Annotated in this window: 50 protein-coding genes, 2 pseudogenes and 1 riboswitch (2 of these 53 running past the window's edge); of the genes and pseudogenes, 9 read left to right on the forward strand and 43 right to left on the reverse strand. The window is 49.1% G+C overall.

Annotated features, from left to right (window positions below; all coding sequences use genetic code 11):
- The 3 genes from ACO9K6_RS00830 to ACO9K6_RS00840 all read right to left on the reverse strand — a co-directional run.
- A protein-coding gene (locus ACO9K6_RS00830; protein ID WP_424765633.1) for an SRPBCC family protein crosses the window boundary here: on the reverse strand, positions 1-375 show its 5' portion. The gene continues 60 nt to the left of window position 1, outside the view; the window shows 375 of its 435 coding nt (coding positions 1-375); it begins with the start codon at positions 373-375; its stop codon lies beyond the left edge, outside the window.
- A gap of 325 nt (positions 376-700) precedes the next feature.
- Positions 701-2422 (reverse strand): assimilatory sulfite reductase (NADPH) hemoprotein subunit, encoded by a 1722-nt coding sequence (gene cysI, locus ACO9K6_RS00835; protein ID WP_424765634.1) that lies wholly within the window; start codon positions 2420-2422, stop codon positions 701-703.
- 35 nt (positions 2423-2457) lie between these two features.
- Positions 2458-4269: an assimilatory sulfite reductase (NADPH) flavoprotein subunit gene (locus tag ACO9K6_RS00840; RefSeq protein ID WP_424765635.1), complete on the reverse strand. Its 1812-nt coding sequence runs from the start codon at positions 4267-4269 to the stop codon at positions 2458-2460.
- Between the two features lie 387 nt (positions 4270-4656).
- On the opposite strand from ACO9K6_RS00840, the gene ACO9K6_RS00845 reads away from it, so the two are divergent.
- Complete coding sequence (locus ACO9K6_RS00845) at positions 4657-5529, forward strand: YihY/virulence factor BrkB family protein (protein ID WP_424765636.1); 873 nt, start codon at positions 4657-4659, stop codon at positions 5527-5529.
- A gap of 197 nt (positions 5530-5726) precedes the next feature.
- Here ACO9K6_RS00845 and ACO9K6_RS00850 read toward each other — a convergent pair whose 3' ends face one another.
- Positions 5727-6026, reverse strand: a complete 300-nt coding sequence (locus tag ACO9K6_RS00850) for an iron-sulfur cluster assembly accessory protein (RefSeq protein ID WP_424765637.1) — start codon at positions 6024-6026, stop codon at positions 5727-5729.
- A 206-nt stretch (positions 6027-6232) separates the two neighbouring features.
- Complete coding sequence (locus tag ACO9K6_RS00855) at positions 6233-7774, reverse strand: SAM-dependent methyltransferase (RefSeq protein WP_424765638.1); 1542 nt, start codon at positions 7772-7774, stop codon at positions 6233-6235.
- Positions 7775-8443: 669 nt separating this feature from the next.
- Between ACO9K6_RS00855 and ACO9K6_RS00860 the strand changes: the two genes are divergently transcribed.
- A complete protein-coding gene (locus ACO9K6_RS00860) occupies positions 8444-9631 on the forward strand; it encodes an ROK family protein (protein WP_424765639.1) in 1188 nt (395 codons plus the stop codon).
- 54 nt (positions 9632-9685) lie between these two features.
- Here the strand turns inward: ACO9K6_RS00860 and ACO9K6_RS00865 are convergent.
- Positions 9686-9853: pseudogene (locus ACO9K6_RS00865) on the reverse strand (HAD hydrolase-like protein); the annotation flags it as partial.
- Between the two features lie 194 nt (positions 9854-10047).
- Here ACO9K6_RS00865 and ACO9K6_RS00870 point away from each other — a divergent pair.
- Positions 10048-10209 carry a hypothetical protein gene (locus ACO9K6_RS00870; RefSeq protein WP_424765640.1) on the forward strand — a complete coding sequence of 54 codons (162 nt, stop codon included), beginning with the start codon at positions 10048-10050 and terminating at the stop codon, positions 10207-10209.
- 376 nt (positions 10210-10585) lie between these two features.
- Here the strand turns inward: ACO9K6_RS00870 and ACO9K6_RS00875 are convergent, their stop codons facing one another.
- The 11 genes from ACO9K6_RS00875 to ACO9K6_RS00925 all read right to left on the reverse strand — a co-directional run bounded on the left by ACO9K6_RS00875 (position 10586) and on the right by ACO9K6_RS00925 (position 21802).
- The gene (locus ACO9K6_RS00875; RefSeq protein WP_424765641.1) at positions 10586-11800 is read right to left on the reverse strand and encodes an MFS transporter; all 1215 of its coding nucleotides are present in this window, start codon (positions 11798-11800) and stop codon (positions 10586-10588) included.
- 277 nt (positions 11801-12077) lie between these two features.
- Entirely contained in the window at positions 12078-12788 is a 711-nt protein-coding gene (locus ACO9K6_RS00880) for an adenosylcobinamide amidohydrolase (protein ID WP_424765642.1), read from the reverse strand.
- A complete protein-coding gene (locus ACO9K6_RS00885; RefSeq protein ID WP_424765643.1) occupies positions 12785-14395 on the reverse strand; it encodes a cobyric acid synthase in 1611 nt (536 codons plus the stop codon). The genes ACO9K6_RS00880 and ACO9K6_RS00885 overlap by 4 nt, the downstream gene beginning before the upstream one ends.
- Before the next feature lie 14 nt (positions 14396-14409).
- On the reverse strand, positions 14410-15498 hold the full coding sequence (cobD, locus tag ACO9K6_RS00890; RefSeq protein WP_424765644.1) for a threonine-phosphate decarboxylase CobD: 1089 nt from the start codon (positions 15496-15498) through the stop codon (positions 14410-14412).
- A 20-nt stretch (positions 15499-15518) separates the two neighbouring features.
- Complete coding sequence (gene cobS / locus ACO9K6_RS00895) at positions 15519-16331, reverse strand: adenosylcobinamide-GDP ribazoletransferase (protein ID WP_424765645.1); 813 nt, start codon at positions 16329-16331, stop codon at positions 15519-15521.
- Positions 16313-17293: an adenosylcobinamide-phosphate synthase CbiB gene (gene cbiB, locus ACO9K6_RS00900; RefSeq protein ID WP_424765646.1), complete on the reverse strand. Its 981-nt coding sequence runs from the start codon at positions 17291-17293 to the stop codon at positions 16313-16315. Before cbiB ends, cobS begins: the two co-directional genes overlap by 19 nt.
- The gene (gene cobU / locus ACO9K6_RS00905) at positions 17290-17880 is read right to left on the reverse strand and encodes a bifunctional adenosylcobinamide kinase/adenosylcobinamide-phosphate guanylyltransferase (protein WP_424765647.1); all 591 of its coding nucleotides are present in this window, start codon (positions 17878-17880) and stop codon (positions 17290-17292) included. The genes cbiB and cobU overlap by 4 nt, the downstream gene beginning before the upstream one ends.
- Positions 17881-17890: 10 nt before the next feature.
- Positions 17891-18955, reverse strand: a complete 1065-nt coding sequence (gene cobT / locus ACO9K6_RS00910; protein WP_424765648.1) for a nicotinate-nucleotide--dimethylbenzimidazole phosphoribosyltransferase — start codon at positions 18953-18955, stop codon at positions 17891-17893.
- Between the two features lie 33 nt (positions 18956-18988).
- Positions 18989-19771 (reverse strand): ABC transporter ATP-binding protein, encoded by a 783-nt coding sequence (locus tag ACO9K6_RS00915; RefSeq protein ID WP_424765649.1) that lies wholly within the window; start codon positions 19769-19771, stop codon positions 18989-18991.
- The gene (locus tag ACO9K6_RS00920; RefSeq protein ID WP_424765650.1) at positions 19768-20805 is read right to left on the reverse strand and encodes a FecCD family ABC transporter permease; all 1038 of its coding nucleotides are present in this window, start codon (positions 20803-20805) and stop codon (positions 19768-19770) included. The genes ACO9K6_RS00915 and ACO9K6_RS00920 overlap by 4 nt, the downstream gene beginning before the upstream one ends.
- Before the next feature lie 4 nt (positions 20806-20809).
- The gene (locus ACO9K6_RS00925; protein ID WP_424765651.1) at positions 20810-21802 is read right to left on the reverse strand and encodes an ABC transporter substrate-binding protein; all 993 of its coding nucleotides are present in this window, start codon (positions 21800-21802) and stop codon (positions 20810-20812) included.
- 143 nt (positions 21803-21945) lie between these two features.
- A riboswitch (cobalamin riboswitch) is annotated at positions 21946-22155 on the reverse strand.
- Positions 22156-22396: 241 nt separating this feature from the next.
- On the opposite strand from ACO9K6_RS00925, the gene ACO9K6_RS00930 reads away from it, so the two are divergent.
- Positions 22397-22840, forward strand: a complete 444-nt coding sequence (locus ACO9K6_RS00930) for a FixH family protein (protein WP_424765652.1) — start codon at positions 22397-22399, stop codon at positions 22838-22840.
- Between the two features lie 25 nt (positions 22841-22865).
- Here ACO9K6_RS00930 and ACO9K6_RS00935 read toward each other — a convergent pair whose 3' ends face one another.
- The 6 genes and pseudogenes from ACO9K6_RS00935 to ACO9K6_RS00960 all read right to left on the reverse strand — a co-directional run bounded on the left by ACO9K6_RS00935 (position 22866) and on the right by ACO9K6_RS00960 (position 27333).
- Positions 22866-23552 carry a sulfite exporter TauE/SafE family protein gene (locus ACO9K6_RS00935; RefSeq protein ID WP_424765653.1) on the reverse strand — a complete coding sequence of 229 codons (687 nt, stop codon included), beginning with the start codon at positions 23550-23552 and terminating at the stop codon, positions 22866-22868.
- Positions 23549-25819, reverse strand: coding sequence for a heavy metal translocating P-type ATPase (locus ACO9K6_RS00940; protein ID WP_424765654.1), 2271 nt, complete (start codon positions 25817-25819; stop codon positions 23549-23551). Before ACO9K6_RS00940 ends, ACO9K6_RS00935 begins: the two co-directional genes overlap by 4 nt.
- 120 nt (positions 25820-25939) lie before the next feature.
- Complete coding sequence (locus tag ACO9K6_RS00945; protein WP_424765942.1) at positions 25940-26320, reverse strand: VOC family protein; 381 nt, start codon at positions 26318-26320, stop codon at positions 25940-25942.
- Positions 26321-26441: 121 nt separating this feature from the next.
- Positions 26442-26753 carry a rhodanese-like domain-containing protein gene (locus ACO9K6_RS00950; RefSeq protein ID WP_424765655.1) on the reverse strand — a complete coding sequence of 104 codons (312 nt, stop codon included), beginning with the start codon at positions 26751-26753 and terminating at the stop codon, positions 26442-26444.
- Between the two features lie 93 nt (positions 26754-26846).
- Positions 26847-26972, reverse strand: a pseudogene (locus ACO9K6_RS00955) (heavy metal-binding domain-containing protein); the annotation flags it as partial.
- Between the two features lie 22 nt (positions 26973-26994).
- A complete protein-coding gene (locus ACO9K6_RS00960; protein WP_424765656.1) occupies positions 26995-27333 on the reverse strand; it encodes a DUF3889 domain-containing protein in 339 nt (112 codons plus the stop codon).
- Positions 27334-27526: 193 nt separating this feature from the next.
- Here ACO9K6_RS00960 and ACO9K6_RS00965 point away from each other — a divergent pair, with 193 nt between their 5' ends.
- Positions 27527-27934: a hypothetical protein gene (locus ACO9K6_RS00965; RefSeq protein WP_424765657.1), complete on the forward strand. Its 408-nt coding sequence runs from the start codon at positions 27527-27529 to the stop codon at positions 27932-27934.
- Between the two features lie 74 nt (positions 27935-28008).
- Here the strand turns inward: ACO9K6_RS00965 and ACO9K6_RS00970 are convergent, their stop codons facing one another.
- From ACO9K6_RS00970 to ACO9K6_RS01000, 7 genes are all read right to left on the reverse strand, one after another.
- A complete protein-coding gene (locus ACO9K6_RS00970; RefSeq protein WP_424765658.1) occupies positions 28009-29589 on the reverse strand; it encodes a SagB family peptide dehydrogenase in 1581 nt (526 codons plus the stop codon).
- 58 nt (positions 29590-29647) lie between these two features.
- Positions 29648-31588 (reverse strand): TOMM precursor leader peptide-binding protein, encoded by a 1941-nt coding sequence (locus ACO9K6_RS00975; RefSeq protein WP_424765659.1) that lies wholly within the window; start codon positions 31586-31588, stop codon positions 29648-29650.
- Entirely contained in the window at positions 31585-33528 is a 1944-nt protein-coding gene (locus ACO9K6_RS00980) for a putative thiazole-containing bacteriocin maturation protein (protein WP_424765943.1), read from the reverse strand. Before ACO9K6_RS00980 ends, ACO9K6_RS00975 begins: the two co-directional genes overlap by 4 nt.
- A 173-nt stretch (positions 33529-33701) precedes the next feature.
- Positions 33702-33911 carry a hypothetical protein gene (locus tag ACO9K6_RS00985; protein WP_424765660.1) on the reverse strand — a complete coding sequence of 70 codons (210 nt, stop codon included), beginning with the start codon at positions 33909-33911 and terminating at the stop codon, positions 33702-33704.
- 386 nt (positions 33912-34297) lie between these two features.
- Positions 34298-37333 (reverse strand): efflux RND transporter permease subunit, encoded by a 3036-nt coding sequence (locus ACO9K6_RS00990; protein ID WP_424765661.1) that lies wholly within the window; start codon positions 37331-37333, stop codon positions 34298-34300.
- Between the two features lie 24 nt (positions 37334-37357).
- Positions 37358-38047 carry a response regulator transcription factor gene (locus ACO9K6_RS00995; RefSeq protein ID WP_424765662.1) on the reverse strand — a complete coding sequence of 230 codons (690 nt, stop codon included), beginning with the start codon at positions 38045-38047 and terminating at the stop codon, positions 37358-37360.
- The gene (locus ACO9K6_RS01000; RefSeq protein WP_424765663.1) at positions 38025-39503 is read right to left on the reverse strand and encodes a sensor histidine kinase; all 1479 of its coding nucleotides are present in this window, start codon (positions 39501-39503) and stop codon (positions 38025-38027) included. Before ACO9K6_RS01000 ends, ACO9K6_RS00995 begins: the two co-directional genes overlap by 23 nt.
- Before the next feature lie 368 nt (positions 39504-39871).
- On the opposite strand from ACO9K6_RS01000, the gene ACO9K6_RS01005 reads away from it, so the two are divergent.
- Positions 39872-41068: an MFS transporter gene (locus ACO9K6_RS01005; RefSeq protein WP_424765664.1), complete on the forward strand. Its 1197-nt coding sequence runs from the start codon at positions 39872-39874 to the stop codon at positions 41066-41068.
- The gene (locus tag ACO9K6_RS01010; protein ID WP_424765665.1) at positions 41065-41697 is read left to right on the forward strand and encodes an HAD family hydrolase; all 633 of its coding nucleotides are present in this window, start codon (positions 41065-41067) and stop codon (positions 41695-41697) included. The genes ACO9K6_RS01005 and ACO9K6_RS01010 overlap by 4 nt, the downstream gene beginning before the upstream one ends.
- Here the strand turns inward: ACO9K6_RS01010 and ACO9K6_RS01015 are convergent.
- Together ACO9K6_RS01015 and ACO9K6_RS01020 are read right to left on the reverse strand one after the other, a co-directional pair.
- Positions 41638-43404, reverse strand: coding sequence for an ATP-binding cassette domain-containing protein (locus ACO9K6_RS01015; RefSeq protein ID WP_424765666.1), 1767 nt, complete (start codon positions 43402-43404; stop codon positions 41638-41640). The genes ACO9K6_RS01010 and ACO9K6_RS01015 overlap by 60 nt on opposite strands.
- Positions 43394-44251, reverse strand: a complete 858-nt coding sequence (locus ACO9K6_RS01020) for an ATP-binding cassette domain-containing protein (RefSeq protein ID WP_424765667.1) — start codon at positions 44249-44251, stop codon at positions 43394-43396. Before ACO9K6_RS01020 ends, ACO9K6_RS01015 begins: the two co-directional genes overlap by 11 nt.
- 122 nt (positions 44252-44373) lie before the next feature.
- Between ACO9K6_RS01020 and ACO9K6_RS01025 the strand changes: the two genes are divergently transcribed.
- The gene (locus tag ACO9K6_RS01025) at positions 44374-44988 is read left to right on the forward strand and encodes a biotin transporter BioY (protein WP_424765668.1); all 615 of its coding nucleotides are present in this window, start codon (positions 44374-44376) and stop codon (positions 44986-44988) included.
- A 218-nt stretch (positions 44989-45206) separates the two neighbouring features.
- Here ACO9K6_RS01025 and ACO9K6_RS01030 read toward each other — a convergent pair whose 3' ends face one another.
- The 4 genes from ACO9K6_RS01030 to ACO9K6_RS01045 form a co-directional block, all read right to left on the reverse strand.
- Positions 45207-46370, reverse strand: coding sequence for an iron-containing alcohol dehydrogenase (locus ACO9K6_RS01030; protein ID WP_424765669.1), 1164 nt, complete (start codon positions 46368-46370; stop codon positions 45207-45209).
- A 115-nt stretch (positions 46371-46485) separates the two neighbouring features.
- Entirely contained in the window at positions 46486-46974 is a 489-nt protein-coding gene (locus ACO9K6_RS01035) for a YlbF/YmcA family competence regulator (RefSeq protein WP_424765670.1), read from the reverse strand.
- 23 nt (positions 46975-46997) lie between these two features.
- Positions 46998-48587, reverse strand: coding sequence for a tRNA (N6-isopentenyl adenosine(37)-C2)-methylthiotransferase MiaB (miaB, locus tag ACO9K6_RS01040; protein ID WP_424765671.1), 1590 nt, complete (start codon positions 48585-48587; stop codon positions 46998-47000).
- A gap of 158 nt (positions 48588-48745) precedes the next feature.
- Entirely contained in the window at positions 48746-49348 is a 603-nt protein-coding gene (locus ACO9K6_RS01045) for a TetR/AcrR family transcriptional regulator (protein ID WP_424765672.1), read from the reverse strand.
- A gap of 188 nt (positions 49349-49536) precedes the next feature.
- Between ACO9K6_RS01045 and ACO9K6_RS01050 the strand changes: the two genes are divergently transcribed.
- Positions 49537-51027: an MDR family MFS transporter gene (locus ACO9K6_RS01050; RefSeq protein WP_424765673.1), complete on the forward strand. Its 1491-nt coding sequence runs from the start codon at positions 49537-49539 to the stop codon at positions 51025-51027.
- 86 nt (positions 51028-51113) lie between these two features.
- Here the strand turns inward: ACO9K6_RS01050 and pduL are convergent, their stop codons facing one another.
- The 7 genes from pduL to rny form a co-directional block, all read right to left on the reverse strand.
- The gene (pduL, locus tag ACO9K6_RS01055; RefSeq protein WP_424765674.1) at positions 51114-51689 is read right to left on the reverse strand and encodes a phosphate propanoyltransferase; all 576 of its coding nucleotides are present in this window, start codon (positions 51687-51689) and stop codon (positions 51114-51116) included.
- Between the two features lie 89 nt (positions 51690-51778).
- The gene (locus ACO9K6_RS01060; protein WP_424765675.1) at positions 51779-52645 is read right to left on the reverse strand and encodes a 2-oxoacid:ferredoxin oxidoreductase subunit beta; all 867 of its coding nucleotides are present in this window, start codon (positions 52643-52645) and stop codon (positions 51779-51781) included.
- On the reverse strand, positions 52623-54380 hold the full coding sequence (locus ACO9K6_RS01065) for a 2-oxoacid:acceptor oxidoreductase subunit alpha (RefSeq protein ID WP_424765676.1): 1758 nt from the start codon (positions 54378-54380) through the stop codon (positions 52623-52625). The genes ACO9K6_RS01060 and ACO9K6_RS01065 overlap by 23 nt, the downstream gene beginning before the upstream one ends.
- Before the next feature lie 184 nt (positions 54381-54564).
- A complete protein-coding gene (locus tag ACO9K6_RS01070) occupies positions 54565-55506 on the reverse strand; it encodes a dipeptidase (protein ID WP_424765677.1) in 942 nt (313 codons plus the stop codon).
- Between the two features lie 108 nt (positions 55507-55614).
- The gene (locus tag ACO9K6_RS01075) at positions 55615-55875 is read right to left on the reverse strand and encodes a stage V sporulation protein S (protein ID WP_006036664.1); all 261 of its coding nucleotides are present in this window, start codon (positions 55873-55875) and stop codon (positions 55615-55617) included.
- 138 nt (positions 55876-56013) lie between these two features.
- Positions 56014-56808 (reverse strand): TIGR00282 family metallophosphoesterase, encoded by a 795-nt coding sequence (locus ACO9K6_RS01080; protein WP_424765678.1) that lies wholly within the window; start codon positions 56806-56808, stop codon positions 56014-56016.
- Between the two features lie 86 nt (positions 56809-56894).
- Positions 56895-57671 carry the 3' portion of a ribonuclease Y gene (gene rny, locus ACO9K6_RS01085; RefSeq protein ID WP_424765679.1) on the reverse strand. The gene runs 768 nt beyond the window's last position, so the window shows 777 of its 1545 coding nt (coding positions 769-1545); its start codon lies off the right edge, out of view — the gene reads right to left on this strand; the stop codon is at positions 56895-56897.

Raw genomic sequence — 57671 nt, forward strand, 5'->3', positions numbered from 1 at the left:
GGCCTGCTGCATCTCGATGGCGTTGGTCTCTTCCGCTTCAAACGATTCGATAATTTGCGTGTCGTTATCTTGACGAATAAAAGCGATCTTCACTTTTCTACCATCGGTGATCGTATAGGAGATGCTCTCGTTAATGCTCACCTCGTCGTATACGCCGCCGAAATCAAATCCAAAGCTGCCGTCTTTGGCTTCCATTCTCGAGATGAATTTACCCCCGACCTTCAGATCATTTTCGGCGTATGGCGTGTGCCAGTCTTCGGAAGCCTTACTCCATTGCATGATATGCTTCGGATCCGTCCAATATTTCCACACGCTTTCGACGGGAGAGTGAACGATCGTTTCTACTGTTATCGTTACCGGATTACCTGTTCCCACTACATGACCTCCTTATATGAATATATTATTCTCAAATAATACCATGATCATTCACTGGAAGTCGATATGTCTGAAGTGCCATGACTCTAAAGGTTTCTTCGCAATTTATACTGGTATGTTGTTAGCCGCCAATCTTGTGGTTTTTAAAAAGCATTTTTCAACTGAACCACCTAAATCGTAAGAGATATACCTTGATTAGAAAAGGCATTAACGGGGCTATCGGCGAAATTCGCGTAGCAACAGTCCGGTATATAAAAAAGAACTGTCTCTCCAGTAGAAATCTACTTTTGAGACAGCTCTCCTGCTTTATTATAGGAATGTCGCGCTACTCATGAAAATCGAGTCCCGAACGAACTTCTTGCACGTACCCGGCGCGAATGACGAAATCACCGAAATGTTCGCCTTCCTCGCGTTCCTTCGCATACCGGTTCAAGATTGGCCGCAGCTCCTCGAGAATTTGCGTTTCACCGATATTTTCACGATACATCTTATTCAATCGATTACCTGAGAAACCGCCACCCAAATACATATTGTATTTACCGGGAGCCTTGCCGATAAAGGCTATCTCCGCCAGCGCAGGCCGGGCGCATCCGTTCGGACAGCCGGTCATGCGAATGACTATCTCTTCTTGGCGCAATCCCACCTCATCCAAGATCAATTCGAACTTATCCATCAGCGATGGCATATAGCGCTCCGCTTCGGCCATCGCCATGCCGCAAGTCGGCAAAGCAACGCAGGCCATCGAGTTCCGGCGCAGGGCAGAATATTGAATCCCGTCGGTCAGCCCGTATGCCTTTATAATCTCCTCGATTTTATTCTTCTTTTGGCTGGTAACATTGCCTATGATGAGGTTCTGATTCGGTGTCAGGCGGAAGTCACCCTTGTGGATCTTGGCGATTTCCCGTAAACCGGTCATTAGCAGGTAACTATCGTCGTCCATCACCCGTCCGTTCTGAATAAATAAGGTGAAATGCCATTTGCCATTGCTTCCCTTCACCCAACCATAACGGTCCCCATTGTGGTCGAAATGATACGGGCGTGCCTCTTCCAGCTGCCACCCTAAACGCTGGTGAAGCTCGTTAATGAACCATTCCAATCCACGATCGTCAATCGTATACTTGAAGCGGGCATGCTTTCGCACCGAACGGTCTCCGTAATCCCTTTGGATCATGACCGTTTTCTCCGCTACGTCAATGAGCTGCTCTGGCCTAATAAAACCGATCACCCGCGCCAGCTGCGGATACGTCTTCAGATCGCCGTGCGTCATACCCATGCCCCCGCCGACTGCAACGTTGAAGCCCAACAACCGACCTTCCTCATGAATCGCGATCAAGCCGAGATCCTGAGAGAAGACATCTACATCGTTAGAAGGCGGTACAGCGATGCCGATCTTAAACTTACGCGGCAAATAAACAGCGCCGTAAATCGGTTCTATCTCTTCTGCATCCCGACTGTCGACAACCTTCTCTTCATTGAGCCAAATTTCATGATAGGCTCTGGTTCGCGGATCAAGATGACTGCTAACGTTCTTCGCCAATTCATAAACCTGCTCGTGTATGTCGGACTGGTAGGGGTTCGGGTTGCACATAACGTTGCGGTTTACATCCCCGCATGCCGCAAGCGTACTTAACAGCGCCTCGTTCACTTCTTTGATGGCTTTCTTCATGTTCCACTTGATCACGCCATGCAGCTGGAACGACTGCCTTGTAGTCAGACGAATCGTTCCGTTCGCATATTGCTGTGCGATCCGATCCATCATCAGCCATTGCTCCGGCGTAACAACCCCGCCGGCAGCCCTAACGCGAAGCATGAACTGATAGGCCGGCTCCAGCTTCTGTTTGCTCCGCTCGTTGCGAAGATCCCGGTCATCCTGCATGTAGCTTCCGTGATGTTTCATCAACCTGTTATCATCCTCGGGAATGGATCCCGTAATTCTGTCATCAAGTGTCTCTGCAAGAGATCCTCGCAGGTAATCGCTTCGCCGCTTAATGTCTTCTACATCGCTGTGAGGCGCACTGTTTGGCGATAGCAAGTTGTTTCCGTTCATTTCACTGTCTCCTCCCGCTGACTTTGAGCCTGGACTCAGTATATATCTCTCTGATAACGTTTTTCCTGCAGCATTCGTGCCAAATACTCCGCAGCTTCCTCGGGGCTAAGTCCGCCCTCCTGCTCCAGAATCGTTACGAGAGCCGCATGAACGTCATGAGCCATGTGCTTCTCGTCTCCGCACACGTAAATGTGGGCACCTTCTTGAAGCCATTGATACAATTCCTTGCTGTGCTCAAGTATCCGGTGCTGCACATAGACCTTCTCATCCGTATCGCGGGAGAATGCAACATCCATACGCGTCAGTACACCATCCTTCAGCCAACGCTGCCATTCGACTTGATAGAGGAAATCCGTGGAGAAATGACGATCGCCAAAGAACAACCACGTCTTTCCTTGAGCTCCAGATTCCTCCCACTCTCCTAGGAAAGCCCGGAACGGAGCAACACCTGTGCCGGGTCCGATCATGATAATCGGCGTATCCGTGTTTTGCGGGAGCTTAAAGTTCTCGTTCTGTTGAATAAATACCGGCAGCGTATCGCCAGGTTCTGCATGCTCTGCGATATAGGTCGAGCATACGCCGTACCGATTTCGTCCAAGAGCTTCGTACTCCACCTTCCGTATCGTCAGATGCACCTCATCCGGGTACGCCTTCGGACTACTCGAGATCGAATAAAGTCTTGGCGGTAGCTTCCGTAGAATCGATACGAATGCTTTGGCCGGCACGCCTTGAAGGTTGTAGTCCTGCACCAAATCCAACAGATCCCGATTTTGGATATACGCTCTGAGCTCCTGCTCCCGTCCTGACGCGAGCAGTTCCGGCAGCCCGCTGCTCGGGACAAGCTTCGCAGCCTGCTCGATGAGCGGCTTCGTCAGGACCGTAATTTCATAATGGTTACTCAAAGCCTCAACCAACGGGCGCTCTTCCCCGTTTTTATTGACTGTAACAAGCTCCGCCTGATTCCAACCCATCGCTTGGATAAGCTCATCGACAAGTCTTGGATGATTATTAGGATAAATACCCAAGCTGTCACCGGGTTCATAATGAAGCTGGGATCCCTCAAGCGAGAGTTCAAGGTGATGAGTTGCCCGGTCAGATCCGCGTCCATTCAGATTCACATTTTCAAGAATGACGGCCTGAAATGGATTCGTCCTCGAATATTCCGATTCCGTCCCGCTCTGGACTGCTGCACCGCCGACGCTTACCGAGGCCGGAGCTGCCGAAGCCTCATTTAGAGAGCCTAGGACATTATTCATCCATTCCATAGCAGAATCATCAAAATCCACATCGCAGTCGACGCGTGAGGTAAGCCTCTTACCCCCAAGCTCCTCAAGACGCTTGTCAAAATCCTTTCCTGTTTGGCAGAAATATTCATATGAAGTGTCACCTAAAGCTAGTACAGAAAACCTCAAGTCCTCTAATTGAGGTGCTCTCTTACTATTCAGGAATTCATGGAAAGCTAGCGCGGTGTCCGGCGGTTCACCTTCCCCATGCGTGCTCACTAAGATGAGCAAGTTTTGAACCTTTTTTAACGTATTTGGCTTAAAGTCACTCATTGATGAAAGGGTCACCTGGAAACCCTTCTCCTGAAGCTTTTTAGTCATCGTCTTGGCCAATTTTTGGCTGTTTCCGGTCTGGGACCCAAACAGCACCGTTACCTCTTTGGATATGACTGGTTCATTTATTGCCATAACAGTTGTTGAAGTAGTTGAAGCTTCCGCACTGTGTAGAGCTGTTAAATAACCGCTCAGCCAAACCTTCTGCATCTCGGTAAGCGTGGGCAGTAAGCGATTAAGAAGCTCTGCCTGATCTTGATTAAAAGGACTATTCGTCATTTGTAGACTCAAAAATTCACACCTCGCTGTCATCAAATTTATCCCCAATTATTATTCTTCAACTAATTACTTAGGCTATCACAGTAAGAGAACCCGAGCAATAAAAATGATTTTATAAGTTTAATTAGTTTTCCTTACAAATAGTAATAATTCATATTTTTTTGTGTATGATCATTAAGTTCATGAAGACAAAGGACTTAGTGGTCAATTACATATTTCGCCCTACTTGTGATGCGGTTCAGATGATTTTGGAAATTCCATTCAAAATCAGGGTGACTTTTTGTGATTCTTATTTTCACATCATAATTCCTACATGCCCACGTATATGACGTCATTTATGCTAAGTGTTTAACGTTCATCTCATCCTGTTTATTTTTAAAGTAAGGATGGTGATGATATATGAAACGAACGCAGCATGTGATGCAATTTTTCAAGTGCCTTTATTGCCGCTTTCGCGATGATGACGTACCTGCGCTTGGGGCACAGGTTACCTATTATTTAATTCTTTCGTTCTTTCCCTTTCTCATTTTCATGGTAAGCTTGTTCAGCTATGTCCAACTATCTGGTGACGGCGTGATCGCGGAGTTTATTCGTCTTTTGCCGGCTGAAACTGGTGATACAATAAACGGCATAATGCTTGAGGTCGTCGATAACAGCAGCGGTGCGCTGCTTTCGATCGGGATGGTTGCGACATTATGGTCAGCCTCAAATGGTATTAATGCCATTATTAAAGGGATTAATAAGGCTTATGACGTGGAGGAAAATCGGCCGTTTTGGAAGGTTCGGAGCATCTCGTTTGCGGCGACGCTGGTGCTCGCGGTTGTCATTATGCTGGTTATGCTGCTGCTCATTTTCGGCAAGGTGATCGGGGGATATATTTTTAAATGGATGAACTACCCCGCTGGATTTGAATCGATCTGGAGCTTTCTGAAATATGCGATTCCTATCGTTGCCATGATCGGCGTATTCTCACTGCTCTTTTGGATCGTACCTAACCGCAAGCTTCGCTTTAAGGAAGTTGTCCCGGGCGCGCTGTTCACAACCTTCGGATGGATCGTGACCTCGCTAATGTTCCAATTCTATATCAACAACTTTGGCAATTATTCCAAAACCTATGGAAGCATCGGGAGCATTATTGTTTTGTTGATCTGGCTTTATATTAGCTCTAACATTATCATAGTAGGGGGTGAAATCAATGCCACGCTTGCTGCCGGTAAAATGAAAACCCCTCGGGATAACAGCTTGCGATACAGCTTCCGTCATCCCATGTAAAGCGGACACGGACTTAAAACAAATCATCAGAGATAAAAACAACCGCTCCCTCTGCAGTAACGTTTCCCTTTCGAGCCTATGTCGGCGTCCCTCTTCTAGTGTCTTCGCTGTATATAAATACATAAAGGGGATGCTCATTTGCATCCCCTTTTTAAACATGTATTTACACATAAAATTACATTGGATTGTTCGTGAGTTTATTTTTCAAGATATCCTGTAGATGGGTTCGTTATGAAAAAACCTTCTTGGGGCACATAAAAATATTGAATCCAAACGCCATCCAAAAGTTTTTCCCGTTGATCCAGTAAAATCTCAATGTCTTTATCTGTCTTTACGATTTCATCATGCTCAGTAGGCGTATCAAGAATCACATCATAGTGACCGTGATCTCCATGATTCTGTGTAATAATGACACGAATCATCTTCCCTTCAGCTTCTTCACTACTCAACATATTTTGTAACACCTTTGCAGCATTTCGATTGATTTTACATTTCATGGTTTATGCCCTCTATTCTATTTATATACTGTAATCATATATATTACAGTAAGGTTTGTCAAGATTTTAGAGCAGATCAGCGTTCATTGCTGCCGGAAGCCTTCATTATAGAAGTAAAGTTCCCCATCGTTTACTTATCTATCCGCTCGGCCCTTTTTGATGAAACAAGCTCCTCAACTATAGAGTAAGATTTTCTCCATAACCCATTAGAGAAGTGCTTGAAGCGCCAAAGCTCCTTCGTGCTCAGGCTCCATAGCTAATGTTCTATGTGAATAATCCAATGCAGCAGCAGCATTACCGACCTCAAAGCAGCAAATCGCCAAATGATAGAGCACCTCGGAATCCGCGTCGCTTGGATGCAATGATCGTTCTAAGAATAGCAGCGCATCCTTAAACAAATCCATTTGAAATAGCAGCAAGCCACACTCTAACGCTAGGTTATGCTTCTCCTCCATGGAATAATAGGTTTTCCACATCAAGTATATTCCGCTTCGAAGGTCTTCCATTTCGGCCTCATTAACGGTTGGCAGAAGGATTGAGATGCGTCTAGCGCTTTGCAGGAGCCATTGTGCATCGTAACCGCCCAATCGCCAGAAGGCCAGGATTTGACGTAGCTCCAAATGTTTCAGTTGTCCGTCAAACCATTGCTTAAGGCTAAAAAAGTCATCGGGACCAAAGCGTTCGACAAACCGTCGGTAAGCCAAACGAGTATTTATATACTCTATCGGGCTTTGCAGCATTAGAATACAGCCTATATTTAAGTTGTTATGATGATGCGTGGTGAAGAAAGACTTCGCCCCCTTTTGCTCGAAAAAGGTTTGAATAGCATGATAGTTTGCCGTCAGAGAGAAGCTTCCGTGATGAATAAGCTTAGGCGGCTCCGAAAATTCCCAGCTCTCTAATCGATGGTCTCCTTTATCCGCCGTGAGCAAAAGAAAAGACTGTTGCGACAGCTGGCCAAGTCGTTCTAAACAATCCATTCCAATAGCTGGGAAGAGAACATGTGAATCATCAAGCTTCTGTCTATAAAGCTCTATAACGTCGCGGTATGGGTACGTTTCCCTTTCATAATCAGCTGCCCGGCGATAATGATACTCGAGAATGACTTTCTCCAGCATCTCAGATGCGCTTAGATCGGCAGCTCCATCGGGAAACTGTAGTGAAACCTTGCACTCATAAATTTTACTGTCTTCCACATAAATCAGTTCTTGCGGAATGCTGTCAAAAAAGTAATTAGCGATAACAACCAGCGGCTGCTGCAAGTCGCCTGGTCGTAAGCGGACACCTGATTCTACTAAGCTGAGCTCTGTATCCCTAACCGCATCAAATTTCGTAAAATCTAAAATCCCCTGTTCAACGAAGGGAATTAAGCTGCGATGCTGTTGCCAGTAGGAAATATTTTTGTCAGCTAAATCACTCATGACATAGCGAAAAGGAGGCAGCGCGATGCCCGCAAATTCTGTTAGCTCGCAAAGTTCTTTAAGAACATGAAATGCCAATTGGCCCGAGCCCGCTCCAAGCTCAACTATCGTGACTTGCTCAGAGGCATAACCCAATCTCACTCTATCTTGAAGAAACCCGAAAATCATCTCCGCATATGCCACAGCAATAATCGGATTATTCGTTATGTACTGCGGGACCTCTTCACTTTGCCACGCCTTAATTCCCTGCTCTTCATAATAGGATCGCTGCAGCTCCCAAATGGGTGCATCACCGAAACGATAGATGGGTTGTTCTGTTTGTGTCATCTCATTCATACCTACTTAGTTTAATTTATTGAAAACAAACTTATGCCATCGGACATCCCCTCCGTTTTAATGAAGGAGCGTTGTTTGACATGCACATTTTAGTATAGCATATTCGTAGTAATCCAATCTGATTTCACCTTATCACGGGGCCACAGCCTGAAGCAAAAGAAGATCATAGATTGCAGCTATTCCCCCGGGGATGCTGAATTTTTCCTGATAGTTCTAGAACATGTTCTTTAATAAACCTCGGGAGAGACCGGAAGAAATGGGGCAGAGTGGTTGTAGTCTTTCATCTGAGTAAACGGATGCCATACATGTGCCTTATTTATAGCAGCAAGCCGTTCATAAATTGAAGTCACGCCGATCACCAACCTTTCACTTTTAATTGTTAACCATTAATTTCATTTCAATGTTAATAATTATAAAAAAACATCTCAACAGATCGCGGCTATCGTGTAAAGGGTGCTGAAACTTCTAACAAACATCAACATTTTTCTATCAGCTACCTCGCAATATTTTTTGAATATTCTGTCTTCTGTGACATCGAGGAATTTTGTCGCACGGTAGGAAAATCGCAATAAACAAATCATATGGTCATGCTGCCTGCATAAGCATATAATAGTTATAGTTTTATCCGATATGATCAATGGGTCAAATGGAGATTGAATAATGAATGTAAAGCAACCGACAACCAAAAAACAAGCTTTTGACCGTATTATGCGTTTAGGACTCGTTTCCAAAGCGGAGCTTATGAAGATGCTAACCATTACGAGCACCAGCCTCACTCGCGTGTTGGAAGAGCTCCTGAACGACGGTCTAATTATCGCCTCTGAGCTCGGACGCTCGACCGGAGGCCGAAAGCCTATTTTATATAAAGTGAATCCTGCCCATCGTGCCGTCTTCGGGGTTGAAATTTCCAGGTTTTTCTCTTCTATCGGTCTCTATGATTTAGAGCTCAAGCCATTAGCCTTCAAGCGCTGGAAAATGGATGAGGGTATGACACCCGACAAGCTTATTCAAAAAATTGTCCTGCTTGCTGAGCAAATGTTGAAAGAACGCAGCATTAACCGTGAGCAGGTCATTGGGATTGGAGTCGGCGCGGTAGGACCTCTTAGCCGAGAGGAAGGCATTATTTTAAAGCCGCGTCATTTCCCTGCCAAGGGCTGGAGCAATGTGCCGCTTGCCAAGCGCTTGGAGCAGCAGCTCGGGCTCCCTGCTCTGCTGGATAATGGGGCCAATACCGCTATTATCGGCGAGCACTGGGCGCTGCGCGATGAGAAAGTCCAGCATATGCTATATGTTCATGCCGGTGTCGGCTTAAGGACAGCGATGATGTCGGGCGGTCAAATCGTGAGGGGCGCCGTCGATATGGAGGGCTCCTTCGGTCAGATGATCATCCAAACGGACGGCCCTAGACTCGGTGACGAGGGCAATTACGGCGCGCTTGAGGCTTTTGTTTCAATCCCTGCGCTAGAGAAAAGAATTCAGCTAGCGCTTGCATCAGATCAATTAAGAGCAACTAGCGTTTCAACTCTGCAAGACATACGGTTTGACGCCCTGCAAGACGCTTTATTAAGCAAAGATGCTATCGTTACAGAGCAATTTATGCAAACGGCCTCCTATCTTGGCATCGGGATCGCAAATCTGATAAATATTTTGCATCCAGAGGCGGTTATATTAGGCGGTCCGCTCGTGAATGTGCATCGAACGGTTTATGATAAGGTCATCGAGGTTGCCCGCAGCAACATCTATTATTCGCCGCAGTACGAGCCAGCTTTTTCACAAGGACAGCTCACGGAGGACGCCGTTACAGCGGGTGCCGCCGTCATGATGCTGCAGGAGTGGGATCTCAGTTGATTAAAAAAGGAACGAGGCTTTCGCCCTACCGGCTGCCTCGTTCCTTTCTTTATGCTATAGCAGCTTCAGCAGCTCAGACAGCTCGTTGATTTCATAAGTAGGCTGAATCGTTTTAGCGTTCGATTTTCGCTTCGGATTATACCAGGACGTATCGATCCCATAATTGATGCCGCCTTGAATATCCGAGGTCAACGAATCGCCGACAATCATCGTCCTGCTTTTCCCCTGTCCATCTCGCCAACCAATATTGCGGTACCGCAATATTTCAGTATAGCTGCACGCCGTATTTGAAATGTTGGCTTCAAGGTCTAATTCCTCTTCATTTCAAAATCAAGATGTTTCCTTCCATTGCATAAAAAAATGCTGCAAAGGGAAATATAATTGGGAAAATATGCATACCAAGAGGAGGTGTAAAAATGTCTAATCCACAAAACGAAACATCTAAAGCGGATGTACAGTCTACTGAATTAAATAAAATGCCTGAACCAGGCGCAGCAAATACAAAATTTTCCGCAGAGGAAGCGGCAGAGGTTTTTGAACAAAATCAATCCTCCGATCAAACGTCGCAAAAGCATTAATAAGACATGCTGAACGGACCGGGTCATGCTCGGCTTCCCATCTATGTCTGGCATACAAAAAAATAGTAAAACCGCGGGCTTATTGCTAACGGCTTCTATTTCGAGCTGCAAAACGTAAAAAATAACATAGGAAAAGGAACGTAAACTGACAATAGTTTAACGTTCCTTTTTTTGTTGTTTTTATTGGGTTATTGGATACATCTCGCAGGGTGGTTCTGCGCGTTATTCAGTTTGTCAACCGCAAACTGATTAGCTGATCAATTTGATTGACGGCTTCATCACTTAAAAAAACGCATTATACTAATGAGAGGTTGCCGATCTGTCACTACATTCCTGAACGTTAGCATATGGCCTGTAGTCACTTTGTCATCGCCAACTATTTCTCATCTGCTTCATAGGGCTGCAATTGTTTTTCTTCCTCCCTGCGGCTTGGCCGAAACCAAAAGCCAAGCAGTACGAACAGCAAGAAAGACAAGCCTAGAAACAAAAATATACTGTGAATGGAAACATAGCGGATGCCGTATCCACCTAGAGTCGGTCCCATGATGCTCCCGATACTGAAATGGATGGAAGCAATAACATTGGCTGCCGGCAAAATCGAGCGCGGCAAAATATCCGCCGCATAGGCAAGGCCTAAAGAATAGAAGGAACCGACAACACCTCCGCCAATTGCAAAAAGTACAAACAATATAGCTACGTTATCTCCTGCTGCAGGTACCGCAAAAAAGACAAGCGAGCCAATCAAGCCACAAGCGATCAATATCGGCTTGCGCCCTACTTTATCGCTCCAAATGCCGAGCGGCAACTGCAAAATAAGACTGCCAATACCGAATGCAAGCAGCAATAAGGATATCCAATGCTGGCTCAAATCAATCCGCAGGGCATACAACGGAAAGTTGCTGTTCATTGACGCTTCCATGAAGCCGTATAAGAAGCCTGGAATTAATACAAACCATGCGATACGATAAGTTGTAATAAAGCGATTCTCAGCGGTTTTGCTTTTCTTGACGGTCTCCGGCAGCTCATTCCTCATACGCAGCATCAACAACAGAACAGCGAAAAAAAACAAGCTTGTCACCACAAACGGAACCGCAGTGCCAAACGGCAGCAAATTAATGCCCAGCGGACCTAAGCTGAATCCAATCCCGTATGCCATACCATAAAGGGAAATATATTTTCCCCTGCGGTCTGCCGGACTCGTGCTGACAATCCATAGCTGGGTAGCGTAATGAAGCGAGCTATCCCCTATGCCGACAAGCAGTCGCAATACAAACCATAGGGTAAGCGACTGGCTAAGAGGGAAAATGAGCGTGGCGAGCGTTACTAGCACAATGCCTGCCACGATGACTTTTTTGTATCCATACCGAACGACCGGTTTTTCGATAAAAAACATCGTAATGAATATTCCGATATATAAAGCCGTTGAATTAAGGCCATTCATATCCGACGAGACGCCGGAATGCTCCAGCATTATGGACAGCAGGGGCAGAAGCAGTCCTTGGCTCATGCCCGCAACCACGACAACAAGCAGCAATGTGATTAACCGATAACGAAAGGATACAGAACTGGAAGTAATAATCTCTGATGACAAGACTGCTGCACACTCCTTACCATGAATTGATGATCTTTGCCATCTCACATTGTATACAATGCATATCGGTCTTTACAACTGCTTCACCTTTTTTTATTCCATGCATCCTTTAGCGTTATGGTCTGAGACTTAACGTCTAGGGGACGAAATCTATAACAGAATTCCTGTCACAACATCGCCGATCCCAGGGTCCGGTGTGGTACTCAGAGGCTTGGTTCGATAAATGATTCTTTGCTCCTTTTCAGCTGCCGGAGCTCTTTGTGAAAGAATTCCATCCTTAATCTTCATGCTGTGTTCGCGTCGCTTCAAGCACCGCAGCATAAACGGCTTCGCCAATTGCACAGCCGATCGTAGTCGCAGCTCCCGCATAAGCATGCACCACATGCCAATGCTTGTTTTGACTGACTCCGATCACAATCGCATCCGTCGTTGTACCTGTAGCCGATTCCCCGCTTTCCATTTCTACGATGCCCAGCTGCTGCAGCGCAGCCGTCTTCGCTTCTGTAGCCGTTATGACCGCATTTACCATCGCTGCTTCTGTCATCTGCCCGTCAATCAATAAAATCGTATTAATCGTTCCTGGCGTGTAGGCCGGAAACGTTTGGCGAGGCAAACCCGCCCTTGCCGCATTGCGTGTGCCAACCGTCGTGCAGCAAAGCAGCTTGAACCTGTCTCCCTCGCATTCCACAACAGAAGCATGAGTAAGCTTGGCAGCCGTGATGAGACCGATGGTGCGCTCGGGTTCGCAGACCCACTCGCTGCACTTTTTCACAATATCCTGCACGGGATCATCACATTGATACGTGAGCGGAACCTTCCAATTGATGATGCGATTCGAATAGGAAAAGCCTCCAGGATGCACAGCGCTGCTAAGAGCATACAGCGGCTCCGTACAGCTGACTTCGATCCGATCTGCAAGCAGACGTAAGCTCACTCCGTTCCATAGCGCACTATCATAGCGGAAGCCCTTGCGAAAAGGCTGGGTCATAGCTTAGCCTCCTCCGATACGCCGAGCAGCTCATAAATCTGCGGTAGGTCCAAATAGCGTCGTGCATGCTCAGCAAGCCTGTCAAATGCAAGCTCTCGACGCTCCTGAAATCTTAGCTCCGCAGGCAGACGTTCCAGTCCCTTCTCTTCACGAATGCCATTCAGCCAATATCGGCGATAATCATCATTATGTAAAATTCCATGAATAAAGGTTCCCCAAAGTCTGCCCTCCAGCGTGGATGCCCCTTCAGGTTCATATTCGGAAGCAGCTACATCTTTCTCCGTAACATGCTGCTCTCGTATGTGGAACGGTCGAACGACTGGGCTTTGGGTTGGCAGCCATTTAATCTCGCCCATATGGATTTCATAACCGCCAATCGGCAAAGAGGGCATGCCATCACCTTTGGTCACACCTTCTACGCGAACGGTTCTTTTCTCTGCGGCAAAGGTCACTTCGAACGGAAACAAGCCAAGCCCTTCCGATTCCCTAACGGTTGATTCCACATGGAGTGGATCGAGCAGCCTTGCTCCAAGCATCTCGTAGCCCCCGCAGATGCCCACAGTCCAGCCTCCTTCAGCCACATGCGATTCAATTAATGCAGCTAACCCCGTCTCTCTCAGCCAGATCAAGTCCTCGATCGCATTTTTGCTGCCCGGAATAATAATCGCATCCGGACTGCCCCATTGACCTTCCCGTTCAATGTAACGAAGCTTTACATCCTTCTCGAAACGAAGCGGATCCATATCGGTAAAGTTCGAAATTCTTGGCAGCCGAATGACCGCAATATCGAGTTCTCCAGCCGATTCATCCCCGCCTTGCAGAACGCCAGCCCTATGCTGCTTGCTAAGCGACAGCGAATCCTCGTCCTCCAGCTCCAAATCCGGCAAATAAGGCAGCACGCCGAGCACCGGCTTGCCTGTCCGGGCCTCCAGCCAATCCAGTCCAGTCTTCAGCAGTGACACGTCACCGCGAAATTTATTAATAATAAATCCGCATACGCGGTCCCTCTCATCCGGCTCAAGCAGCTCTAACGTGCCAACAATTGCTGCAAATACGCCGCCGCGATCAATATCGGCAGCCAGTATGACCGGCGCATCTGCCCAAGCCGCCATACGCATATTAACGATATCGCGATCCTTCAAATTGATTTCTGCCGGACTGCCAGCCCCTTCGAGCACTACGATATCATGCTGCTCACGCAGACGGTTCAATGCTTCCTGAACAATGCTTCCGGCAATCGGCAAATAACTCTCGCGGTATTCACGCGCATCAAAATCGCGAAGCGGTTTGCCGTGCACGACGACCTGCGATGACATCTCGCCCGATGGCTTGAGCAAAATCGGATTCATATCGGTTGATGCCAATATTCCGCATGCATCCGCCTGCATGCCCTGCGCACGACCAATTTCCTTCCCATCCCATGTAACATAGGAATTAAGCGACATGTTTTGCGATTTGAAGGGAGCCGCAGCATAGCCGTCCTGCGTGAATATGCGGCAAAGCGCAGCGGTAATCAAGCTTTTGCCTACATCAGACGCGGTTCCCTGAATCATAATTGTACGGCCTGTCCCCGATAGGCTCGAGGCTGGTGACTTCTTAATACTCATATCCACGGCTCCCCTCATTTCACGCAATGTACGAAGCAATATTTCAAGGCCTCCAGCAGCCTTTCGTTCTGATCTCTTCGTTTTACTGCAACTCGAATATACGTATGGTCAAGGCCAGCGAAGCGCGATGCATCGCGAATAAGAACGCCCTGCTTCCCCATCTCGAGCTGAAGCATACTTGCGCTCAATCCGATACCTTGTGGCAATTGCGCCAGCAAATAATTCGTCTGGCTGGGATAAACCTGAAAGCCTATTGTCTCCAGCTCATGGACTAACCAAGGGCGTTCCTGCTGCAGCCACTCTAAAGTCTGCAAGGCAAAGTCTGTCTCGTCCAGCACCGCCTCGCCAATTAGCTGTGCAAGCGAATTAACGCTCCAAGGCACCTGCAAACGCCGTAAGCCGCTTAATGATCTTGGCGTTCCAACGATATATCCGAGCCTGATGCCGGGTATCGAATAAAATTTCGTCATAGAACGAATCACAAACAACCGCTCATGACGCGCAGCCTCCCGAATAAGGCTGTATCTCGCTTCTTCCGGAACGAAGTCCATAAAAGCCTCATCCACCACAACGAATGCTCCTTTTCTGAGCAGCTTGAGGATCAGTTCCGGTTCAACCAGCTGACCCGTTGGATTATTCGGTGAACCAAGTATAAACAGGGTGCCGGCAGCCATCTCATCTACGTTCTTATCACTACTATCCAGCATAAAATGCTGTTCCGCCGATAACTTGATTTCAATGATCGCCCCGCCGAGCTTGCGAACGGCATCCCCATATTCATCAAAGCAAGGAACCGCAAGCGCGGTTATTTCAGGCTTCAGCGCGCGCACAACCAAATCGATTAGCTCTGCAGCGCCGTTGCCGATGACGATTGACTGCTCATCGATCTCATGATGCTTTGCCAGCCGCCGTCTAATTCCGCGTGCCGCTGGATCCGGATATTGTCCTATGACGTCCGCGTAAGCATGAAGCACTCGCTTCACACTCGCCGGCGGACCGAGCGGATTCATGTTCGAGCTGAAATCAATAAATTTTTCGGCTGGCATGCCGAATGCTTCCTCCGCTGTACGCAGGTCGCCGCCATGTCCGTATCTTTCTAACATATTGTCCTCCAACTCCTTACCTATTGCGCATTAAGCCAAATAACAGCTGCAAATAACAAAGCCGCCTCTATCGCTTCATTCATTGCTCCGTATGTATCTCCCGTTAATCCGCCAAGCTTGCGGTTTAGCCATAGGGCAAGCAAACCTCCGAGCAAAATTGTAATCCCAATTACGCAAAACAAAATAATAAGTATAGCTTCGATATCCCAGCTGCCCAGCTGCAAAACCAACCATGTCAACGTGCCTGCCAGCACAAAAGCGGCCAAAACCTGTATGAATTTAACACCATTAAATAAAATGCCGATTCCTTCACCCTTGCGTGCGCTCGGCCAGCCTGCAATAGCCGCAGCCATCCATGCCCGGCTCCATATCGGCCCAACCATCAGAAGAATGAAAAAACCGCGGGCATGCCCGCTCCCCAAGAGCTCCGCCAACAGGGACGCTTTAAATAACAGCAATAACACAGCGGCCAGCACACCCATTGCGCCTACCCGGCTGTCCTTCATAATCTCAAGCATCCGCTCGCGGGAACGATGACTCAGCACGCCATCAGCCGTATCCATCCAGCCGTCGAGATGTAAACCTCCGCTAAGCGCTGTCCATAGACCAAGCAGCAGAACGGCGCTGGGCCATGCGGGGACACCAAGGCTTAGAAGCCAGGCCGCTCCTGCAAGCACCCCTCCTATTAAAGCACCAGTAAGAGGGAAATAAATCACGCTGCGCGTCAATACGGGCGCAATGAACGGAACGGAAACGGGGACCGGAAAACGTGTCAAAAATTGAAAGGCTGCAATGATTGCCTGCGCATGCAGCTTTACCGTACCAAGAGCCATGTGACCAACACCCCCACGAATAAAATAATGCTGACACCATAAAGCAGCCTAACGGTAAGTATGATATCATACGGCTCCAAATTCCGGAGCGGCCACCCCATTCTCGCCCTTTCACTTCGCACGCCAAAATAGCTGTTTATTCCTCCAAGCTCTATGCCAAGCGCGCCTGCAACTGCTGATTCCGGAATACCACTATTCGGGCTTGGATGGCGATGGGCGAAGGTGATCATCGCGCGAATGGCTAGATCCGCTTTCATTCCGGGTGATAAGAACGCTATTATCGTAAGCATGAGTCCCGTTAAGCGAGCGGGGATGTAATTGAGCAAATCATCCAAACGGGCGGAGCACCAGCCGAAATAGATGTATTTATCATTGCGGTAGCCAACCATCGAATCGAGCGTATTTGCAGCGCGATAAAGCATCGCCAATGGGGCGCCCCCTACCAGCGCGAATAAAAGCGGCGAGACTAGCGCATCCACCGTATTTTCCGCAACCGTTTCGACAGCAGCCCGCGACGCCTCGCGAGCATCAAGCGTTGCGGTATCCCGTCCAACGATGTAGCCGGCATACTTTCGCGCATCCTCCAAATTTCCTTTTATGAGCGGGTGATATACGAGCATCGCGGCCTCCTTTAAGCCCTTCACCGCAATGGTCGTCGAAATAAACCAGGCGCTTACCGTATAGCCAAGCCATACATGCACAGCATCCGCTGCCCATACCGCCAGCCACATCACGCCATAGCTTGCAGCTAAAGTAACCGCTGTAAGAGCGGCTCCCAGCAGCCTTGCAATTGCCTGCTGTTTCTTTCTTCGCTCGGGCGCAAGCAGACTCTCTATTAATCGAATAAGCCGACCGATCCAAATGACTGGATGGGTCGGCCACTTCGGATCACCAACGATCCAATCGATAATGATTGCCGCAGCTGCAAGCAGAAGCAGCTCCTGAAAGGAATAAAGAATCATAGCTGATCCCACCTAAACGCCTGCGATTTCAATTCTACAGGGATACCTGCCGTCACCAGAAATACACGCTCGCAAATGGCGGCAACCTGTTGATTCAAACGTCCCGCTTCATCCCGAAACTGCCTCCCGAGCGGATAAGCGGGAACGATTCCGTCTCCGACCTCATTGGTAACGACAAGAAGCGGATAAGGATACGCCCCAATTGCTGCAAGCAGCTTCCTCGCTTCCGCCTCAAACCTTTCTTCGCCTAATGTTTCATGTTCAACGCGCAGCAGCCAGTTCGTCAGCCATAGCGTCAAACAATCTAGCAGCACAACAGGAGGTTTGATTCCGCTTTGTCCCTCCCCGGCATATTGCGTGGCTAATCGATCGAGAAGTCCGGCCGCCTCGAAAGGCTCCTCCACAGTATCCCATGAAAAGCCGGATTCGGTACGGTCCAGACGATGCTTCCCAATCCTCTCCGCCATTTCCTCATCATGAGGCTGACAGGTAGCGATATATAAGCCGCGTGCGCCTGATCGTATCGCATATTGCTCGGCGAAGCCGCTTTTACCGCTGCGGGCCCCGCCGGTTACTAGAATTGCCAATCTCCATCACCTAGCCTTTTGATATACCTGCGCTCTCGAAGGTCGCCATTTCCTGCATAAGCAGCAGCGCCGCGTCAATAAAATGAAAGCATAATACCGCTCCCGTGCCTTCCCCAAGCCGCATATCCAGCTTAATCATCGGAGATAAGCCAATCGATTCCAGCAGCTTCAAATGTCCCTGTTCCTGCGACTGATGCGAGGCAAGGATATAGGGCTTCACTTGCTCCGTTATTCGTGAAGCGACCAGCGCGGCAACCGACGAAATATAACCGTCAACGACGACCGGACAGCCATTTGCCGCCGCTCCGATAATGACGCCCACTAATCCTGCAATTTCGGCTCCGCCAACCTTGGCAAGCACGTCTAACGGGTCTGAAGCAGCCGGCTCATTTTGCGCAATCGCGCGCTTGACAACATCGACCTTCTTCAACCAGCCTGCATCATTGATGCCCGTGCCCCGCCCAACAGACTCCTCGGGCGACAGCCCCGTCAGGACAGTCGTAATGGCAGCGCTCGCCGTCGTGTTGCCTATTCCCATTTCTCCCGTAGCGAATAAACGAATGCCCCGCTGCACCTGCGCATCCACAACCTCGATCCCCACCATAATCGCCCGAAGCGTTTCCTCGCGTGTCATGGCAGGCTGCTTCGTCATATTTGCAGTTCCTCTGACGATTTTTCTGCTCACTAACCGTTCGTGCTCCAAATCAGCATTCACGCCGATGTCCACGCATACGACCTCAGCGTCCGCTTGACGCGCAAGGACATTAACGGCTGCCCCGCCATTCAGAAAATTCAAGACCATCTGCGGTGTCACGGCCTGCGGGAACGCACTGACCCCTTCCTCGCAAACGCCATGATCGCCAGCCATTACGATAACCGCTTTACGTGACAAATCTGGCCAAATCTGATCTGTCACGCCGACAAGCTGACGCGCTATCACCTCAAGCTTGCCCAAGCTGCCCGGAGGCTTGGTCAAGGAGTCCGAGTGGCGATCCGCTAATTTTGCAAGGTCCTCATTAAAAGGCTTGATCATGCTTAGCTTTTCATTAAGCTGATGTAGTAACTGATTTTCCATGCTGCATACTCCTCGCACTTTTACTATGTTTCTCTATTTGTTCGAATTGGGCTGCAGCATAATTTGAGGCGTCCCCGTCAATGGATGTGATATGACCGACGTTTGCGTCTCATATACCTGCTCAATCAACTCGGAGGTCAACACCGCCTGTGGCGTACCCGCAGCAGCCACCGTTCCGCGGTGCAGCACGACAAGCTCATCGCAATAAAGCGAAGCCAAATTCAAATCATGGAGCACGGCGATAACAGTCAGCTCGCGCTGCTGCTGCCAGGCGCGAACCGTATCCAGCAGCTGCACCTGAAACCCAATGTCCAAATAGGTCGTTGGTTCATCAAGCAGAATAACAGAGGGCTCCTGCGCCATCAGCTTAGCCAGCGCTACGCGCTGCCGTTCCCCGCCGCTTAGCTGATTCATTTTGCGGTGCTCCAGCTCCTTAAGACCCATTGCCTCTAATGCACTCTCTATGACGGCCTCTGAATCCTTAAATTCGCTTCCCAGCCAGTTTTGAAACGGGAATCGTGCCATACTGACAACCTCGCGTACGGAGAAGCCGACAGGCGGCAGACCACTCTGCTGCAGGACCGCCATCATTCTTGCAAGCTGCTTGCGAGGATAGGATGTAATGCTTTTCCCATCCAGCAGCACTTTTCCCCGCTTCGGCCGATCAACGCCAGACAAAAGGTGGAGCAGCGTCGATTTACCGACGCCATTCGGTCCAATAATACCGTACATTCTTCCTTTCATAAAGGAACAGGAAAGCTCATTCAGCACGATACGTCCTTGAACCTCCTGAACAATTCCGCTCGCCTCGATCATATCGAACCGCCCTCCTTAAGCTTGCGCCTATGCAATAAATAAGCGAAAAAAGGCGCGCCGATTAAGGCCGTCACGACGCCTAACGGAATTTCCTTAGGTGTTAACACGATCCTCGCAAGCGTATCTGCCCATAACACAAACACACCCCCGCCGATCGCTGATAACGGAATAATCAAGCGATAATCCGGCCCGACAATGAGACGTATGAGATGCGGGACGACGAGCCCCACGAAGCCGATTACCCCGGATACGGAAACTGCGGCAGCCGTTAGCAGTGTGGAGCTGATCAAGACAACCAGCTTCGTCCGCTCGACGCGAATGCCAAGATGGGCGGCATGCCGCTCACCAAGCACAAACAGGTTAAGCGGCTGTCCGTACATAAGCAGCAACGGCAGCCCGATTGCAAGAAAAGGGATGAGCATGTATAGATTGTCCCAGCTGCGCATTGCAAGCGAGCCCATCAGCCAGAACAAGATTTGGTTGACGACACCTTGCGACATCGACACCATAAACGATACAAATGCACCCAAAAAGGATTGTAAGATGACACCTGATAATATTAGTGTTTCAATTTGCATGACACCCTTGCTGCGCGACAGCCAAAATACACCCAGAAGCGTAGCCGTTCCGGTACTGAAGGCGACAAGCGGAATGGTCCACATGCCCATCGCCGTCTGCAGTCCGAACAAAATAATAAAAGCGGCACCCACTGAGCAGCCTGAGGCGACGCCTAACGTATAAGGATCGGCAAGCGGGTTGCGCAGCACGCCTTGAAAGCCCGTGCCTGCCAGCGCAAGACAAGCACCGACAAGGACAGCCAGCAATACACGCGACAGGCGAACCTGCGTCACGATTGCGACTTCTCCCTGCGAATACGGAACCGGCTTGTCTGCAAGCCACGGCAGCTGATGAATGAGAATCCCCCATACATCGCGAACGGAAATTCCCGCCGAGCCGATGGATAAACTTACGACGATAGAAACAGCAAGAAGGAGCATAGCTGCTCCTCCATACCAAAATAATTTAACTTTCATTTATTTACTTAACGAGATCCGGGTGAATAACTTTCGCCACTTCCAGCAGGCCGTCAGCAAGACGCGGTCCTACGCGTACAAGCGGATCCTGCGTTACCGCAAACATCTGCTTGGTCTTCACCGCTTCAATCACATCCCAGCCTGGGCGGCTTTCAATAGCTGCCACGATAGGATGCGGATCTCCCTCCATAATAGGATATATAATGAGCTGCGGGTTTTGAGTGACGACTTCCTCGGCACTAACCTCATACCAATCTGGTGTTCCTGCGGCGATATTCGTACCGCCTGCTATCGTGATCAACTCATCCAGGAACGTACCGGAACCAACCGTCCAGCCCGGGGAGAACTCCAAGTATACGCTTTTCTTCTCCGCATCCTTCACCGCATCCGTCACCTGCTGCTTTACCGAGCGCATATGATCGGCAACAGCTGCAGCTTCTTCTTGCTTATTCATAATTTTACCAAGATTTTCGATTTTCGCAACAACTGCATCATAAGTAGTAGGATTTGTCGCGTATACCGTAATGTTCAATTCACGCAGCTTTGCGATCGCTTCTGTATTCATCGATGAAGATGCCAGCACGAGATCAGGATTTAGCGCTATAACCGCCTCAATATTCGTCGTCATATCACCAATCTTCGGCTTCGATACAGCTTCCTCTGGATAATTGCTCCATTCATCTACGCCAACCACTTGCTCGCCTGCGCCGATCGCGTAGATCGCTTCCGTTTCACTTGGAACAAGCGTAACAACCTTCTCAGGCGCTTGCTCAAAAGTAATGGACGTGCCCGTCTCATCCTCCAGCGTAAGCGGATAAGCCGCTGCTGCTTCTGTCGGGGCTGGTGCGTTCGTTGCGCTCTGCTCTGTATTCGTCGTGTTGCTGCCAGCTTGGTTCTCCGTGCTCGTATTTGCCCCGCATGCTGCCGTAAAAACGAGCATCATCGTTAAAAGCAATCCAAATAACGTCTTCATCATACTGCGGTTCATTGCCTTCATTCTTCTCTACACCCCTATCAAATATTTCGTATAAAATAAAAAAAAGCATTTCTGACAAATGTGCCAGAAATGCTCTTATACGCTTCCACTAATCAACGCTGCTAATAAGCTTCTCCAACACCTCCCTAAGTCCACGTAGGGTAAAGCGTTATAACAAATAGGCAGGTCTCCTGACTTGGAATTCGCTATCGACGTCTTCCCGAGCTACTGCCTCAGTGACATGATATCGATGCGTTGACGAACGCTTGCAATACTTGCGTTGCCGTTCCTTACAGTGGCGGGTCCGCGCCGGAATTTCACCGGTCTTCCCTTTTAAGCTTCAACGAGACTGGACCTAAGCGTATGACCGCTTCCTACTATCCACTCGTATCGGCACCTAAATATTCACTATGAAATTGTCAGTTGTTACTATACACCGTATCTATCTGTTTGTCTACTATTGTCGAAGATTTATCTTGGCATGACAGAACCCCAATCATTCAACAAAAAAGTTCTGATCACTTCAAGTTTCGCATAGTTAACTTAAGGTGCCGCTTTCAGTACTTCTTTGCACTTCGGCCAATTTCTGTTCATCATAGGAGGTGTTACATCCGCATGCTGCCGTCACGCAAGCCGATTTCTCCCCTCTATAAGCTGGCTATCGCTTTCATTGTCACTGGATTTATGCTTACCTTTATCCTTACCCGGCTCCATTCCGACATGGAGGCTGCCCCGCCCCTTACCGAACACACTTTCGAGCACGGCCAGTTGATCTGGTCTATTGACGCGTATCCTGCCAAAGTACTTACAAATAATACGTTTACGATTAACATAACCGATGACAGCGGCGCTCCTATACGAGACGTAACTCTAGCGATAAAGCTGGATATGCTCAGTATGGTTTGCGGAGACGTTTCGTTTCAGTTGACCGAGACTGCCCCTGGTCAATATACCGGTATGGGAGTACCGTTAATGGCCGGAACCTGGAAAGCGACGTTGGTGCTGGATGCTGGCGATCAGTCGTATTCGATAGAGAGACATTTTCAAGCCGTCCGCTAACCCGCAAGCCATCGGCACCTATTTTTTACCAAAGCCATGGATTGATCGTCGGTATGAGGCCATTTGCCGCCAGCCCGCGCATAATTGATAATACGCCGACCACGATTGCCGTGAGGACGCTTGCTCGACGCATGAAGCGCCGCCAGCGTTTGTTTGCAAAAGCGGCAATGGATGCCGCTGCCGCTAATGCCGGGAACGTAGCTAGACCAAACACCGCCATCACCAGCGCCCCCTCCGCTGCCGAGCCGGTGCCTGCGGCTGTCATCTGCATCGCATACGTCAAGCCGCAGGGAAGAAATCCGAAAGCGATGCCCGTTGCGAGCAAATGTGCCGTTTCTTGACCGCGCGAGCGTCCGCTTTCTCCCGCCAGCCGTTTGTGCAAAAGAGCGGTTAGACGATTCATTAGCGGCAGCTGAAATCGCCGCCATAGCCAAAGCAGCAGGAAGCAGCCGCCAATAATAGACGCAAGCCCCTGCATGCCTGCAAGCTTTCCTGCTACATCTATAAATGAACCGACCGCTCCCATCACAACTCCAAGCAGCGTATAGGAAAAAATTCGTCCTGCATTGTAGAGCAGCATCGATTTGCGGACAGATGCCGATGTGTGGATAGATACCGTCGAAACGATACCGCCGCACATCCCGATGCAATGCGGCGCACTGAAAAGTCCCGTCAACATGATGAGGCCAAGCTGCTGCCAAGTGATCGTCATGCTTGAATGCCTGTTGAACGGCGAAGCTGTCCAGTTAAGCGCAGCGCATTGCCGACAACCGATACGGAGCTAAGCGCCATTGCTGTTCCGGCCATCCAGGGCTCCATCAGGCCAAAGGCTGCGAATGGGATAATGATGATATTATAGAGAAAGGCAAACGTTAGATTTTGCCGTACATTACGAATGGTCATTCGGCTAATTTTAATCGCCTCAGGAATGGCATGCAGGCGGGAGAAGAGCAGCGTCATATGTCCTGCGCGCAAAGCGGCATCCGTACCATCCCCCATAGCTAAACCGACGTCCGCCGAAGCTAGAGCGGGAGCATCATTCCAGCCGTCTCCTGCCATGGCGACGCTTTTCCCCTGACGCTTCAGCTGCTCTACAAGCTTTACCTTACTCTCAGGTAGCATAGCCGAATACACATCAGCGATACCGACCGCTTTCGCCGCGGCTCGGGCTGGCGCTTCATGGTCTCCAGTTGCCAGAAGCACAGTTATGCCAAGACGTTTCAGCTCCTTCACCGTTTTCTTCGCATTCGACTTGACCGTGTCGCTGAAAGCAATCGCACCGATGCATTCCCCTTCCGCCGCAGCATACAGCACGGTTTCTCCGGCCTTCTCGCGACGAATTGCAAAGGCCTGTGCCTCCTCACTCATTCGCCAGCCTCGTTGTGCCGCAAATCGTGCGTTCCCAACCGCAAACTGTTGCCGATCGACAAAGACCTCTACTCCTCCGCCAGGTGTGAATGCTTGCTGCTCGGCTGTTGGAATGACAAGACCAAGACCCAATGCTTCACGTCTGATCGCGGCTGCCAATGGATGCGTGGATTCAGCCTCTGCCGCAGCCGCTAACCGAAGCAGCGAGGATCGGCTTCTCTTCAGGGCGAGTACGGCGGTAATGCGTGGCTTGCCCTCTGTCAACGTTCCTGTTTTATCGAAAATTATCGTCTGAATCCGCGCCAGCCTCTCAAGCGCGCCAGCTTCCTTCGATATGATGCCCTGCTTAGCCAGTCTTCCCGAAGCGATGACAAGCGAAATCGGCGCCGCTAAGCCAAGCGCGCACGGACATGCTGCCAGTAATACGGCGATTGCGCAAACAAAAGCTTTGCTCCAGTTGCCCGGATCAAGAATGGCCCCCCACATCATAATGGTTAATAAAGCGATTACGAGCATTACGGGGACAAACCAGCCGGCTGCCGTATCCACATTTCGTTGAATGGCTGATTTTGAGCGCTGAGCCTGCCTCACAAGCTCTTGAATGCGATTCATCATCGTGTCGTGCCCGGCAGCCTCTATACGAATGCGCAGTCGGGCGCTTTCATTTCTCGTGCCTGCCCACGCAAGATCGCCCTCTCCCTTCGGGATCGGCAAACTTTCACCCGTCAATAACGACTCATCAGCCGCAGACAATCCGCCGCATACCATGCCGTCAACCGGAATGACCTCCCCGGCTTCAACAATCACGATGTCGCCAGCTCGAACAAACTCCGTTTGCATGCGGACAATTTCCCCGGCACGCTCGACATTAGCGCTCTGGCTTTGCGGCCTGACAAAGCCGACAGAGCCCTGCTGAGCGCGCAGCGAAGCAGCGGCTTCCAAATATTTACCAAGTACTACGGCAGTAATGACAACGGCAGAGGTTTCAAAATAAAGCGGAGGCGCATGTGCCGCTGCGGCTGACAACGGACGAAATAGCACTTCCTGGAACACCACGTAATGACTGTATAAATATGCGGCTGTCGTGCCGATTGTCACGAGCACGTCCATATTCGCACTCCGCTGCCGCAGCGCATGATACGCACCGAAATAAAACGGCATTCCAATGACAAATTGGATAATGGTAGCAAGCGACAGCTGCATCCATGGAAGCATGAGCCACCCCGGCACTACCTGAATAAGCGGTTCCAGCAGCGGAATATGCTGCAGCATGCCAGTCAACAGCGGCAGCGTCAGCAGCGCTGACACGACAAGGCGCAGCTTCAATGTACGATGCTCCTTATGAAGCCCTTCATGCGCGGGTTCATGCAAGAGTGCGGCAAAACCAAGCTGCTTGACGCGCTCCGCAATTTGCTTTTTTTCAACCTTTGCAGGAGCAAACTGCACCCACGCCGTCCGCAGCGGAAAGCTGACAGCCGCCATTTGGACGCCGTCCATTTTACCAACAGCCTTCTCAATTCTTGCCGCGCATGCCGAGCAGCTCATGCCCTGCACCGCGAAATCTATCGTTATATTTTCATCTTCATGATTTCCTTCAAACCTATGCTCCATTTGACTTACCCGCCTTCCATTCATCGCCTTCATTGCCTGCATCTCTGCGTTAAACTATATGACAGGCTATTGCATTGCATGAATGGAAACTGCAAAATGATTGTCGCTATTTGGATTCGATCAATGCTCCGCATTAAGCTCAATGATATTCCGGTCCGGATCCAGGATAAAGATTTGGGCAAACCCAGTGATACTATCCGGTTTGGCTTTAAATGTGATACCGTGCTGCTCCAGCCACTCGATGGTCTGCTTATAATGACTTATCCTTATGGCAAAATGTCCATCTCTCGTATCAATGCCTCCGGTGCGAGCCGTCTCCCCATCATGCACCAGCAAATGCAGCTGATTTCCGTTGTCTCCTATCGCATACCAAGCGCCGGGAAAATCGAACGCCGGCCTCTCGATTTCCCGCAAACAAAGAATTCCGGTGTAAAAAGCTTTTGCCCGCTCTAAATTAGTTACAATTAAACTTGCATGGTGGATACCTTTGTGCGTTATCATTTGATCGAATACACTCCAATCCGCTCTCATATATTTAATCTCATTAAATATATGTTAGAACATACTCCCTCTTATGATCTGCCATACGAAAAAAGCCCCGAAAAGGGACTTTTTTGTTGAGTTATTTGCCGATTACAACATCTCCGGGCCATGCGAGCATACCGCCGGTTATGCTTACGACCTTATAGCCCTGCGCTTGCAGGAAATCACATGCTTTGCCGCTGCGACCACCGCTTCGGCATATGAGCACGATGTCTTGGTCACCCTGATTAAGCTCGTCCATCCGCTCTTGAAGCTCGGAAAGCGGAATGCTGCGCGCTTCTTTTATATGACCTTCTTGCCATTCATCTGGCTCGCGAACATCAATCAGATTTATCGTTCTGCCTTCCTTCAGCTGGCTTTGCAGTTCGGCTGTCGTCATTTCTGGATACATGTTGTGTTACCCATCCCTTCAAGCAAGTTCAATTTAATCAATATGATTGCATTGTATCGCGAAGGCTGGGTAATGTCCATCCTAGTTAGCTGCTTATATTCGAACCGCCGTTCCACTGACCGCAACCATCAGCATTCCCTCTCTAACAACCTCGTAATCGATATCAATGGCCACAATTGCATTCGCGCCTAATCTTGCGCCTTGATTTTTCATCTCATCTCATACGGTTGAGATGTTTCAATTATCTGGCATTTAGTTCTTTTATGCTGACAGCAATGAGCTCATCTGAGCTGGTTTTGACTTGTATGCTGACTCGTATCCCAAATTCTCTCGTATCCTTGCGCAACCAGAGCACGAAGCTCTCTTCAGAGGCTTCCTCCGAAAGTTTTTTTCTGCCTTCATACTTATAATCCACAATGGATGCATCCGAGTACATCCTTGACGTTTGCTCCATAGCCAGCCTCCCCCACTTGGCATAGGCCGGCTCCGCATGCTGGTAAACAGCTTCAAAGGGTTGCTCTTCAAAATGGGTTAAGCTGAGCAGAACGAAAACAGCCTTCATGACGAAATGACGCAGCATTTTACCACCACCTGTCGATGAAAATGAGATGGTTTTAGCCTCACCCTCGAAGTTCCGTCCTATTCATTCATAATGCACTCTAACAAAGGAGCATTTTGAAATCGCTTCCACTGACTAAAGCCCATTTTATAGGGATACGTGCCCTTTTTTCATCCAGAGCATATTGTAAAGTATGAAAAGAAGGAGGCACACTATGATACAAAACCAGCCTTATATACAACAATCGGCTGTTATGCCGGAGCTTTACCCGCAAATGCAAATGAGTCAGAAACAACAGGTTATGGGTATGCAAGCTGAGAATGAGCAGACTGCTGTAACCTATTATCAGTGTTGCGTTGATCTGAGCCACATGCATGACTTTCATCACATGCATCACGACCTCCATGACATGCATGACTTCCATCCTATGATGCAGCATGATTTATGGGATCCTCACATGTACTATGGTCACCATCACCATCATCCTGTTGATGGATGGGAATACTCCACGCTTGATTATCATCATGCTTGGGTCCATCCATGGATGCACCACCATGTCTGCTTTCCTGTCACGTGTCATCCGACTGGAGAGCAGCAAGCAAGCTCGCATCCCTACGGCTGATAAACATAAAAACTTGAACAGGCAGATTGAATGTTACCTAGATTCAATCTGCCTGTTCAAGTTCATAAAGCATGCTATTGCGCCAAGCTTCCTTCGAGTCGCGAACGACTCCGACAAGGACCGACAGGAATTTGAATAAGGCTCGTTTGATCACAAGAAATCATCCCGTAAAGCTCATCACTCGCGTTTGCATCAAATCCAAGCAGCGGACGCCCCCCCATTCGGGAGGCGGAAGCTGCGAGCAGTAAGCGTTGTACAAGCATCCCCGCCTCCATTTGTTGGATACGATAGCCGCGATAACCAAGCTGAGCATGAAGGTGATCTGCATCTCCCGCTATATGAAAACATAACGGCACTTGGAACAAATTTACGTTATTAAGCGACATCCCATGCTGCAGCCAAGACCGGAGATCCCCGGAACGAACCAGCTGTAAGGCATGCGCCAAGCCGTCATAGCGATAAGCCCCATCTCCGATACCTTCAACACCATAGAAGCAGCCATACAAGGAAACGCGAGACGATGGCCTCTGCATCGTGCCATCCAAATCATTTCGGTATATAAAGGATGCCATAACCTCATGCAATAGAGCAGCCAGATTCGATTGGCTAACCGGATGCAAAACGTATTCATTTTCCGGCGAATAACGTTCTCGGCAAACGGACGCCAGATCATACGAAAGCCTGTTCACATGAGGAAGCAGATACGCAGGAACCCTGCCCGAGGCTTCGGTTTCTCTTCCGATTTGCTGAAAGCATTGTGCGGAATCCAGCATCGAAGCTTCGTTCAGCTCTATGAGCCTGGCATAATCCGCGACCCTCCGCGACCGCACATAGTGCTCGTGTTCAACCACTGTCAGTTCTTTGCACAAATCAGCCGCGGACAGGTGATCCTCTGCTTTATTTTCATGAATGAACCATTCTAATTCAGGCTCTGCCGAGAGCGGAATCACCGCATAAACGCTCTCCTCCCGTTCGCTCAGCCCCAGCAGATGGTTAACGGCACGGTCAAGAAACTGAAAGTAAACCCCCGTCTCATAGCCAAACCGTTTTGCCACCTCCAACAGCTGACCAACCAGCAGACCTGCGTCCAGCCCCTGCAGACGATAAGAAAAATTATTGTATTTGTAGTAATTTTTCCAAAACATCGTCGAAACGAAAGCAGCGCCGAAGCAAGACGGCAGGTCACACCGGTTGCCGAGCGCCTTGCTCAGATAGATGTCAAATTGGCCTTCACGAAGTAATATCAAACGGTGATGCGCCACATCATAGTGATAAATCCCGGCAGGCAAATCCTCCAGCTTTAAATAAAGGTATAGCTCGCTTGGATACAGCCCTCCGCCTGAAGGAACGAAGCGCCTGCAAAGCTGCAGCGTGCCCCCCCATTCTTCTCCCGCATCAGGACCAAAAACGGATTGGCTCAACTGTGCAAGCCCGAATGTATACCAGAGAAAATGGCTGATTTCCCGAAGCATAGGCTTCACTCGATCCTGCCTTCCCTCAAGCGTAAACGGAGCCTCCGCAGAGAGAGAAAAGGCCGGCAAGTGCCGGTATAGCTTATACGGGAGCGGTGCGTCTTCCCAATCGGTCACCCAATCCTTCGGTTTAACCTGGTCTGGATCAAATTGCAGCTGACGTAAAAATGCCTTCAAGCTCATTCCTTTTCCTCCCATTGGCTTTGCTCCAGAAAAACCGCTTTGCAAACGCTGGCTGAGCTTACGGAAACGGATGAGGATGCGGATTAAGCTGTTTAGAAGTCAACGGCTCTTGCACATACCCTAGCTCTGCCGGTATTCTGAGTACCCTCTCCAATCCCGTCAAGCGGACGAGGTGTTGTCCGAACGTCATCGGCAGCATGCCCGGTATCAGCACCTTGACGCAATGAAGTCCATTCCGCAGCGTTTCCGGCGTCGTCTGGTCCACCACAACCACATCCAGATTGATATTACGGAGCTCTTGGAGGATTTCCTTTAAATCATCAGCCAAATCCGCCTTCCTGCTCTTTGGTTTAAAAGCCTCCTCAAACGTATGGGGCGGACGGTTGCTTTGGAGTAAAAAATGAAGCCGTTCCTCTGCTTGCTTCAAGCTGTACAGCATGGAATGATCGTCCATTTGCCGAACCAGAAATGGGTCGTGCAGCATATGTTCATACTGCTCCCGATTCTCCTCCAATTTCTCGTTAAACGCCAGCAGCATGCCCGCCAATTCGTGAATAGCGCCTTTCGCCGCCCGCACGGGGTCCGGATGCGCTCCCGCCGCGCAAATAAGATTTACGCCTTTATCCGTCTTGTTTTTGGCGAGCGCCCAGATGCTTGGAATGCCATGCTCCATCGTCGAATTGAATAAATGCACATCATAGCCGACAACCTCGCGCAAACGTTCCACCATTAAATTCAATTCGATATCTTCTGCGGAATAGGGATCCAACGGAGCAAGCGACAGCTGAGCATACCAAGTCATAAGGAAAGAATCACGTTCCACCACTTCCAAGATGCCATAAAAAATAGCTTCCTCCAGACTTCCGCCTAACGCGCATCCGTTAGAGGTTTCATAAACAAAGCCATGACCACACCCCGAGCTGTAGTAAGCGAGAAGCTCCGGCACGAGAATCGGACGCTCCTTCAAAAACGAGTAACCCCATACCCAATCGATTGGCCTGTCGGGATCAAACGGTTGGAACGGAAAGTCAGGCCGCTCATACTGATCCTTCTCGTGTACGCCGACGAGTACGGGATCTAGCGCATGGCCCTTCACATTTCGGTAACTGTCATGAACAACCGTCCGCTTTCCACGCGGCGACATGCCGCAATAGCGCTCCAAACCTTCCAAAATAGCAGTCATCTCGCTATCCGCATAAGAATGCGTACGGCCTGCGCAGCCTTCATCCCCCGAGAAAAGAGGTAAATTTACGCTCGAATCGGCAAATGGCGACATGAGGTCGATCATTTTTCCGTTCAAAAAGCCAGCCCTATTGTCCAGATAATCATATGCCAATAATCCTTTCAGTTCTGCCATAGGCCGACATCGGTAGCTGTTTTCATTTATTTTTGGGCTTGGCTGTAGTGAAATACGCGCCGCTGCAGCTGAGTCATCGCGTATTCGTCCGCATACCGGACATAGCGGATCGGGCAAAAAGAAATGAGAGGAGCTATTAAGCGTTTGCAGATGGATCAGCATGATCCGATTTTCCGTTTGAGCAGAAGTCCCAATCAGTACTCTCCTGGCATCTGCCGCAATAAGCTGAGCCATATGCAAGAGTCCCATGCGTGAAGACCATATATCGGGAGAACTCGCCCCATGCATCTTCTGCTGGCGCAGTTGCCACATCTCCTTCCGGTCATTTCCCGCCATCAAGCGCCGCAGATCTGCGCACTGGGAGCAGCCCTCCGCCCCCGGAAGAACCAGCGGTCCGATCACGCCTTCGCCGAATGAAACAAACCCGCGCAGCCACGGCGTACCGGACCGTTGGCACCATTCTTCCGCTAGTAGATGAGCGGATGGTTCATAACCATCATGTAGAACAAGCGCCAGCTTAGCTGCTTCTGGCACATCGGATGCAAAATCCTTCTGACGGACAAGCCGATATTCTTCGGACAATTCGCCGCAAACGAAATCCGCGAGCTGTCCCTCCCCTATAACTGCCACGATTGCACTCACTGTCCATCCTCCTCCCGAAGCAGCACGCCGAATGCTCCTGCCAGCTCCTCTTTCAAGAACGCTTCGGATGCCAAATTATAGACGAGAAGGCGCTTGCGGAAACGTTTTAACTGCTGTAAGGCTGACTTTAGAACCTCTCGGTGTTCCAATGGATCACAAGCTGGAATTGATACACTCTTCATCGCCGCCTCGTTCAAATTTACGGAAGACCAGCTTCGCTCATTTGAACCAAAGCCGGCCTCTTTGTTTTGGGTATACAGCAGCGTTTGCTGCAGCGCCCTGCGCAGCGCCCTTGTTCGATTGAAATCAACCGCTCCAAACCAGCGCCCGCTGGAGCATACCCACGCAACAGGAAAGCCTAATACATCTTCGCCAAAGCCGATTGTCGGCGCGACCTGCATCGTCGTCAACGCGCTTAAATAATAGTGGCAGCGTTTATCGTCTATTTTACGGATCTGTACTGGATTGACGGAGGGGGATTGGACATCATGACTTCTTACCATAACTTCAGTCAGACATTTTTGCAGACCGCGGCCAATGCCTTCTGCGATCGTCTCCCCCGCGCCAATGCCCACAAACTCATGCTGCGGCGGTTCTTCCGGGCCACTGCTGCCCTTATGCACATCATTTATGATCAAACCCGCCATGCGCGACACATAAGCCTCGATTCCGGCAAGCCCTGCTTCCTTACGGGCCTCTTCGTGATTGAGGCCATTGCAAACGATCTCAGGCAGCAGAGCGGACGGTCCTGCCGACAGCGGATCAGCTGCCTGTACCCGGCACTGGGACAGCGGAAGCTGCCGCAAATCCCCTTCACCCCAAGCATGAAAGATGCCCATTTCACTCGATGTTAACCTGCTGAAATAAGGAAGCAAATCCTTCTTCAACCCTATCTCTCCCGTTTCGCTATCAAGCAGAAGCTCCAATTCCTCTTTCCTCTCGGCGGCAGGACGACCACTTGCGAGCGGATGGGGAAAGAACGGATGCCAGTTGCCTTCCAACGTCTCCAAATTCAGCAGAAATAATTTATTGTGCATTTCCGATGCCGTTACTTCCGTAACCGATTTTAGCCATTCGAAGACGATTACGTTCGCCAGCATCGATTCTGCTGTGGAGGAAGCAGCATGAAGCAGAGGATCCTTATCTATCACGGAATGGTGAACTCTTCGCCAAGCAGATTCCCAGCAGCCCTCCGAATCGGGATGTACGAACGGTCCAGCAAGACCTGCCTGCCCCATAATAAGAGCTGGCAGCAACACCTTCTTCTCTTTCCGGCAAATCTCGTGAAGTGCTCTTAAATCAGATTCGCCGTTCTCATCAGATACGAACAATATCGCATCGTACGGCTGCACAACCGAACGCCAATCGATACTCCCTTCATTCGGCAGGCTGATCTCGTCCAGCTTGACCTCCGGGTCCGTTCGGCGGGCACGCTCCGCCAGCTCCAAGATCCGATTTCGATTCGTCGTTTCCGGGTCCGTAATAAGCATGCGAATATGAGGCAATCCAGACTCTAATAAACACTTCATAAGGGAAACCAAAAAGGATCCTGAACCGGCAGCAAGTACGCTTGACTGACGATACAACTGAAACCGGTATGCCCCCGAGCCATCAAAGCTGTCCAAAAATTCAATTTGAGACGCATAATTCTTGAGCACTCCGTCTTGCAACTGATGCTGACGATCCCGGCTCACATCCCGGACATAACCGTTCGCATATAAAACTTTCGCGATTTCATATACACGTTCCCGGTATTGTTCCGGCAGACCGTCCGTTAAGTCATGCATAGTGTGCCCGCCGTTAAAAACCGGCATCAACTTTTCAATCCACTGATCGATTGTGCTGCCTTCCATACGAAATGAACCAATATTGTTTCGAAAATAGACGCTTCCGTCCGTGCTAGGGAGAAAAAACGTATCCCCATTCACTTTAAGACGCATAGAAGGATCCAAATCCCATTCCTCCTTACCGAAAATCCCCGCTTTTCACTACATGAATTCCTCTATAAGGTATGTAGCGCTATTTGTCCGTCATGCCAGCTCTTCGATAGAAAAACGCCCCTGCCATCAAACTTCTTGCAGGGGCGTCTTGAACTTTCCATTCAATTGCTTATTTACACATTAGCGGCAGCGGGCACAGCCACCGCAACGAGCGCATCCTCCACAGTTATGAGCGCATCCTCCGCACCTAAAACAATTACTGCACCCGAAACAATTGCTGCACCCGAAACAATTGCTGCAAGAGCAAAAACCGATACAAAAACCAATGCAAAAACCGATGCAAAGCCGAGCGTTGTTAGGATCAACTTGCCCTTGACCCGCATTCGGCGTCATCCCGCTCGCATGAAAATCGTCAATTTTCAAATTTTGAAGCTCATTTTTAAAATCATTCATCTCCGCAGCCTCCGTTAAATGTTCATGATTTCATCACAATGCAGATGATCCTTCATGACATATACGTATGAAATTAGCTCCGCTAGTGTTACTACTTCATTTGCCTAGTAATAAATGCTAAAACAATAGACAGCACATTATGAATCATATCCGAGGACCGCCTTGGAGCATTCGTTATATCTTGGTGTCAGGAAAAGGCGCGGAAGCCGGGACTCGAGCTGCTAAGGCTTGACTGCATCGCCGACAATAAGAGGCTGCTTCCAGGCCATTGACCATGGGAGCAGCCTCTCTATTCGCCTTATTGCGTATGGCTTGTTTAAGCTTCTTCCGCTGCGCGCGGTTTTTTCTTACGGTTCAAGAACTCATAAACAACCGGCACGATAATTAGTGTCAGCAGCGTTGAGCTCGTCAAGCCGCCGATCACAGTCACTGCCATACCTTTGGAGATTAGTCCGCCAGATTCGAATCCGAAGGCGAGCGGGAGCAAGGCTCCAACTGTCGCAATTGCCGTCATCAGAATCGGACGAAGACGCGTGCCCGCCGCTTCAAGCAAGGCTTCACGGACGGATAGGCCCGCTTTCTCCTTCTGAATAACGCGATCCACAAGCACGATCGCATTCGTGACCACGATACCGATGAGCATGAGCGCTCCAATCATTGCGGTTACGCTTATCGTTTCACCTGCAATAAGCAAGCCTACTAATGCCCCGATCACGGTGAATGGCAGCGAGAACAGAAGCGCAAATGGCGTAAGCGCACCGCCAAAGGTAATGACAAGCACAAGGTATACGACCGCGATAGCAGCCAGCATGGCAAGACCAAGCTGCATGAACGATTCATTAATTTGTTCTGAAACGCCGCCAATCTCAACATCAACGCCGGCAGGAAGCTCCGTTTCGTCAATCATCTTTTGTACCGCTGTTGAAACCTTCCCTATATCAGAAACAGTTACATCTGCAGTCACCTCTGCATAAATACGATCGTCGCGACTTGTAATCGTATTAGGCGATTCGCCTTCCTCGATGGTGACAACATCCTTAAGCGCTACCTGCGTACCCATCGGAGAGGTCAGCATGACATTTTCAAGATCCGCTTTTTCCGTATACGTACGTTCTTCAACCTTCACATAAACGTTGAATTGTTCGCCATCCTTCTCAATCGTCGTAAGCACTGGACGCTCACGTACCGGACTTAACGCCATTGCAATTTGACCTGCCGTCAGACCATTCTGGCTTAATTTTTCCGGATTGGCTACAAGACGGTACTGATCATAGGTCTCCGACAGACTGGAACCGATATTTTCTAAATCTTTATTTTCGCTCAATTGTGTTACCAATTCGTCAACAACCGGCTGCAGCGACTTCATATCAGGTCCATAGACGAGCATGGAAATACCTGAACCGCCTAAGCCGCCTCCCATGAAGTCCTGCTGCTTCCATTCGCCTTCGCCGCCAAGCTCCTGCAGCAGCGGAACAATTTTTTCTTTCTCAGCATTGAAATCTGCGAAATCGTCTTCATAGCTCAGATTAAAGAGCGCTTGCTTCGATGCACCCGGACTGAATGGATTTTGTCCGCCGACCGCATATTGCACGACCGAAAGGCCTTCGCGTCCGACAAGCAGCTTCTCCGCCTCAAGCGCCATTGCTTCAACATGCTCGCGCGTTTCACCTGGAGCCGGATTATAGGATACAACCACCATCTTCTCTTCATCGCCGGCCAAGAAGCTGACGCCGATGACTGGAACAAGGAACAAGCTGCCAATCAGCAGGACGATAGCTAAACCAAACGTAACCAATTTATGGTTAAGCGACCAGCGCAGCACGCCTTTGTACCATTCAGCCAATCGGCTTGGCTTATCATGGCTATGGCTTGCTTTGCCTGCTTTAATTCCATTGCGGAACATCATATGCGCAAGCATTGGAACGACGGTAATGGCTACAACCAGTGACGCCAATAGTGCAAACACGATCGTCAACGCGAACGGCAGGAAAATTTCACCGATCATACCGGATACCAGACCAAGCGGCAGGAATACGGCAATGGTTACAATTGTTGATGACAAAATAGGGACAAACATCTCTTTTGTCGCATCAAGTATAAGTGCTTTGCCTTTAAGCTGCTCTGTTGAGAGCGCCATTCGCCGATAAACGTTCTCGATTACAACAATCGAGTCATCGATTACCCTGCCGATGGCCACCGTCATCGCGCCTAAAGTCATTATGTTCAGTGTAATATCCATTTGGTTCAAAAAGAGCATCGCAATCAGGATCGATAAAGGAATCGATACGACCGAAATAATCGTCGAACGGATATCGCGCAGGAAGATCAATATAATAGCGACTGCAAACAGAGCGCCAATGATCGCTTTACTTAGCATGGTGTGAACAGATTCCTCAATCGGCTTGCCTTGGTCAAGCGTTGTAACGATAGATAAACCTGTGTTGCTCTCTTCAAGCTCCTTGATTTCTGCCTTTACATTGTTGACTACATCAACCGTATTGGAGTCGGCAGCCTTCACGATATTGATGCCAATCGCATCCTTACCGTTCGTGCGCGATACAGACTCCGCTTTGCCGACAATGCTCAAATCAGCTATATCAGACAGCTTCACCCCTGGTACGATGATGAGGTTTTTCAAATCCTCTTCCGTTGTGATGTTTCCATCGACAACGATCGCTTTCTCGGAATCGCCGAATTCATAAATACCAAGAGGAACGGTCAAGGCCGAAGCTTGAATGATGCCTTTCACCATATCCTCCGCAATACCCATTTGCTGAAGGGCATCATGCTTAAAGGCCAACTCTCCCTCCATGACGTTTTGTCCGGACATTTGGACGCTTGCTACACCTTCTATACCTTGCAGACGCGGCAGCACATTTTCCTGTACTGCTTTTGTTAACTGTTCCAGGTTCAAGCTATCGTCAGACAAGCTCAGCGATAGCACCGGAAAAGCGTTTAAGCTAATTCGGGATACGGATGGATCCTGTACGCCATCTGGAAAGGGAAGCTCAGAGAGGACTTTATTCACCTCCGATTCGGCTTTTTCCATATCAGTCTCAAACGTGTATTCAATAATGACCGAGGAAGCATTCTCATAAGAGGTGGAGCTGATCACGTTTACCCCGTTCAAGTTGCGCGTGCGCTGCTCAATCGGCTTTGTAACTTTTTCCAAGATTTCTTCAGGCGCTGCGCCCGGATAAACGGTCGTTACGCTGACAATCGGCACCGTAATGTCCGGCATGGTCTCCATCTTCATATTCATTCCTGAATACAATCCGGCAAACAGCACCAGCAGCGTCAAAATCCATAAAGCAAATTTGTTATTAAGCGAAAACTGAATAAAGCTCTTCAATTCATTCCACTCCCCATCTACTATCTATACTTTAAAACGATAACCTACACCCCAAATCGTCTCAATATATTGAGGATTTGAAGGATCATGCTCAATTTTCTCGCGCAGCCTCCGAATATGTACCGTTACCGTAGCTGCGTCGCCGTTCGAATCAAGCCCCCAAATCCGCTCGAACAGTTCTTCCTTCTCGAAAACTCGATTAGGATGTGAGGCAAGGAGCAGAAGCAGCTCATACTCCTTAGAGGTCAGCATCGCTTCCTCATCATGAATCATAACCCTTCGGGAAGGCTTGTCGATAAACAATCCGCGTATGCGAATATGGTCGCCCCGCTCCGTCTTATCTGCCGTCAGCCTCTCGTATCGGGCTAAATGAGCTTTTACTCTGGCTACAAGCTCGCTTGGACTAAAAGGTTTTGTCATATAATCGTCAGCCCCGAGCCCTAGCCCTCTGATCTTGTCGATATCCTCTTTCTTCGCAGTCACCATAAGCACGGGAATATTGATAGACTGTCTTATTTGACGACAAATTTCAAAACCGTCTACTTTTGGAAGCATGACATCGAGGATGATGAGGTCATATTGACCCTCGAGCGCCTTCTGCAGACCAATGTCGCCACGCCCCTCAATATGCACGGCAAAGCCGTGGCTTTCCAGATAATCACGCTCCAGCTCGGCAATCGACTTTTCATCTTCAATGATTAGTATGTTCTTCATGATCACTCACCGTTTTGACAGATACCGACTTAGGAAGCTTTAAGCAGAATCGGGCGCCGCCCTTCTCTGCATTCTCCGCCCAAACCTCACCGCCATGCCCTTCAATAATTTGTTTCACAATCGCTAGCCCTAGACCGCTGCCGCCGGTTTCCGAATTTCGGGATTGCTCCGCACGGTAGAATCGATCGAATATATACGGTAAAGCTTCTTCTTCAATTCCAGGTCCCGTATCTTCAATCTCAACTAAGGCGTACTGCTCCAGCTCCTTCACATGAACGACAATTTCTTTATTTTTCGGCGCAGGCTGTTGGCCCATATACTTCACGCAATTGTTCAAAATATTCGTAAGCACGCGGCTTAGCTTCTCCGGATCTGCCGTAATCGAGAGAGCTTCCGTTTCCGGCCTGGTGTACTGCAGCTTCACGCCTGATTTTTCCAGATCAAACCGCTGCTCGTCCATGAAATGATCCAAGTACCGAATAATATCGAAACTTTTGAAGTCAAAGGCAACCGTCTGCAGATCAAGCTTGGAAAATAGGAATAACTCATCAATCAGTTGATCCATGTCTGTCGCCTTCCGATAAATCGTTTCCATGTAGCGCTGGCGCTTCTCATCCGTGTTCGCAATTCCATCCATAATGCCTTCAACATAACCTTTAATCGCCGAAATTGGCGTTTTCAAATCATGTGAAATGTGCGAAAGCAGCATTTTACGATTCTCTTCATACTGCAAGCTCTGGTCAATCGAATTTTTCAGCCTAACCCGCATGTCCTCAAAGGCCACGCTGAGCTGTCCGATCTCTCCCTTCGTTGTAGGAACAACCTTATGCGACAAATCGCCATCCTTGATTTGAAGCGCAGCCGCTTCAAGCTTCTTAATTGGCCGAATAATGCTTCGGGATACAAAATAGGTTAGCAGCAGACTTGTTAAGCCGATAAAAGCTAACGAAAATGCTGTCCCAATCGGACGCCAATAAATAGGCACCGTATCCATCCGTCTGAACAGCACTGCCTGGCCTTCACCTCCGTCAGGATAAGTAAAGTCCAGAGCATTTGTTTCAAAGCGGAAGGAATTGAACGTTACAGCTGACGGCAGCTGCTCCAACAATCTCTGCCAATCTTCGTTTGGCGCCGCATCTCTTAGAAATGGAGAAACTGCAGTAATGCTGCCTTCACGAGATATGACCAGACCTGCCCACAGCACCCCTAGCCTTTCTTGAATTTCATTGACATAGCCTGGGACCTCCAGCTCGCCAGCATCATTGCGGAGGACGTAGGACAACTCGCCGTAGACGAGCGCTTGTTGATAAGGCTCATTCTGCTCCTTATCAAAATATTGGCGGACATCCTGGATGTCTCTGGCATGGAAAATGAAAAGCATGAAGGCAGTCATCAAAATAATGGGTACGAATACCATTGCCAAGTAAGACATATACAGCTTTACACGTATCGACAATCGCTTTCACGCCTCACTGATACATTATTGTTGAATCTATCGTTTATAATAACGGCAAATTCTAAACGAATTTATAACCAAATCTTACGAAATTATTACGTTTGACGTTTTGGGCCACCTAATTATAGCGAAATTTATTAACTTCATTAATTATTAATGTTATTTAGATTTATGCTGGTTTGATGCGCGATTTGGCGCGCAAAAAATCGAGCTCAATAGGATAAGAATTGACAACGCCCAATATAGATAAACCACAACTCAATCGTAAAAGGCTTTACGATCACAATTTCCATTTGGCTTTGCAATTAAGAGGTGACAATGAAAGCCCATATGCGATAAAGTGAAGATGAAAGGGGCAAATCGCTATTATGAATCCAATATCACTTTCGCAAAGGCTGCTGTTTACGACGATCACGGTTCTTTACTGGACCTCCATGTATGTCTATGTCCCAACTTTATCTCCTTATCTCAGTGACCGGGGACTCTCTCTCCAATTCATTGGCATCGTTCTGGGAAGCTACGGATTCGTGCAAATGTTTGTCCGTTTCCCGCTTGGCATTTTTTCCGATCGCTTGGGCAAAAGAAAACCGTTTATCTTACTCGGTATGGTAACCGCTGGCCTTAGCTGCTTGCTGTTTCTTATTCCAGGTTCATGGCTATGGCCGCTCGCAGGCAGATTGATGGCGGGAATTTGCGCTTCTACCTGGGTATCCTTTACCGTACTGTACGCGAGCTATTTCGGGGCTGGACAGACTGGCCGCGCCATGGGCAATATTAGCGTGATGACGGTTTCCGGGCAAATGATCGGTATGCTGCTAAGCGGATGGCTGACTGAAGATTTCAGTAAAAATACTCCCTTCACGCTTGGCGCCATTATCGCGGCTGCAGGACTGCTGCTCGCTTTCCTGCTCAAGGAACCAATTGCTGAGAAGCGCGATAAGCCGGGAATGTCCTTTGTTATGATCAAAAGTGTTGTGCGTACCAAGTCACTGCTTCGGGTGTCTCTGTTGTCCATACTGGCGCATGGTGTTTTATTTATTACGATGTTTGGTTTCACCCCGCTGAAAGCGGCGGAGATGGGGGCCGAAGGGATCGGACTAACGGTGCTCGTTTTTGCCTTTATGCTTCCCCACGCTTTCGCTTCGCTTGTAACGGCGAGATGGTTCACTCCGCGATTCGGCTATTGGGGAACGATCGGCGCCGGTTTTCTTCTCAGCACAATATGTACGGCAGCTATGGTTTTCGCGGATTCATTCGGCGTGCTCATCGTCACGCAGGCGGTAAACGGATTTGCGCAAGGACTGCATATTCCGCTATTACTTGCTCTAGCGATTCGAGACGTGGAGATTCCAGGCCGCGCGACTGCTATGGGACTATATCAAGCGCTTTATGCGATCGGGATGTTCTCAGGGCCTTTCCTGGCCGGCTGGTTGAATGAAGGCTGGGGGCTAAACGGCGGATTTTTGTTTGGTTCTTTACTTGGTGCCTCTGCAGCTATCCTCGCAGCTGTCTGGGCGAGACAAGAACGGACTGTAAATAGATTTTCGCAAGAGGCTGGATCGTGACAAAGCCTCAGCTGGTTCTCGATATTGGCGGTGTGCTTGTCACCAATCTGTCTCCTCTCTTCTGGCAGCTGCTTGCCGCGGAATCGCATGTTTCAGAAGAAGCATTATATACGGAATATAAGAAGGAGCTAAGCGAGGCATTATGGACTGGAGCGATTTCCGAAGAACAGTTCTGGGCATGGGTGAAAGAACGTGCTCCTCAGCTGCAGATGGATCGTGCGCCATCAATGATAGATAGATGCCTTCAGCCGTTGCCTGCGATGGAGATGCTGCAGGAATGGAGCACTTTGGCGGATATCCATCTGCTAAGCAACCACCTGCCCTCATGGGTTGAGCCCATCGTTAAACCGAATAGGAAGTATTGGAGAAGCGTCACCATTTCAAGTACGACCGGCTTTCGAAAGCCTCATCCCGAAATTTATGCAAATGTCATACCGCATTTGCCTGAGGACAGTACTATCCTGTTCGTAGATGACCAGGACAAAAATTTACGGCAAGCTGCGATGCTTGGCTGGCATACACTGCTTGCCGATGATGCTGGCGTTTGGATATCCAAGGTCACACCGCTCTTATTGGAGACTAGCCGTCAAGAGCAGAACCAGGCTGCTAAACGCAGCAATGAAGATTAGTTTTACATCCGCTCGGCCAAAACGAAGCTTAAAGCCGTAGGTCGGCTTTTGTTTCGTGTGGCCGAACCCTCGCGCTTCCAGCGCATCTGCCAATTGCTCCGCCATGCGAAGAATAGAGCGCAAATAAGGAATAAGTATGGAACGCAGCATTCGGATTGGCACTGTCTTCAGCGGCGCAGTCGCCTTGCCTCTTGCGTGCGCCAGCTTCGCAAACCTCTCCCACTCCCCCATTAACAACGGAATAAACCGAAAAATAAGCGTGACCAGCAAAGCGAAGGAATGAATCGGCACTTTGAAGCGGCTAAGCCAGCCGAAGGTTTGTTCAATGGCCCGCTGCAGCCTCATTGGTGTCATTAATTTAAGCATAGGCATACCAATCAGCATAATAATCAGCAGCTTGCTGAATCGGATAAAAACAGGCAGTGCCTTATCCCAATTGAAGGCCAATGGCCCGAAGGATATCCCTCCAATGATACACAGCACGACGATCATTATCGCATACGCTCTAATGACACGAATCCATGGCCAAATAAGTGACCAAAAAGGCGTGACCAGCAAAACTGTAAAAATAGCTGTGTACGATAATTCCAAAAGCGTTTTTTGCGCAAATACAGCTGCCGAAAGCAGGAAATAGACAACAATGAGCGTTCTCGGATCAAAGCGATCTGAGCGAAGCCGCTTGGATACCTCCACTTGACGCTCTTCTTGAGCTGCCCCGCTCCCCGTATCTTTTAATCCATTATCTTTACTTGCCGAGCTGACTACAGCTTGCTCATCCTCTTCCAAGAAAGCCCGATCGGGCGCTGGCCGCTTCAGCTCCGCTGCCAGCGCTGACGCCACCTCGCGCGGCTCCGGCCATGGCGCCCCGCCGCCACATGCCAGGTCTGCTGCTGATTCCCCCAGCAGCAGGCCCGGCGGCAAAGCCGCCCCCGCGCGCAGCGCAGCCAAGGCGCGCAGCGCAGCCAAGGCGCGCAGCGCCTGCGGCGCCGCTGCAGCATGCGCTGACGCCGCTGCAGCCACTGCCGCTTCGCGGACCGTGCCGCCGCTGACTACGGCGACCGCGTCCGCGAGCGGCAGCAGCGCGTCGAGGTCGTGCGTGGCTACGACCGCTCCGCGCCCCGCCGCCCTGTGCGCTTCCAGCACTGCGCACAGGCGGCGGATGCCGACGGCGTCAAGCCCCGCCGTCGGCTCGTCGAGCAGCAGCCAATCCGGCTCGCACGCCAGCAAGCAGGCGAGCGACAGCCTTCGCTGCTGACCGCCGCTGAGCGTCCAAGGATCACGCTCGAGAAGCTCCAAAGGCAGTCCCGTTTGAGCGAGTGCGCCTGCCATTCTCTGCTCCGCCGTATCCGCATCCACTTGATACGGCTTCAGCGAATAAAGAAATTCCTCCCGCACAGTCGCGGCAAACCATTGTGATTCCGAGCTTTGCATCGATATGCCCAGCTCAAGCACAGCTTCGCGGTTCAGTTTTTTCCGACGTCCATCGTAGGTCCAGAGTGGCTTCTCCCCAAGCTCGATGACGCCTTCTTCACATAGACGTATGCCCGCCATCGTCTCAATCAGCGTCGATTTGCCTGCCCCGTTGCGTCCGATCAGCAGCGTAATCTGACCTGCTTTAAAGGTCAGATTCACATCCTTAAGAAGCTGCCGCTTACTTGCGCCTTCCGCTTTTACCGCTACAGAGCTTAGCTTCCAATCAGCGCTCATAGTGTTTCACCGCCTCTGCCAGCAGCGCTGGGGTGAATGGAAACGGACGCAGCCGGACACCCTGCTCATCCAGTTCCCAAGCCACCTTAGCTGCGTAGGGCGCTTCAAATCCCAAACGTTCGCATGCGCTGTCCCGGGCTTCGTGAGTTGATCTTGTAAACCATTCATCCGGCTGCCCATCAAACGAAATCCTCCCATTGTCCAACGCGATGATCCGATCGCCCTGTTCAAGCTCCTCCAGCCTTTGCGTAATCCAAATGACCGTCACGCCAGATTGGTGCAATGCTCTTACCTGCTTCAGCACGTAAGCCGATGCTTCCGGGTCAAGCATTGCTGTCACCTCGTCGAGTACAAGCATAGGCGAATACGCAGCCAAGCAGCCTGCAATCGCAACAAGCTGCTTTTGTCCGCCAGATAAGGTTTCAATGGGCTGATGCAGCCGTTCGCCCATTCCGACCCTGCAAAGCGCATGTTCTGCATCCGACGTAATGCGGCTAGCCTCCTGCTCGTTCTGCTCCAGCATGAGCACGACATCCTCCCACGGTGTAGCTCCAATCATGGCCGCTTCTGGCTGCTGCATTACGATTGGAATCGGCATCCCCTCTTTCGCAGATTCCAAGCTTCTTGCGATTTGCCCAGTAACGCCCGCCACGCGAAAGCCTGCGAGCACTTTAGCGAGCGTGCTCTTCCCGCTGCCGTTTCTCCCTAGCAGCGTGACCCATTCCCCTCTATGTACACACAAGCTTATCTCCTTCAAAATAGAAAACGGCTTCTGACCTCTACCTACCGTCAAGATAGGGGGTGTTACCGTTACCTGCTTTACCTCAAGCTGACATGTCTGCTCCAAAAAATTTCACCCAACCTCTTCCCCAAAACGATTGTCTATGCTACAATTCGATTTGTTAACCTAACTTAAATATAAATGGTTAACAAAAAAACCGCAACTACATAAAGGAGTCGTTATTCATTATGCAAAGCAGCAACATTCGTTCACTCGTATTTATCGCTTTATTCGCAGCCCTTTTTATCGTTATGAGTTCTCTATCGATAAAGCTCGGCGCCGGCATCGTACCCATTACACTGCAGACGTTGGCCGTTGCACTGGCAGGCCTTTTCCTGACGCCTCGCAACGCCTTTCTCAGCATCTTTGTCGTGATCGTTCTCGCCGCATTCGGCCTGCAGCTGTTTAGCGGTCAAGGCGGCATCCCCTACTTAACGGGCGCTACAGGCGGCTTTATATTCGCTTTTCCGTTCTGTGCTTTATTCGTCAGCCTGGCAGTCGGCGCTTTTCTGCGAAGCGATGTCTCCAAACGGAATAAATTAATTGCATTTATTGTATTTTTCATTATTTTCGAGCTGTTTAGTTCACTATTCGCTTATGTGCCAGGCATACCTTGGCTCATGCACATTACAGATTTCTCTTTCGCTAAGGCGATGAGCGTCGGATTCGTTCCATTCATTATCGGAGATGCGTTAAAGTCAGCAGCAGCCGCAATTCTGGCAATCACTTTAACACCTTACATTGTCCATATCCGTACGTCAACTGTTAACAACAAAGCTGAGCAAGGAGCTTATAACGGATAATTATCAATCTTTCCGAACAACCAAAAAACGCTTATTACCGTAAATGGAGCTACCCATCGGTATAAGCGTTTTTTCTATCTATCCCAGCCCTATGAACGGCTGATTAACACCCCAGAATCATATCCAAACTCCTCTGTCAGTGCGGCAGCTACATATTCGGCATTAAAACGTTTGTTTCTGTATTAAAGTGAACTGAATTGGCATCTTTTGTTTCATGCTTACAATGACATTCGATAAATCGCTAATACATCATCCTTCGTCAGCTTACGGAAATTGCCCTTCGTGCCAGATCCAGCTACCTTCAGCGCCATTTCCTCTAAGCGACTTTCGTCAATGCCATAATCCGACAGCCTCGACGGAGCGCCGAGCGAGGTCCAAAACCTTCTAAGCGCCGAAATGCCTAATTGCGCAATTTCCATATCCGTGCGGCCATCCTCGCGAATGCCGAATACCTGCACTGCAAATTGACGGAATCGCTGTACATTTTCCTCGAGCACATACGTCATCCAATTTGGGAACAAAATAGCGAGCCCGCCGCCGTGCGGAATATCATAGACGGCTGACAAAGCATGCTCCATATCGTGATTGGCCCAGTCTCCCACAATTCCCATCGAAAGCGTATTGTTAAGCGCCATTGTTCCGCAATACAAGATCGTCTCCCGGTGCTGAAGGTTCGTCAGATCATTCACAAGCATCGGGGCCGTCATAACGACGGTGCGCATGATCGACTCACAAAAGCCGTCCTGTACCGGCGTGCGCACATCATGATGGAAATACTGCTCAAGTACATGTGCCATCATATCTACCATTCCGTAGACGGTATGCTCCTTCGGCGCGCTGGCCGTGAATGCAGGATCAAGAATAGAAAATGCGGGATACACAAACGGACTGCTCCAGCCATGCTTCTCAAGCGTATCCTCATTTGAAATAACCGAGTTCGCGTTCATTTCCGAGCCCGTTGCCGCAAGCGTAAGTACTGTACCAAGCGGCAAAGCCGCTTCCACCTTCGCTTTCTTCGTCACGATATCCCAGAAATCACCGTTATATTTGGCTGCCGCCGCGATAGCTTTCCCGCAATCCAGCGTGCTTCCGCCGCCTACCGCTAGTACCCAGTCGATCGCTTCGCTGCGGCATAGCTCTGCGCCTCGGCGAACCGTTGTAATACGCGGATTAGGCTCTACGCCGCTTATCTCTGTTACATGGCAGCCCGCTTCCGCTAGCGCAGTAATCACCTGATCGTATAATCCATTTCGCTTAATGCTTCCTCCGCCATAAACTAGCAAAACACGCATTCCGTATTTCGCAGCCTCAGCTGGCAGCTGCTTCAGTTGGTCTTTGCCGAAAAGCAGCCTCGTCGGATTGTAATATGTAAATGCTCTCATTTGTATACCCTCTCTCTTTCATAACCTTAATAGGCTAGAAGCGCCTGTCGGGATCGACAAACGCTTCCAGTATCTTTCTCTATTGTACTTCTAATCGCAATGTGCTCAGAACAGCTTAGTCGCTGCATTCCTCTGGGGCCGGCTCAGACGCATTCTCAATATTGATTTTCTCAGAAACGGTGTCGCGAACAATGGAGATCACGAGCTGAAGCAAATAGTTGATATCGGACTGGCTTTGCTGAAATTCTGAAACAATCGGAATGCCGTCCAGCTCGTCCTGCAGCGTATTCATTTCGCTTTCGATCTTTTTTACCATATCCGCATTTTTGAAGGTTGTCTCGAAGGCCACAACTTCCTTCTGCTTTTTCTTAATTTGAGTAATCAACTGCTGGATCCGATCATTGCCATTGATTTGCTTCTCGGCGCGGCGATAATGCTGCACTTCCTCCGATTGAAAAATAAGATCAGCCAGCTCCTTCGCTTTACGCTGAATATCCTCTTTCACGATCAAATCACGTGTATCAAAACTTGGAATTCCGCAGCCTCCGCCATGCTCGTGGTCATGCTTCGTTGTTTGATTTGCTGCCGTTTGTTGCTCTGCCATTTGTCATCTCTCCTGTTTTACCGTTAGCTAACGGCTTCTTGTGCGCCTTGCTCCAGCGCTTCTGCCTTGATGTACCATGTTTGCGCTTCGGTTACTTTCGCTTGAATAAATTGTCCAATCCATTCCTTCGGCCCTTCCAAATGAACCAGTTTATTCGTGCGCGTACGTCCGGATAGAACATTCGCGTTATTTTTGCTTTCGCCTTCAATGAGCACTTCAACGATCTGTCCGCGCAGCTCCTCGTTCTTTTCTCTCGCATTGGCGGACAAAAGCGCATTTAGCCGCTGCAGACGAGCCTTCTTCACCTCTAGCGGAACATTGTCCTCCATACCTGCTGCAGGCGTTCCTTCTCTCGGCGAGTAGAGGAAGGTATAAGCTGAATCGAAGCCTACCTCTTTCACAAGCGTCATCGTATCCTCGAATTGCTCATCCGTTTCACCTGGGAAGCCAACGATAATATCCGAGGTCAGCATCGCATCAGGAATGGCCTTCTTAATTTTGCCAACAAGCTCTAAATACATCTCACGCGTATATTTACGGCTCATGCGCTTCAAAATTTCCGTGCTGCCAGACTGCACAGGCAAATGAATATGCTCGACCAAATTGCCGCGTGTCGCCAGCACCTCAATAAGATGATCGTCGAAATCCCGCGGATGGCTTGTCATAAACCGAATGCGCGGAATATCGATTTTGGACATGTCGTGCATCAAATCGCCGAAGCGATAGTTCATATCCTCGAAATCCTTGCCATACGCGTTCACGTTTTGGCCAAGCAGCGTAATCTCCTTAAAGCCCTGTCGGGCGAGGTCTCGCACTTCAGCTATGACATCCTCCGGACGACGGCTGCGCTCTTTGCCGCGTGTATAGGGCACAATGCAATACGTACAGAACTTATCGCAGCCATACATAATATTAACCCAAGCGCGCATCCCTTCCCGCTTCTTCGGCATATTCTCGATAATATCGCCTTCCTTGGACCAAACCTCGACGACCATCTCTTTGCTGAAATAGGCGTTTTGCAGCAAGTACGGAAGCCTATGTATGTTATGCGTACCAAAGATCATATCGACAAAAGCATGCTTTTGCAAAATTCGGCCGACAACCGATTCCTCCTGCGACATGCAGCCGCAGACGCCGAGCAGCAAATCCGGCTTCTCCGTCTTAAGCGTCTTCAAATGCCCCAGCTCGCCAAATACTTTATCCTCGGCATTCTCACGAATGGCGCATGTATTCAGCAAAATAACATCTGCCAGCATCCGATCCTCCGTTGCTTTATAGCCCATTTCCTCGAACATGCCCTTCATAACCTCGGTATCATGCTCGTTCATCTGGCAGCCGTACGTTTGAATCAAATAATGCTTGCCTGCGCCGATTGTCCGCAGCTCCTCTGGAATAGCGAAGTCATAATGAACCTCAATATCCTCTTTGCCGCGCTTCTTCTCATCCTTATGGCTTGGGGTCGAGTTTATATTGACGATCCTGCCTTTAATTCGGTAGGTCGTAGAATTCTCATCCTGATTGATCACTTTCGCGTCGCTAAAATCGAAATATTTTGAGTAGTCCTTAGCCTGATCGGATTTTAGGTCGGATGTAGTTTGACTCTGCTTCGACATGTATGAAATCACTTCCCTCTATACTCAATATAGCTGTTTATTGTCATGAATCCAATATAAAATTATAGCACAATAGCCGCATGTATATCCAATTAAATACGTTAGAATCACTCGCTAAAGTAAGTAACGTGATAGTAACGCCCCGTTCTTTTTTATAGTCATCTAAACAAAGGCTCAACAAAGGTACAGCAAAACCGGTCCTGGATCTCTTCACAAGTGTAGCCCATTGCATGCCGAAGGTGCCTAAACGTATGCGGAGCTTGAATAGAAATAAAAGAATGCGCGGCATAGCTGGGATCTATATCTTGAATCTCCTTCTGTTCAAGGGCCTCTATGAATAAACCGCTAATAATACTATGCAAATATAAATAGGGAGGCGTTTGAAAAAAATCCGCCTTGTGATCCTCCATCCGGTTGTAGGATTGCATCACACCAAGCCACTTCGATTCCCTGTCAACAAAAGCAATGATGCGTCGCATGATTCCATTTAACCGCTCTTTAACCGAGCGCTCAGCATCCAGCACTAAGTATTCTTCGATCTCTTTGATGAAAATCTCAAAGTTATCTTTCATCATCTCCATGCATAAATCGCCTTTGTTGGAATACCGCCGGTACAGCGTCCCTTGTCCAATGCCAACTGATTTTGCAATTTGATGCATACTGACCGATTCTACCCCATGCTCCGTAAACAAGTGATTAGCCGTACGCAATATGGCTTTGCTTAGTTCTTGTTTCGTTCTGCCGCTTTCAGGTGTAGTCATCGTCTATTTCTCCTTCTTACGCATCTACAAATTAAACAATTGACAATTGCTCCAATCGTCATTAATATTCAGTAGTGCGGACAATTGTCCGCATATAGTTGCGGTCATCTTTTTATTGTAGCCTGTTCGTAAAGGGCTGGTCAACAAATAGGAAGAATAGACCCCTATATACGATAGGAGGAAAACATATGACATCAGCTTCAAAGCAAGCACCGTCAGGTGACCCGATGTCGATTCGCAACATTCTTGCACCGCTTCTTGCCATTATTGTGGGCATGTTTATGGTCATTTTGGATGGTACGGCAATGAATGTCGCCATGCCAGGCTTAATGGTTGATTTTAACAGCCCGATGTCGCTTGTTCAGTGGACGATCACCGGCTATGCGCTCGCGCAAGCCGCCGTTATCCCGCTGGCTGGATGGATGTCCGACCGCTTCGGAGCCAAACAAATTTATTTGTTCTCGATTATCATGTTTACAATCGGTTCTGCGCTTTGCGCTATAGCAACAACAGCGGAGCAGCTTATTGTATTCCGGATCATTCAAGGTCTAGGCGGCGGTATGGTTGCCCCAATTGCAATGGCCTTTACATTCCGGCTCAGCCCTCCCGGCAAGCAAGGCGCGGTAATGGGCATGATCGGTATTCCGATGCTGCTAGCCCCTGCTCTAGGTCCCGTCGTTGCAGGCTGGCTTGTCGATTACGTGTCCTGGCACTGGATCTTCATTATCAACCTGCCAATCGGCGTTATCGCTGTTATGATCGGACTGCGGACGCTGCCTGCTATTGAGCGCAAGCGTGTTCCCGCGCTCGACTTCATGGGCATGCTGCTTGCTCCGCTTGCCTTCGCGATGCTGGCATACGGCGTGAGCTCTGCTGGCGGCGGTGAAGGCGGGGGCGGCTCAGGCTGGACTTCGCCGGAAGCTTTAACAGGAATGATCGTAGGGGGTATCGCACTGATCATTTTCATTTTTGTCGAGCTAAACCGTAAGGAGCCGCTGCTTGAGCTTCGCGTGTTCAAGTCCGGCAACTTTACCCGTGGTATCGTTCTGCAATGGATTGTGCAGATCGCTTTATTCGGAACCTTGTTTCTCATTCCGATCTTTCTGCAAATCGCCAAAGGCTACTCCGCATTTAACACGGGACTCATCTTACTCCCGCAAGCACTTGCGGCAGGCATTTTCATGCCGATCGGCGGACGTCTGTTTGATCGCTTCGGCGCTCGGCCAGTCGTAATTACAGGTTTGTCGATCGTAACGATTGCAGGCTTCATGCTTAGCGGAATCTCAGCTGATACCACGCTTCTCATGCTTATGATCCCACTTGCTATGATTGGCGCTGGCATGGGCTTAACGATGATGCCGCTGAATACGCATATTATGCAATCCGCGCCAAGAGAGCTTGTGAGCCGCGTAACCTCGCTCACTGCTGCCGCACAGCAGGTGATGACCTCATTTGCTATTGCAGGCTTGTCCACGCTTCTTGCGAACCGTATGGAGCATTACGGAACGACTAGCCCAGGGCCGAACGTTGTGTATTCTTCTTACGGCGACACGTTCTTTATCCTTGCTTCGATTTCCATCATTGGCGCCATCGCAGCTCTGCTGCTGCGCAGACCGAAGCAGGAAGTGGGCTCAAGCCCCGAAGAAAAGCCTGAAGTATCGATGATGATGGGTCATTAATACGACTTACATTTTATAAGAAAAAGCTGCTTCCCGATCGCCTGGTTGACGATCAAGAAGCAGCTTTTCTTTATTGCCTGTCTCGACTAATCGATAATCTCCGCGAAATCTCCGTTTTTAACGCCGGCCGCGTTGGCTTCATCCGTATCAATATGCATATCCAGCGCATATTGATCCGATACGCGTGCAACAACATTTTCGAAGACTACACCGCGCTCACCGCTAAAGCGAACACGCAGCGATTGCTTATCCGTCACGCCTAATCGCTCCGCATCACTTGTATGGAAGTGGATATGACGGGCAGCAACGATAACGCCCTCTTCAATTGCAACTTCACCCGCAGGGCCTTGAAGCGTAATCCCTGCCGAACCCGCAATATTTCCGGATTCCCTCACAGGAGGATGAATCCCGAGCGAGAAGGCATCCGTGCGTGATACCTCGAGCTGAGTCTGTTTACGGGCGGGTCCTAGTATCCTTACCTTTGCAAACGTACCTTTCGGTCCTATGACCGCTACCGTCTCATTCGCAGCGTATTGGCCTGGCTGAGACAGCGGCTTCATTTCCGTTAGCTCATAGCCCTTGCCGAACAATACTTCGACATGCTCCTTTGATAAATGAATATGTCTTGCAGATACGCCAATCGGCACTTCTTTATTTGTCATGCTGTCTCTCTCCTCTATGTAGTCAAAATCGAATGGCAAGCTTTGGAAAAAAAGCACACAGCCGAAAGGCTGCATGCTTATCATACCATTTATTTAAATTCGGCAACAAGCTTGTCGAATTCTTCAGATGTAATCATCATGTTTTGTTTCGCCAGGCCTTCCTGCTTAAAGCCAGTGACAAGGTCCTCATAAGCTTTGCGAGTCTTATCCTGGTAAATAAGACCAGTCAGCATCCCGTTTGTTTCCATAATCTTGTTCATCGCAAGCATGCGGTTTGCCGGATCATAGTCAGGGAACTGCTCAAGGTTCACGATATTCTCTTTGAACCAATCATACGTGTTGATTTTATTAAAGGTCACACATGGGCTGAACACGTTAATAAGCGAGAAGCCCTCATGCTGAATTCCTTGCTCAATCAAGCTGGTCAGCTGCTTCAAATCGCTTGAGAACGATTGCGCGACGAATGTAGCACCAGCGGACAGCGCGATTTCCAGCGGCGAAAGCGTAGACTCGATTGAACCTTCCGGTGTTGATTTTGTCTTGAAGCCCTCTGCGCTGCGAGGTGATGTTTGACCCTTCGTCAGACCGTAAATTTGGTTATCCATAACAATGTACGTAACGTTCAGGTTACGGCGGATTGCATGTACAGTATGGCCCATACCGATTGCAAAGCCGTCGCCGTCGCCGCCTGAAGCGATAACGGTAAGCTCGCGGTTAGCCAGCTTAACGCCTTGCGCGATTGGAAGAGCCCGCCCATGAATACCGTGGAAGCCGTATGCGTTAATGTAACCGGAGATCCGTCCGGAACAGCCGATTCCGGATATAACTGCCAATTCCTCAGGGACAAGTCCGACGTTAGCCGCTGCGCGTTGAATCGCTGCTTGTATAGAGAAGTCACCGCAGCCAGGACACCAGTTAGGCTTTACATTATTTCTAAACTCTTTGAACGTTGCCATCTAAACTCAACTCCTTACAAGCTTTGTGAACGTCGGAAGGCAGGAACGGGTTTCCGTCATATTTGAGCAAGCTTTCAATTTTTTCCGCAAAGCCGGCATGCATCTTAATCTGGGAAGCAAGCTGAGCAGTTGCGTTATTTTCAACGACGATCACTTTTTTCGCATTATTCAAGTAAGGCAGCAGCAGCTTTGTCGGGAACGGGTGAATTTGACGAATCGTAATATGATTCGATGTCACGCCTTCCCCCGTCAACAGACTTCTAGCTTCATCAATTGTCCCGCCAGTAGAGCCCATGCCGACAATGAGTAAATCTGGTGTTTCGTGCGGTGCGTTTACGCGGATCGCGTCACGGATATACATATCATTCAGCTTGTTAAGACGCTTATCCATCATGTTCTGACGGTTTAGCGCATTCTCGGATGGCCGCCCAACTTCATCATGCTCAACGCCCGTCACGTGATGCAGGCCGCCCTTCTCACCCGGCAATACGCGTGGTGATACGCCATCCTCGGTAAGCTCGTAACGTTTGAATAGGTCATGACCTTCAAGCGCAGGCACATTCTCCTGAAGCTTCCCGCGCTTAATTTCAATCTTACTGTAATCAAGCGGCTCACAGGATTGTTTGCCTAGCGACAGCTGCAAATCCGTCATTAGAATAACCGGCACTTGATATTGCTCAGCAAGGTTAAACGATTCAATCGTATCATAGAAACAGTCTTCAATCGAAGCTGGCGCGATAACGATCTTCGGAATTTCGCCATGCGTTCCGTATACCATCGCATTCAGGTCGGATTGCTCCTGCTTCGTAGGAAGACCTGTAGACGGGCCGCCACGCTGCGTATTAACGATAACAAGCGGTGTCTCTGTCATGCCGGCAAGTCCAATGGCTTCCATCATCAGTGAAAGACCAGGTCCCGCAGATGCGGTCATGGTGCGGACACCCGCATAGTTCGCGCCGATAGCCATCGTTACAGCTGCGATCTCATCCTCCGTCTGTACAACGGTGCCGCCGAATTTCGGAAGCTTTTTGATCAAATATTCCATGATTTCCGATGCCGGTGTAATCGGGTAAGCCGACATCAAACGGCAGCCTGCTGCGATGGATCCAAGTCCAATCGCTTCATTACCGATCATGAACAGCTTTTGCTTGCCGTCGGCTTCATCTAGCTTGAACTCATCAAGCGGTCCGCCTGCTTGCTCAAGCACGAATTCTGCGCCGCGTTTGACGGCTTCAATATTTTTCTCCACAATTGCCGCGCCCTTGCGGCCAAACTCTTCTTCTACCGCCTTGTTAAATACCTCAATCGGCAGTCCCAGTAGAGCCCAAGAAGCCCCGGAAGCCACCATGTTCTTCATCAACGATGTGCCTAATTCCTCTGCCATTGCCGTAATAGGAACAGCGAACAATCTCGCATTGATTCCATCAGGAATGGTCGGATTGAACTTTGCATCCGCTACGATTACACCGCCAAGGCGCAATTCCTTCGCATTCAAATCAATGCTTTCTTGATCGAAAGCAACCAAAATATCTAAATCATCAGAAATGGCACGAATCGGATTCGTGCTTATACGAATTTTATTGTTTGTATGTCCGCCCTTAATTCTTGAAGAAAAGTGCCGATACCCATATAGATAATAGCCTAAGCGGTTAAGCGCCGTGGAAAAGATCCGGTCCGTACTTTCAACGCCTTCCCCTTGTTGTCCCCCGATCTTCCAAGACAATTGACTGATCAAAATGCCCATCTCCTCTTTTTCTAGAACGTGCAAATATTTGAAAACATCAAACAATTATATAATAGAAGTTGTAATAGTCACAACAATTTTAAGGTGCAAATTCATATAAATCAAGATGTAAACGCTTAATAAAAACATAGTTTGTTTCGATTGTTATCATATCGGAAATAGATTGAATTCCATTTCAGCTTTTAGGGAGATTTTCTTTTAGAAATCGTAATGCGTTGCCGGACATAAATTGCTCAGTTTGTTTAATGGAATAACGTTTTATTAACGCCTCTTGAAGCGCTGAAACCTCCATAGGATGAGTCAAACACTCCACATATCGATCAATGCCATCAAAGTCAGACCCGATCATAATATGCTCCTCACCGCCCAGCTTGCATATATGCTCAATATGCCTAATTACATCATCCACGGTCACGGTCTCCGCGCTGGAGACAAACCAGGGTACAAAGGTGACGCCAATCATTCCCTGCATGGCCATTATTTTTATTATTTGTTCATCCGTTAGATTTCTTGGGTGATCGCATATCGCTTTCGCATTGGAATGAGAGGCAATGATCGGCTTGATTGACAGTTCTGCAACATCCCAGAATGACTGCTCGGACAAATGAGACACATCTATCATTATACCCAATTTATTGCATTCCTCTACAAACTGTCGTCCCTTCGCCGTCAAGCCTCCGCCCCTCGGCTCCATCACACCGTCCGCCGCCCAATTCGCATGGTTCCAGGTCAAGCCGGCAGCCCGCACACCTAATTGATATAATATGCGCAGCAGCGACATTTGTCCTTGAAGTCCGTCAACTCCTTCTAATGAAAGGAGTGCGCCAATCTTCCCTTCCTTCTCGCACCTCTCCAAATCGCCGGACGATCGAACCCATTCCATATCTCCGCTAGTCAGCACCAGTTGGTGAAAGCGATCCAGACTTTCCATAATCGGTTCTAACCGTCCGTTCATCGATTGCGGCACATATACCGCAAATGTTTGCAGGACCGTTTCCGCAGTCTTCAGTCGCTCGTATGTAACATCCAATTGACCAGGTCTGCTGGATTGAAAGGTTAGCTCCTCATCAAGCAGCAGCTTATACAAAACATCACAATGAAAATCAACTATTTTCACAAAGTGATCCTCACTTTCCTTAGAATCGCAGCAAAAAACCTGTCTACGACGTAAACAGGCGATTAGTATCGGTATTCAGTCAACCATTACTGAACATGCCGTAAGGCTTTACCGAGGCTCAACGATCAATTTAATAGCTGTTCGATCCTCACCGTCAATAACAATGTCCGTAAAAGCTGGAATACAAATCAGATCCACCCCGCTGGGAGCGACAAATCCGCGTGCAATCGCTACGGCCTTGATCGCTTGATTAAGCGCACCAGCTCCAATGGCTTGCAGCTCGGCGCCACCGCGTTCACGAAGAACGCCAGCGAGCGCACCTGCAACGGAATTTGGATTGGACTTTGCTGAAACTTTTAATACATCCATAAAAAGAACCTCCCCTTGGACTGTTGGATGGATTCCACTTTTAAATAGTATTCGAGAGAGGTTAAAAAATTCCTGCTTTTATTCCCGCAAATTCGCAAACTGTTCTGAATTGTCGGAACTTTTCAAATTTTAATCGTATTACATCAACAGCCATTCATCTTCCGTTAAACGGATCTTCTCGATTTTCCGTGCTTGGCCCGTTGTCCCATCCAGCTGAACGGATACCGCATGCAAATGCCATTTTCCTTCATCCACGACAAATCTTACCGGCAGCTGTGTAATAAACTTGTGCAATACAGCATTCCTCTCCATCCCAAGCACACCTTCCTTCGGTCCCGTCATGCCAACATCCGTTATGTAAGCCGTACCGCCAGGCAAGATCGTATCATCGTTTGTCTGCACATGTGTGTGCGTGCCTACTACTACCGACGCTCTTCCGTCGAGATGCCAACCCATTGCTATTTTCTCTGAGGTTGCTTCAGCATGGAAATCAACGAAAATATGGTTTGTCTTCTCGTTTGCCTCTTCAATTAATTCATCTGCCTTCCGGAATGGACAGTCGATGGGCGGAAGAAAGGTTCGACCCTGCAAATTAATAATAGCAAGCTGCTTCCCGTTCGCTTTGATGAAGGCCATTCCTTGTCCAGGAGCTTCAGGCGCATAATTCGCTGGACGAACAATACGCGGCTCCTCATCGATCCACTCAAAAATATCTTTATTATCCCACGTATGGTTGCCCATTGTGATTCCATGGATGCCCCATTCGAAAAATTCCTTTGCAATATTGGCGGTAATACCTCGACCAGCCGCCGCATTTTCCCCATTTGCAATGATAATATGGGGATTGTATTTGCTCTTCAGTGCAGGCAGGACACGCTTCAGCGCGCTTCTTCCTACATTTCCCACAATATCACCGATAAATAAAACGTTCATAATCAGACACTTCCTTTTTATACGATTCAAACAGAAAAGTGGCTGACAAGCAGCCACTTTTCTGAAATACATATGAATTTAATCGTCTATTTCGCGTATTCGACCGCTCTTGTCTCACGAATAACCGTAACTTTAATATGTCCGGGATAATCGAGTTCGCTCTCGATTTTTTTCGTAATGTCACGAGCAAGACGGAATGCTTCCGTATCGTCGATTTTGTCAGGCTGCACCATGACGCGCACCTCGCGGCCTGCTTGGATCGCATACGATTTTTCAACGCCATCGAATGATTCGGAGATACCTTCTAGCTTCTCCAGTCGTTTAATGTACGTTTCAAGCGTTTCACGGCGAGCTCCTGGACGCGCTGCCGATAATGCATCAGCCGCTCCTACGAGCATCGCGATCACAGAGGTTGCCTCTGTATCACCGTGGTGGGAAGCAATACTGTTAATAACAACAGGATGCTCCTTGTACTTCTTCGCAAGCTCAACGCCGATTTCAACGTGTGAGCCTTCTACTTCATGGTCAAGTGCCTTACCAATATCATGCAGCAATCCTGCACGCTTCGCCAGCGTTATATCCTCGCCAAGCTCCGCGGCCATCAAGCCTGTTAGGTAAGCAACCTCCATGGAGTGCTTCAGTACGTTCTGACCATAGCTTGTCCGATACTTTAATCGTCCTAAAATCTTGATTAAATCCGGATGCAAGCCATGAACGCCAACCTCGAAGGTAGCCTGCTCTCCGTATTCACGGATACGCTCGTCCACTTCCTTACGAGATTTTTCAACCATTTCTTCAATGCGAGCCGGATGGATACGACCATCAGCCACAAGCTTTTCCAGAGATGTGCGGGCAATTTCGCG

It is taken from the genome of Paenibacillus praedii (assembly GCF_049725345.1).
Classification (GTDB): Bacteria; Bacillota; Bacilli; order Paenibacillales; family Paenibacillaceae; genus Pristimantibacillus.

Coding starts and splice junctions, on each gene's coding strand:
- cysI (WP_424765634.1), bottom strand. CDS start 2,422: ATGAACGGAAACAACTTGCTATCGCCAAACAGTGCGCCTCACAGCGAT.
- ACO9K6_RS00845 (WP_424765636.1), top strand. CDS start 4,657: ATGAAACGAACGCAGCATGTGATGCAATTTTTCAAGTGCCTTTATTGC.
- ACO9K6_RS00850 (WP_424765637.1), bottom strand. CDS start 6,026: ATGAAATGTAAAATCAATCGAAATGCTGCAAAGGTGTTACAAAATATG.
- ACO9K6_RS00855 (WP_424765638.1), bottom strand. CDS start 7,774: ATGACACAAACAGAACAACCCATCTATCGTTTCGGTGATGCACCCATT.
- ACO9K6_RS00860 (WP_424765639.1), top strand. CDS start 8,444: ATGAATGTAAAGCAACCGACAACCAAAAAACAAGCTTTTGACCGTATT.
- ACO9K6_RS00870 (WP_424765640.1), top strand. CDS start 10,048: ATGTCTAATCCACAAAACGAAACATCTAAAGCGGATGTACAGTCTACT.
- ACO9K6_RS00880 (WP_424765642.1), bottom strand. CDS start 12,788: ATGACCCAGCCTTTTCGCAAGGGCTTCCGCTATGATAGTGCGCTATGG.
- ACO9K6_RS00885 (WP_424765643.1), bottom strand. CDS start 14,395: ATGAGTATTAAGAAGTCACCAGCCTCGAGCCTATCGGGGACAGGCCGT.
- cobD (WP_424765644.1), bottom strand. CDS start 15,498: ATGTTAGAAAGATACGGACATGGCGGCGACCTGCGTACAGCGGAGGAA.
- cobS (WP_424765645.1), bottom strand. CDS start 16,331: ATGGCTCTTGGTACGGTAAAGCTGCATGCGCAGGCAATCATTGCAGCC.
- cbiB (WP_424765646.1), bottom strand. CDS start 17,293: ATGATTCTTTATTCCTTTCAGGAGCTGCTTCTGCTTGCAGCTGCGGCA.
- cobT (WP_424765648.1), bottom strand. CDS start 18,955: ATGGAAAATCAGTTACTACATCAGCTTAATGAAAAGCTAAGCATGATC.
- ACO9K6_RS00915 (WP_424765649.1), bottom strand. CDS start 19,771: ATGATCGAGGCGAGCGGAATTGTTCAGGAGGTTCAAGGACGTATCGTG.
- ACO9K6_RS00920 (WP_424765650.1), bottom strand. CDS start 20,805: ATGAAAGTTAAATTATTTTGGTATGGAGGAGCAGCTATGCTCCTTCTT.
- ACO9K6_RS00925 (WP_424765651.1), bottom strand. CDS start 21,802: ATGAAGGCAATGAACCGCAGTATGATGAAGACGTTATTTGGATTGCTT.
- ACO9K6_RS00930 (WP_424765652.1), top strand. CDS start 22,397: ATGCTGCCGTCACGCAAGCCGATTTCTCCCCTCTATAAGCTGGCTATC.
- ACO9K6_RS00935 (WP_424765653.1), bottom strand. CDS start 23,552: ATGACGATCACTTGGCAGCAGCTTGGCCTCATCATGTTGACGGGACTT.
- ACO9K6_RS00940 (WP_424765654.1), bottom strand. CDS start 25,819: ATGGAGCATAGGTTTGAAGGAAATCATGAAGATGAAAATATAACGATA.
- ACO9K6_RS00945 (WP_424765942.1), bottom strand. CDS start 26,320: ATGATAACGCACAAAGGTATCCACCATGCAAGTTTAATTGTAACTAAT.
- ACO9K6_RS00950 (WP_424765655.1), bottom strand. CDS start 26,753: ATGTATCCAGAAATGACGACAGCCGAACTGCAAAGCCAGCTGAAGGAA.
- ACO9K6_RS00960 (WP_424765656.1), bottom strand. CDS start 27,333: ATGCTGCGTCATTTCGTCATGAAGGCTGTTTTCGTTCTGCTCAGCTTA.
- ACO9K6_RS00965 (WP_424765657.1), top strand. CDS start 27,527: ATGATACAAAACCAGCCTTATATACAACAATCGGCTGTTATGCCGGAG.
- ACO9K6_RS00970 (WP_424765658.1), bottom strand. CDS start 29,589: ATGAGCTTGAAGGCATTTTTACGTCAGCTGCAATTTGATCCAGACCAG.
- ACO9K6_RS00980 (WP_424765943.1), bottom strand. CDS start 33,528: ATGCGTCTTAAAGTGAATGGGGATACGTTTTTTCTCCCTAGCACGGAC.
- ACO9K6_RS00985 (WP_424765660.1), bottom strand. CDS start 33,911: ATGCGGGTCAAGGGCAAGTTGATCCTAACAACGCTCGGCTTTGCATCG.
- ACO9K6_RS00995 (WP_424765662.1), bottom strand. CDS start 38,047: ATGAAGAACATACTAATCATTGAAGATGAAAAGTCGATTGCCGAGCTG.
- ACO9K6_RS01005 (WP_424765664.1), top strand. CDS start 39,872: ATGAATCCAATATCACTTTCGCAAAGGCTGCTGTTTACGACGATCACG.
- ACO9K6_RS01015 (WP_424765666.1), bottom strand. CDS start 43,404: ATGAGCGCTGATTGGAAGCTAAGCTCTGTAGCGGTAAAAGCGGAAGGC.
- ACO9K6_RS01025 (WP_424765668.1), top strand. CDS start 44,374: ATGCAAAGCAGCAACATTCGTTCACTCGTATTTATCGCTTTATTCGCA.
- ACO9K6_RS01030 (WP_424765669.1), bottom strand. CDS start 46,370: ATGAGAGCATTTACATATTACAATCCGACGAGGCTGCTTTTCGGCAAA.
- ACO9K6_RS01035 (WP_424765670.1), bottom strand. CDS start 46,974: ATGGCAGAGCAACAAACGGCAGCAAATCAAACAACGAAGCATGACCAC.
- miaB (WP_424765671.1), bottom strand. CDS start 48,587: ATGTCGAAGCAGAGTCAAACTACATCCGACCTAAAATCCGATCAGGCT.
- ACO9K6_RS01045 (WP_424765672.1), bottom strand. CDS start 49,348: ATGACTACACCTGAAAGCGGCAGAACGAAACAAGAACTAAGCAAAGCC.
- ACO9K6_RS01050 (WP_424765673.1), top strand. CDS start 49,537: ATGACATCAGCTTCAAAGCAAGCACCGTCAGGTGACCCGATGTCGATT.
- pduL (WP_424765674.1), bottom strand. CDS start 51,689: ATGACAAATAAAGAAGTGCCGATTGGCGTATCTGCAAGACATATTCAT.
- ACO9K6_RS01060 (WP_424765675.1), bottom strand. CDS start 52,645: ATGGCAACGTTCAAAGAGTTTAGAAATAATGTAAAGCCTAACTGGTGT.
- ACO9K6_RS01075 (WP_006036664.1), bottom strand. CDS start 55,875: ATGGATGTATTAAAAGTTTCAGCAAAGTCCAATCCAAATTCCGTTGCA.
- ACO9K6_RS01080 (WP_424765678.1), bottom strand. CDS start 56,808: ATGAACGTTTTATTTATCGGTGATATTGTGGGAAATGTAGGAAGAAGC.